Source organism: Arthrobacter sp. YD2, from assembly GCF_030410475.1.
Taxonomy (GTDB): domain Bacteria; phylum Actinomycetota; class Actinomycetes; order Actinomycetales; family Micrococcaceae; genus Arthrobacter_B; species Arthrobacter_B zhangbolii.
The window spans coordinates 1,126,047-1,183,717 of the sequence record NZ_JAUHHB010000001.1; the positions used below are offsets into that span (position 1 = coordinate 1,126,047).

General features: G+C 65.0%; 46 protein-coding genes (2 of these 46 cut by a window edge). 30 read left to right on the forward strand and 16 right to left on the reverse strand.

Features of this window, described 5'->3' with window-relative positions:
- From QWJ37_RS05480 to QWJ37_RS05495, 4 genes are all read left to right on the forward strand, one after another.
- Window positions 1–400 carry the final stretch of a trypsin-like peptidase domain-containing protein gene (locus QWJ37_RS05480; RefSeq protein ID WP_290244557.1) on the forward strand. It extends 1,148 nt beyond the left edge of the window, so 400 of the gene's 1,548 nt are visible here — the last part of the coding sequence; its start codon lies off the left edge, out of view; the stop codon is at window positions 398–400.
- Between the two features lie 192 nt (window positions 401–592).
- The gene (locus QWJ37_RS05485; RefSeq protein WP_227929569.1) at window positions 593–1,432 is read left to right on the forward strand and encodes an electron transfer flavoprotein subunit beta/FixA family protein; all 840 of its coding nucleotides are present in this window, start codon (window positions 593–595) and stop codon (window positions 1,430–1,432) included.
- 66 nt (window positions 1,433–1,498) lie between these two features.
- Window positions 1,499–2,446 carry an electron transfer flavoprotein subunit alpha/FixB family protein gene (locus QWJ37_RS05490; protein WP_290244560.1) on the forward strand — a complete coding sequence of 316 codons (948 nt, stop codon included), beginning with the start codon at window positions 1,499–1,501 and terminating at the stop codon, window positions 2,444–2,446.
- A 1-nt stretch (window position 2,447) separates the two neighbouring features.
- Entirely contained in the window at window positions 2,448–3,197 is a 750-nt protein-coding gene (locus tag QWJ37_RS05495; RefSeq protein WP_290244562.1) for a PIG-L deacetylase family protein, read from the forward strand.
- Between the two features lie 68 nt (window positions 3,198–3,265).
- On the opposite strand, the gene QWJ37_RS05500 is transcribed toward QWJ37_RS05495, so the two are convergent.
- The 3 genes from QWJ37_RS05500 to QWJ37_RS05510 are packed head-to-tail and all read right to left on the reverse strand — an operon-like array spanning window position 3,266 to window position 5,578.
- A complete protein-coding gene (locus QWJ37_RS05500) occupies window positions 3,266–4,069 on the reverse strand; it encodes a class I SAM-dependent methyltransferase (protein WP_290244564.1) in 804 nt (267 codons plus the stop codon).
- A 14-nt stretch (window positions 4,070–4,083) separates the two neighbouring features.
- Window positions 4,084–4,551 carry a tRNA (cytidine(34)-2'-O)-methyltransferase gene (locus QWJ37_RS05505; RefSeq protein WP_227903539.1) on the reverse strand — a complete coding sequence of 156 codons (468 nt, stop codon included), beginning with the start codon at window positions 4,549–4,551 and terminating at the stop codon, window positions 4,084–4,086.
- 43 nt (window positions 4,552–4,594) lie between these two features.
- Window positions 4,595–5,578, reverse strand: a complete 984-nt coding sequence (locus QWJ37_RS05510; RefSeq protein ID WP_227903538.1) for a J domain-containing protein — start codon at window positions 5,576–5,578, stop codon at window positions 4,595–4,597.
- A gap of 203 nt (window positions 5,579–5,781) precedes the next feature.
- Here QWJ37_RS05510 and QWJ37_RS05515 point away from each other — a divergent pair, with 203 nt between their 5' ends.
- The 4 genes from QWJ37_RS05515 to QWJ37_RS05530 all read left to right on the forward strand — a co-directional run bounded on the left by QWJ37_RS05515 (window position 5,782) and on the right by QWJ37_RS05530 (window position 9,709).
- Window positions 5,782–7,008 (forward strand): cysteine desulfurase family protein, encoded by a 1,227-nt coding sequence (locus tag QWJ37_RS05515; protein WP_227929573.1) that lies wholly within the window; start codon window positions 5,782–5,784, stop codon window positions 7,006–7,008.
- Entirely contained in the window at window positions 7,005–8,156 is a 1,152-nt protein-coding gene (gene mnmA, locus QWJ37_RS05520; RefSeq protein ID WP_227929574.1) for a tRNA 2-thiouridine(34) synthase MnmA, read from the forward strand. The genes QWJ37_RS05515 and mnmA overlap by 4 nt, the downstream gene beginning before the upstream one ends.
- A gap of 79 nt (window positions 8,157–8,235) precedes the next feature.
- The gene (locus QWJ37_RS05525) at window positions 8,236–8,631 is read left to right on the forward strand and encodes a chorismate mutase (protein ID WP_227903527.1); all 396 of its coding nucleotides are present in this window, start codon (window positions 8,236–8,238) and stop codon (window positions 8,629–8,631) included.
- Window positions 8,615–9,709, forward strand: a complete 1,095-nt coding sequence (locus tag QWJ37_RS05530; protein ID WP_290244567.1) for a hypothetical protein — start codon at window positions 8,615–8,617, stop codon at window positions 9,707–9,709. The genes QWJ37_RS05525 and QWJ37_RS05530 overlap by 17 nt, the downstream gene beginning before the upstream one ends.
- Before the next feature lie 12 nt (window positions 9,710–9,721).
- Here QWJ37_RS05530 and QWJ37_RS05535 read toward each other — a convergent pair whose 3' ends face one another.
- Genes QWJ37_RS05535 through QWJ37_RS05560 form a run of 6 tightly spaced genes read right to left on the reverse strand, consistent with a single transcriptional unit; the run spans window position 9,722 to window position 16,013 of the window.
- Complete coding sequence (locus tag QWJ37_RS05535; protein ID WP_290244570.1) at window positions 9,722–10,402, reverse strand: DUF4166 domain-containing protein; 681 nt, start codon at window positions 10,400–10,402, stop codon at window positions 9,722–9,724.
- Between the two features lie 2 nt (window positions 10,403–10,404).
- The gene (locus tag QWJ37_RS05540; protein WP_290244572.1) at window positions 10,405–11,697 is read right to left on the reverse strand and encodes a DUF58 domain-containing protein; all 1,293 of its coding nucleotides are present in this window, start codon (window positions 11,695–11,697) and stop codon (window positions 10,405–10,407) included.
- A gap of 14 nt (window positions 11,698–11,711) precedes the next feature.
- Window positions 11,712–12,743, reverse strand: coding sequence for a MoxR family ATPase (locus tag QWJ37_RS05545; protein ID WP_227903519.1), 1,032 nt, complete (start codon window positions 12,741–12,743; stop codon window positions 11,712–11,714).
- On the reverse strand, window positions 12,740–14,020 hold the full coding sequence (locus QWJ37_RS05550; protein WP_290244574.1) for a DUF4350 domain-containing protein: 1,281 nt from the start codon (window positions 14,018–14,020) through the stop codon (window positions 12,740–12,742). The genes QWJ37_RS05545 and QWJ37_RS05550 overlap by 4 nt, the downstream gene beginning before the upstream one ends.
- Window positions 14,017–14,679, reverse strand: a complete 663-nt coding sequence (locus QWJ37_RS05555; RefSeq protein WP_290244576.1) for a DUF4129 domain-containing protein — start codon at window positions 14,677–14,679, stop codon at window positions 14,017–14,019. Before QWJ37_RS05555 ends, QWJ37_RS05550 begins: the two co-directional genes overlap by 4 nt.
- A 59-nt stretch (window positions 14,680–14,738) precedes the next feature.
- Window positions 14,739–16,013 carry a glycerophosphoryl diester phosphodiesterase membrane domain-containing protein gene (locus tag QWJ37_RS05560; RefSeq protein ID WP_290244577.1) on the reverse strand — a complete coding sequence of 425 codons (1,275 nt, stop codon included), beginning with the start codon at window positions 16,011–16,013 and terminating at the stop codon, window positions 14,739–14,741.
- Between the two features lie 222 nt (window positions 16,014–16,235).
- Between QWJ37_RS05560 and mtrA the strand changes: the two genes are divergently transcribed.
- From mtrA to secA, 7 genes are all read left to right on the forward strand, one after another.
- On the forward strand, window positions 16,236–16,913 hold the full coding sequence (gene mtrA, locus QWJ37_RS05565) for an MtrAB system response regulator MtrA (RefSeq protein ID WP_227903514.1): 678 nt from the start codon (window positions 16,236–16,238) through the stop codon (window positions 16,911–16,913).
- Between the two features lie 109 nt (window positions 16,914–17,022).
- On the forward strand, window positions 17,023–18,630 hold the full coding sequence (gene mtrB / locus QWJ37_RS05570) for an MtrAB system histidine kinase MtrB (RefSeq protein WP_290244835.1): 1,608 nt from the start codon (window positions 17,023–17,025) through the stop codon (window positions 18,628–18,630).
- Window positions 18,620–20,359, forward strand: coding sequence for an LpqB family beta-propeller domain-containing protein (locus QWJ37_RS05575; RefSeq protein WP_227903509.1), 1,740 nt, complete (start codon window positions 18,620–18,622; stop codon window positions 20,357–20,359). The genes mtrB and QWJ37_RS05575 overlap by 11 nt, the downstream gene beginning before the upstream one ends.
- 123 nt (window positions 20,360–20,482) lie before the next feature.
- Window positions 20,483–21,457, forward strand: a complete 975-nt coding sequence (locus QWJ37_RS05580; protein ID WP_227929579.1) for a phosphoribosyltransferase family protein — start codon at window positions 20,483–20,485, stop codon at window positions 21,455–21,457.
- 124 nt (window positions 21,458–21,581) lie between these two features.
- The gene (raiA, locus tag QWJ37_RS05585) at window positions 21,582–22,301 is read left to right on the forward strand and encodes a ribosome-associated translation inhibitor RaiA (protein WP_290244581.1); all 720 of its coding nucleotides are present in this window, start codon (window positions 21,582–21,584) and stop codon (window positions 22,299–22,301) included.
- A gap of 54 nt (window positions 22,302–22,355) precedes the next feature.
- Window positions 22,356–23,570 (forward strand): crosslink repair DNA glycosylase YcaQ family protein, encoded by a 1,215-nt coding sequence (locus tag QWJ37_RS05590; protein WP_290244583.1) that lies wholly within the window; start codon window positions 22,356–22,358, stop codon window positions 23,568–23,570.
- A gap of 91 nt (window positions 23,571–23,661) precedes the next feature.
- Entirely contained in the window at window positions 23,662–26,424 is a 2,763-nt protein-coding gene (gene secA / locus QWJ37_RS05595) for a preprotein translocase subunit SecA (RefSeq protein ID WP_290244585.1), read from the forward strand.
- 11 nt (window positions 26,425–26,435) lie between these two features.
- On the opposite strand, the gene QWJ37_RS05600 is transcribed toward secA, so the two are convergent.
- Both QWJ37_RS05600 and QWJ37_RS05605 read right to left on the reverse strand, forming a co-directional pair.
- Window positions 26,436–27,035, reverse strand: coding sequence for an Rv3235 family protein (locus tag QWJ37_RS05600; protein WP_227929582.1), 600 nt, complete (start codon window positions 27,033–27,035; stop codon window positions 26,436–26,438).
- Complete coding sequence (locus QWJ37_RS05605) at window positions 27,032–27,844, reverse strand: hypothetical protein (RefSeq protein WP_290244607.1); 813 nt, start codon at window positions 27,842–27,844, stop codon at window positions 27,032–27,034. Before QWJ37_RS05605 ends, QWJ37_RS05600 begins: the two co-directional genes overlap by 4 nt.
- A gap of 223 nt (window positions 27,845–28,067) precedes the next feature.
- Between QWJ37_RS05605 and QWJ37_RS05610 the strand changes: the two genes are divergently transcribed.
- Window positions 28,068–28,631, forward strand: coding sequence for a hypothetical protein (locus QWJ37_RS05610; RefSeq protein ID WP_227929584.1), 564 nt, complete (start codon window positions 28,068–28,070; stop codon window positions 28,629–28,631).
- A 49-nt stretch (window positions 28,632–28,680) separates the two neighbouring features.
- Here QWJ37_RS05610 and QWJ37_RS05615 read toward each other — a convergent pair whose 3' ends face one another.
- Window positions 28,681–28,914 carry a helix-turn-helix domain-containing protein gene (locus QWJ37_RS05615; protein WP_227903500.1) on the reverse strand — a complete coding sequence of 78 codons (234 nt, stop codon included), beginning with the start codon at window positions 28,912–28,914 and terminating at the stop codon, window positions 28,681–28,683.
- A gap of 246 nt (window positions 28,915–29,160) precedes the next feature.
- On the opposite strand from QWJ37_RS05615, the gene QWJ37_RS05620 reads away from it, so the two are divergent.
- The 4 genes from QWJ37_RS05620 (at window position 29,161) to QWJ37_RS05635 (ending at window position 37,524) form a co-directional block, all read left to right on the forward strand.
- Window positions 29,161–29,811: a hypothetical protein gene (locus QWJ37_RS05620; RefSeq protein WP_227929585.1), complete on the forward strand. Its 651-nt coding sequence runs from the start codon at window positions 29,161–29,163 to the stop codon at window positions 29,809–29,811.
- Window positions 29,808–31,112, forward strand: coding sequence for a chromosome partitioning protein (locus tag QWJ37_RS05625; RefSeq protein WP_290244610.1), 1,305 nt, complete (start codon window positions 29,808–29,810; stop codon window positions 31,110–31,112). The genes QWJ37_RS05620 and QWJ37_RS05625 overlap by 4 nt, the downstream gene beginning before the upstream one ends.
- An 82-nt stretch (window positions 31,113–31,194) precedes the next feature.
- Entirely contained in the window at window positions 31,195–36,030 is a 4,836-nt protein-coding gene (locus tag QWJ37_RS05630; RefSeq protein ID WP_290244612.1) for an NAD-glutamate dehydrogenase, read from the forward strand.
- A 12-nt stretch (window positions 36,031–36,042) separates the two neighbouring features.
- A complete protein-coding gene (locus tag QWJ37_RS05635; RefSeq protein WP_227903492.1) occupies window positions 36,043–37,524 on the forward strand; it encodes a PAS domain-containing sensor histidine kinase in 1,482 nt (493 codons plus the stop codon).
- A 133-nt stretch (window positions 37,525–37,657) separates the two neighbouring features.
- Here the strand turns inward: QWJ37_RS05635 and QWJ37_RS05640 are convergent, their stop codons facing one another.
- Complete coding sequence (locus tag QWJ37_RS05640; protein WP_055239553.1) at window positions 37,658–37,906, reverse strand: WhiB family transcriptional regulator; 249 nt, start codon at window positions 37,904–37,906, stop codon at window positions 37,658–37,660.
- Between the two features lie 370 nt (window positions 37,907–38,276).
- On the opposite strand from QWJ37_RS05640, the gene QWJ37_RS05645 reads away from it, so the two are divergent.
- Window positions 38,277–38,699, forward strand: coding sequence for a hypothetical protein (locus QWJ37_RS05645; RefSeq protein WP_290244614.1), 423 nt, complete (start codon window positions 38,277–38,279; stop codon window positions 38,697–38,699).
- Here the strand turns inward: QWJ37_RS05645 and QWJ37_RS05650 are convergent.
- Window positions 38,696–42,766, reverse strand: a complete 4,071-nt coding sequence (locus QWJ37_RS05650) for an FtsK/SpoIIIE domain-containing protein (RefSeq protein ID WP_290244616.1) — start codon at window positions 42,764–42,766, stop codon at window positions 38,696–38,698. The genes QWJ37_RS05645 and QWJ37_RS05650 overlap by 4 nt on opposite strands.
- Window positions 42,767–42,867: 101 nt before the next feature.
- On the opposite strand from QWJ37_RS05650, the gene QWJ37_RS05655 reads away from it, so the two are divergent.
- From QWJ37_RS05655 to QWJ37_RS05685, 7 genes are all read left to right on the forward strand, one after another.
- On the forward strand, window positions 42,868–44,925 hold the full coding sequence (locus tag QWJ37_RS05655) for an acyltransferase family protein (protein ID WP_290244618.1): 2,058 nt from the start codon (window positions 42,868–42,870) through the stop codon (window positions 44,923–44,925).
- Between the two features lie 92 nt (window positions 44,926–45,017).
- On the forward strand, window positions 45,018–47,054 hold the full coding sequence (locus QWJ37_RS05660; RefSeq protein ID WP_290244620.1) for an acyltransferase family protein: 2,037 nt from the start codon (window positions 45,018–45,020) through the stop codon (window positions 47,052–47,054).
- Window positions 47,055–47,174: 120 nt separating this feature from the next.
- Entirely contained in the window at window positions 47,175–48,362 is a 1,188-nt protein-coding gene (gene glf / locus QWJ37_RS05665) for a UDP-galactopyranose mutase (protein WP_290244622.1), read from the forward strand.
- A gap of 113 nt (window positions 48,363–48,475) precedes the next feature.
- Window positions 48,476–50,368: a glycosyltransferase gene (locus QWJ37_RS05670; protein ID WP_290244836.1), complete on the forward strand. Its 1,893-nt coding sequence runs from the start codon at window positions 48,476–48,478 to the stop codon at window positions 50,366–50,368.
- Window positions 50,365–51,243 (forward strand): ABC transporter permease, encoded by an 879-nt coding sequence (locus tag QWJ37_RS05675; RefSeq protein ID WP_290244837.1) that lies wholly within the window; start codon window positions 50,365–50,367, stop codon window positions 51,241–51,243. The genes QWJ37_RS05670 and QWJ37_RS05675 overlap by 4 nt, the downstream gene beginning before the upstream one ends.
- A 3-nt stretch (window positions 51,244–51,246) precedes the next feature.
- On the forward strand, window positions 51,247–51,975 hold the full coding sequence (locus tag QWJ37_RS05680) for an ABC transporter ATP-binding protein (RefSeq protein WP_290244623.1): 729 nt from the start codon (window positions 51,247–51,249) through the stop codon (window positions 51,973–51,975).
- 78 nt (window positions 51,976–52,053) lie between these two features.
- A complete protein-coding gene (locus QWJ37_RS05685; protein WP_290244626.1) occupies window positions 52,054–54,024 on the forward strand; it encodes a DUF6541 family protein in 1,971 nt (656 codons plus the stop codon).
- Window positions 54,025–54,064: 40 nt separating this feature from the next.
- Here the strand turns inward: QWJ37_RS05685 and QWJ37_RS05690 are convergent, their stop codons facing one another.
- Window positions 54,065–55,321 (reverse strand): hypothetical protein, encoded by a 1,257-nt coding sequence (locus QWJ37_RS05690; RefSeq protein WP_290244628.1) that lies wholly within the window; start codon window positions 55,319–55,321, stop codon window positions 54,065–54,067.
- A 172-nt stretch (window positions 55,322–55,493) separates the two neighbouring features.
- Here QWJ37_RS05690 and QWJ37_RS05695 point away from each other — a divergent pair, with 172 nt between their 5' ends.
- Both QWJ37_RS05695 and QWJ37_RS05700 read left to right on the forward strand, forming a co-directional pair.
- Window positions 55,494–56,399, forward strand: a complete 906-nt coding sequence (locus QWJ37_RS05695; protein WP_290244630.1) for a glycosyltransferase family 2 protein — start codon at window positions 55,494–55,496, stop codon at window positions 56,397–56,399.
- Between the two features lie 61 nt (window positions 56,400–56,460).
- A complete protein-coding gene (locus tag QWJ37_RS05700) occupies window positions 56,461–57,393 on the forward strand; it encodes a glycosyltransferase (protein WP_290244632.1) in 933 nt (310 codons plus the stop codon).
- Here the strand turns inward: QWJ37_RS05700 and QWJ37_RS05705 are convergent.
- Window positions 57,390–57,671 carry the 3' portion of a glycosyltransferase gene (locus QWJ37_RS05705; RefSeq protein ID WP_290244634.1) on the reverse strand. It continues 492 nt past the right edge of the window, so only the last 282 of its 774 coding nucleotides appear in the window; its start codon lies beyond the right edge, outside the window — the gene reads right to left on this strand; it ends in the stop codon at window positions 57,390–57,392. The genes QWJ37_RS05700 and QWJ37_RS05705 overlap by 4 nt on opposite strands.

Genomic DNA, 57,671 nt, shown 5'->3' on the forward strand with positions numbered 1-57,671 from the left:
CTCAGGTACCGCGGGTGAAGACAGCGGGAACATCGGCGTTGGATTTGCCATTCCCATCAGCTACGCGGAACGGGTAGCGGAGGAGATTATCGACAACGGCTCCGCGACGCACGGATACCTCGGGGTTTCCGTGAAGCCGGCCACGGCGTCGAACTCGTCCTCTTCCTTCACGGTGGGTGCCGAAGTAGCCGAAGTGGTTCAGGGGTCACCGGGGGAGAAGGCAGGACTTCGTGCCGGTGACGTGGTGACCTCGGTGAACGGTATCCCGATCACCGATGCCCAGTCCCTGACCGCAGCCATCCGGATGCAGCCTGCCGGCGGTAAGGCCACCGTGGACTACACCCGCGGAGGCAAAGCCTCCAGCACCGAGGTGACCCTCGGGGATTCCGCCAGCCAGTAACCCGGACCGGGTGGACCAGAAGACAGGACGAAGGGCTGCCCCGGACGTATCCGGGGCGGCCCTTCCGCCTGTACCGGGCACAATGGCCTTCCGGGGTGTGATTAGCTTTAAACGCACCGCCCAACGGGCGGGAACGTCGGCAGGAGAACCTCCGGGCCGTCGGGAACTGATCTTCCAACCGGAAAGGCCGGAATGCAGGACTCAGCCAACCGTCCGCTGAATATTGTTGTCTTGGTAAAGCACGTCCCCGACGCGCAGTTCGACCGGCACCTCACCGGCCCCGGCCATACCCTCGACCGCTCGGAGAGCATTCTCTCGGAACTGGATGAATACGCCTTGGAAGCCGCGCTGACCCTGGCCGAGGCCCGCGGCGGTGAGGCAGCCGGAAACCGGGTGACTGCCCTCGCCATGGGGCCCGAAGCCGCCGTCAATGCGGTCAAGAAATCCCTCCAGATCGGCGCCTACACCGGGGTCCACCTGTGCGATGCCGCCCTCGCCGGCTCCGATGCCGCCGGAACGTCCCTGGCGCTGGCCGCCGCCATTGAATCCGTAGCCCGGACCCTGGGCCCGGTGGACCTGGTGATCACCGGCATGTCCTCCACGGACGGCGAAACCGCTCTTGTCCCTGCGCAGCTGGCCGAGCGCCTGCAGCTGGCCCAGGTCACCTTCGCCTCGGAACTTGAGGTCACTGACACGGACGGCACCGCCATGGTGAAGGCACGCCGCGACGGCGACTCCTTTACGGAAACCGTCGAGGCACCCCTGCCCGCACTGGTCTCCGTGACGGATCAGGCCAACGAACCCCGGTACCCGAATTTCAAGGGCATCATGGCAGCGAAGAAAAAGACCATCACGGTCCTCTCCCTCGCAGATATCGGCCTCGAGCCCTCGCAGGTAGGTCTGGAGGGCGCCTGGACGTCGGTTGCGGCATCGGCGCCGCGGCCGCCGCGCGCCCAGGGGACCGTCATCACTGACGACGGTACTGCCGGCGTTCAGCTGGTGGACTACCTCGCGGCGCAGAAACTCATCTAGCGCACCCGATCATTTCTAACCGGCGCCGGTCACGCGCCACCGTCCACGTCCCAAAGGAGCGCATTCATGGCGTCCGTTCTGGTTTTTCTAGATGTCCCCGATCTACCCCTGCCCCGTGCCGCCCGTGAACTGCTGACCTTGGCCGGCAGCATAGGAGAGCCGGTGGTCGCCGCGGCCCGCCGCCCGGACCCGGAGCTTCTTGCCGCTTTCGCCTCCTATGGTGCGGGCAAGGTTTACGAACCCGCCGGAGAACTGGACGGCGTCCTGGTGGCTGCCAAGACCGGTTTCCTGGCGGCCGCAGCAACGGCTGAACAGCCGGCGGCCATTCTGCTGGGCAACTCCTTTGAAGACCGCGAGATTGCCGGACGTACCGGCATCAAGCTCAGTTCAGGAGTTGTCACCGATGCGGTGGCGGTTGCCCCGGACCTGGCCGTGACCAAATCCGTCCTCGCCGGTTCCTACACCTCCACCTGCCGCGTGCAGAGCGGCACGCCCATCATCACGGTCAAGGCCAACAGCATCGAGCCGGCACCGGAACAGGAAGGCGCCCCGGCTCCGGAACTGGTCGAGCTGCCGGTGCCCGAACCCGGTCCTGCCGCGCGCGTGACAAGCCGCACCGGCAAACGCGTCAGCGGGCGCCCGGAACTTTCCGAAGCCCGGGTGATTGTTGCGGGCGGACGCGGCGTGGAAGGAAACTTCGGGCCGGTGGAGGAACTGGCGGATCTGCTCGGCGGCGCCGTGGGTGCCTCCCGCGCCGCCACCGATGCAGGCTGGATCGAGCACTCGGCGCAGGTGGGCCAGACCGGCAAGACGGTGTCCCCGCAGCTGTACATTTCCGTGGGCATCTCCGGTGCCATCCAGCAGAAGGCCGGCATGCAGACCGCCAAGGTCATTGTCGCCGTGAACAAGGACGCCGACGCGCCCGTGTTCGAAATTGCGGATTTCGGTGTCGTCGGGGACCTGTTCTCCGTGCTGCCCCAGGCCGCCGAAGAGATCCGGAAGCGCAGGTCCTAGGATGGCGTCTGCGTCCGTCTCCACGCCGGCCCGGGTCCTGGCCTTCGCTGCCCATCCGGATGACATCGACTTCGGTGCTGCCGGCACTGTGGCCCGCTGGGCACGCGACGGCGCCGACATCACCTACTGCATCATGACCTCCGGCGACGCCGGCGGGTTCGATCCGTCGGACCGCTCCAATGTGAGCGGGCTGCGCCGTGACGAACAACGGGAAGCGGCCCGGCAGGTCGGTGCCCGGGACGTCGTGTTCCTGGGCGAGCGGGACGGCTACCTGGAGGTTAACCATGCGGTCATTGCCCGGGCGGTGGAACTGATCCGCCGGGTCCGGCCGGACGTGGTTCTGTCGATGCATCCGGAACGGAACTGGGACAGGCTGCAGGCCAGCCATCCGGACCACCTCGCCTGCGGCGAGATCGTGACCCGTGCCGTCTATCCGGCCGCGGAAAACCCCTTTGCCTATCCCGAACTAGCGGAGCAGGGCCTCGAGGCGTACAAAGTGCCGTGGCTGTGGTTCTACGGTGCTCCCCGCGAACGCGAAAACACTGCCGTGGACGTCACCGGGACGGTGGACGCGAAGCTTGCCGCGATCCGGGTCCATGCCAGCCAGCACCCGGATATTGACGGCATGGACGCCACCGTCCGCCGGCTCCTGCAGGAGAACGCCCAACGGCATCACCTGCCCGAGGGCTCCAGTGCAGAGGTTTTCCACGCTGTTGGCGTGAACACAGAGCAAACCATCGCCGGTTTTTGACCGCCGGCTCGGCCCCGTCCGGGACGCCGGCTACCGGCATCCGGCCCGGACGGGTGGACAGCTAATGGCTAGGGACGGACGCCGGTGGCGATCAGTGTGTCGGTGTTGAGCTCGAAATCATCGCCGAGCTCGGCCAGGAATGCCTGGCGTACCCGTTCCACGGCCGCCGGATCAGCGGGCAGCAGCGTCCGGTAGGTGCTGCCCAGCACCAGCGACCAAGCCAGGGAACCGCTGAGCTGCACCCGGCCCGGGGTGGGCGCCACAGTGACATCCTGCAGCCCCAGCCCCTGCAGCCAGGCCGTGAGCTTTTCCACCGAGTCCAGCCGGCTGAGGTTCTCAACGGCGGGATGGGCGGCGGTTTCAGCCAGGTCCGGACGCTCCAGCCGGCATGCCTTCCACAGCAGTTCGTTGAACTGCGCTGCAGCGCCTTCCTGCCAGGTGCTGAGGGCAAAGCGTCCTCCGCTGCGGAGCGAGGAGACCAGGCCGGCAGCGGCGGCGTCCATGTCCGGGAGCAGGAACACCGCATAGGCGCACAGCACTGCGTCATAGGGGGCCTCTGCTGCCCACTCGGTAACATCCGCCTTCGCCAGCTGCACGCTGTTGAGTGAGAGGGTGTCTGCCTTGGCCTGGGCCAGGGCCAGCAGTTCCCCGCTGAGATCCACCCCGTGCACCTCGCCGTCCGGTCCGGCAAACTGTGCCGCCGGGATGGTGGTGGCTCCGCTGCCGCAGCAGGCATCCAGGACCCGGTCACCCAGGGCTATGTCTGCGGCCGCCACCAGGGCGTTGCCCATCGGATTCCACAGCGACGGGGCGAGGCGTTCGAAGTCGGCTGCGCCGTCGTCGTAAGTGGCCCCGAGCGGGTGTTCAGACATGGGTGGATCCTTCGCTAGAGCTGGGCGCCGGCGAAGCCGTGCTGGCGCCAGGCTTCGTAAACGGCAATGGAGGCGGAGTTGGCAAGGTTGAGCGAACGCAGCGACGGAAGCATGGGAAGCCGCACGCGGGCGGTGACATGCGGGTCCTCCTTGACCTCCGCCGGCAGCCCGACAGACTCGCGGCCGAACATCAGGACGTCACCGGCACGGTACTCGATATCGGTATAGGAGGTATCGCCGTCGGACGTAAACGCGAAAACGCGTTCCGGCTGCAGCGCATCCCAGGCGTCCTGCAACGTCTTGTGCACATGGAGCACGGCGAGGTCGTGGTAATCCAGGCCCGCCCGGCGCAGCTTGGAATCCTCCAGGCTGAAGCCCAATGGCTCCACCAGGTGCAGCTCGGCGCCCGTGATGGCGGCAAGACGGATGGCGTTCCCGGTGTTGCCCGGGATTTCAGGGGTATGGAAAAGGATGCGGAACACAGCTATATCCTATGCCCGCGCACCCGGGCCGGGCCGCATCCGGTCAGCGCGACGAGGCGTCGATGAGCGGTGCCAGCACCGGCAGCTGGACAACGCTGGGTGTGGGCCCCTCGGCGAAGAAGCGGCGCAGCTCACGGACCAGCCCGCCGGGGTTGGCCACGTGCAGGGTGGCGGGCGCGGAGCGGCTGAGGGAGGGCGGATAGTCAATGATCGGTTCAAACGGGTTACCGTTCGGGCTGTGGAGGACCAGCCAGCCTGCAACATTGCAGTCCGGGAAGCGTGACTGCAGTGTACGGACAGCGTCGGCAAGGCGGAGGGTGGAAACTTCCCGCCCGCGGTGCTGCAGGTGCCTGCCGTCCCACCGGTAGTTGCCCGGGGATGCCATCAAAGACCCGAGCACGGCCATGCGGTAGCCGCCCAGCAGTACGTGCCCGACGTCGAGGTTGCCTCCGCCCGGGCCGGCGTCCGGGATGTGGAGGCCGTTGACCAGGCGTGCTGCCGGGTATTCGTCGAGCAGTTCCCGGTCCAGCAGCCGAATAGTGCGGTTCTCGGCATCAAACCGTCCGGCGGCGGCACCGAACCGGGACAGTAAACCGGGACGGCGGGGGGACCCGTGGACCTGCTGGCCGGCCAGTGTTAGGGGAATCAGGGGCGGGTTGCGCGGGGAGAAGTCCGGGACAAAAACGGGCGGGGTGTCCAGATCCGCAGCAGGGGTCCTCCCGGCGGTGTTTCCGGCCGCAGCACGGCGTGCTGCGGGGTTCGCCGGTCCGGGGGTACCGCCCGCGGGGCGGCCGGCACTGCCGCTGCCACTGCCTCCGCTGCCGATCGTCCGGTCATAGGATTCCTTCTGCCCCGGATCGGACAGGACGCGGTAGGCGTTCGTCACGCGGTGGAACCGCTCGCCGTCTCCGCCGTGGTCCGGATGGGTTTCCCGTGCCGCCTTCCGGTATGCCGATTTGATCTCCGCAGCTGATGCCGCTGGAGTCAGTCCCAGGACCTCATAGAGTGTCGGGCCTGACGGGCTCACGGCGGTTCCTTTCGGGCGGGGATGCTCGGGCGGGGCTAAGTGGAGCAATTCTACCGACTGTCCGGATTCCTGCAGCGCATCCGGTGCAGATCGCAGGGGAGCCCGGTTGGGGGAAGAGCGGCGGGACGGCCAAGTGCCGGATGATCAGGAAAGTCTCAGCCGCCCGAATCGGCAGGAGCCGCCATGACGGTTAGAATTGGCTGGTGCCCGTGTATCTAGATCACGCGGCGACCACGCCGATCTCGGCTTCGGCCCTCGCCGCACTCACCACAGAACTCAGCCGCAGCGGCAACCCCTCGTCGCTGCACGGTTCGGGCCGCCGCGCCCGGATGGTCGTGGAGGAATCCCGCGAGATCCTTGCCGCTGCCGCCGGCTGCCACTCCTCGGAGATCATTTTCACCTCCGGCGGCACGGAGGCGGACAACCTGGCGGTCAAGGGACTGTACTGGACCCGCCGGGATGCCGATCCCCGGCGCACCCGGATCCTGGTCTCCGGCGTTGAGCACCATGCCGTGCTGGACACCGTTGAGTGGCTGGAAAAGCATGAGGGCGCTGTTCCCGTGTGGATTCCGGTGGACAGCGACGGGGTGATCTCCCTGGACGCGGTCCGCCGTGAACTTGAAGCCAACGCGGATTCCACCGCCCTGCTGACGGCCATGTGGGCGAACAACGAGGTCGGGACGGTCCAGGACGTGCGTGCCCTGGCGTCGCTCGCCCACGAATTCGGTGTTCCGGTGCATTCGGACGCCGTGCAGGCCTTCGGCGCCCTGCCGGTGGATTTCCGGGCTGCCGGCCTGGACACGATGGCGATCAGTGCCCACAAGATCGGGGGACCGGTAGGCGTGGGCGCACTGGTTGTGGGGCGCGCCGTGAAACTCACTCCGGTCCTGCACGGGGGAGGGCAGGAACGCGACATCCGTTCCGGCACGCTGGACGCGGCAGGCATCGCGGCGTTTGCCGCCGCCGCGCGGGAGGCCGTGGAGCACCTGACCGATGAGGCAGAGCGGCTGCGTACCCTGCGGGACTACCTGATCACCGGCGTCGAACGGGCCATCCCGGCCGCCGTCCTGCGCGGGGCGCGCGACGGCGACGGCGAGGGCCGCCGCCTGCCCGGCAACGCCCACTTCACCTTTCCGGGATGCGAAGGGGATTCGCTGCTTTTCCTGCTGGACCTGGCGGGCGTTGAATCCTCCACCGGCTCGGCCTGCACCGCCGGTGTGCCCCGGCCGTCGCACGTTCTGCTGGCCATGGGACTGAGTGAAACCGAGGCCCGCGGAGCGCAGCGGTTCAGCCTCGGGCATACAACCACGGCTGAAGACGTTGACACGTTACTGCAGGTACTGCCCGAAGCGTATGAACGGGCAAAGAAGGCCGGCATGGCCGGACACGTAAGCAGCATCCAGACAGCAGGAACAGGTTTTATTTCATGAAGGTTTTGGCAGCAATGAGCGGCGGAGTGGACTCCGCCGTGGCAGCGGCGCGGGCAGTCGAGGCAGGGCACGACGTCGTCGGCGTCCACCTCGCGCTGTCCCGGATGCCCGGGACCCTGCGCACCGGCAGCCGCGGCTGCTGCACCATCGAGGACTCCCGTGACGCGTGGCGTGCCTGCGACATCCTGGGTATTCCGTACTACGTGTGGGACTTCTCGGAGCGGTTCAAGGAAGACGTGGTGGATGACTTCGTCGCGGAATACGCAGCCGGCCGCACACCGAACCCGTGCATGCGTTGCAACGAACGGATCAAGTTCGCCGCACTGCTGGAAAAGGCGCTGGCCCTGGGCTTTGACGCGGTCTGCACCGGTCACTACGCCAAGGTCCTGACCAATGCGGACGGCAACCCGGAACTGCACCGTGCCGCCGACTGGGCGAAGGACCAGTCCTACGTGCTCGGCGTGCTGACCGAAGAGCAGCTGCGCCACTGCATGTTCCCGCTGGCTGAAACCCCGTCCAAGGCCGAGGTTCGGGCTGAAGCGGAGCGCCGTGGCCTGTCGGTGGCCAACAAGCCGGACAGCCATGACATCTGCTTCATTCCCGACGGCGACACCCGCGGCTGGCTTGAAGAGCGCATCGAAATGAGCGAGGGCGACATTGTGGACGAGACGGGCGCAAAGCTCGGCACCCACCCCGGCGCCAATGCCTACACCGTGGGCCAGCGCCGCGGCCTGAAGCTGGGCACCCCGGCCTCCGACGGCAAGCCGCGCTTTGTGCTGGAAATCCGGCCCAAGGAAAACAAGGTCATTGTCGGACCGGAGCAGCTGCTGAACATCGACCAGATGCGCGGCATCAAGATTTCCTGGGCCGGCCGGCCCATCGCCGAAATCGGCAACCGGTCCACCTTCGACTGCATGGTCCAGGTCCGTGCACACGGGGATCCCGTCGCGGCCACCGGCTGGATGGAAGACACCACGGACAGTGAAACCGGAACCGCCCGCGAGGAGCTGGTGGTCCGGCTCACCGAACCGATGCGCGGGGTGGCCCCCGGCCAGTCGATGGTGCTGTACCAGGGCACGCGCGTGCTGGGCCAGGCCACGATCGACTCCGCACGCTCCCTGGAATGGAACCCGGCAGCCGTCTCCTGACAGGTTCCGGTGCGGCCGGTCCGGAGAGGGCAGCGTAACCTGCTCCGGCCGGGGCGCCGCTACACCCTAAACTGGACGAATGAGCCAGACAGGACCTATGAGCAATTCTTCGGACGATGAGTTCGATCCGCGCGCAAGTTCCCTCTCCGGGAAGGTTGCCGATGACGTGATGGCGGAACTGCTTGCCATGCGCAGCAGCATCGATAACATCGACGCCACCCTGGTCTATCTGCTTGCGGAGCGGTTCAAGGCCACGCAGCGGGTGGGCCACCTGAAGGCTGAGCACAACCTTCCTCCGGCTGATCCCGGCCGTGAGGTGGCGCAGATAGCGCGCCTGCGCCGGCTGGCCGAGGACGCGCACCTGGACCCCGCCTTTGCCGAGAAGTTCCTGAACTTCATCATCCGTGAGGTCATCCGGCACCATCAGGCCATCTCCCAGACCCGCAACGGCGGAACAGATGCCGCAGCATCCTGACCCGGCCGGGCCTGCTGCCCGCCCGGAGGCGATGAGCGGCACGGTGACAGCGACGGCCCTGGGCAGCTGGCCCGGAAACGACCCGGTGGAATCCAGCCGGGTGATCCGCGGCGAACTGGGTGCCCCGCACCTTCCCTTCCTGGCTGAACTCCCGCAGCGCGGTCCCGGAGCAGATCCCGTGGGACGCAGCGCCTCCCTGCTGGTGGACATTTTCGTGGACACCCAGCCGCACGGCTGGCGGCTGGTCGAACGGCCCGGCAAGGACCACAGGAGGGCAGTGTCGCTGCTCAACCAGGACATCAACGCCCTGGCCGACGTCGCCGGGGAACACCCGGGCGGGGACCTGAAGATTTCCCTGCGCGGACCGCTCTCGCTCGCCGCCAACCTGTACCTGCACAACGGCGAGCGGGCGCTTTCCGACGCCGGAGCCCGCCGGGACCTGCTCCAGTCACTCGTCGCCGGGGTGGGATCCTATATTTCCCGCGCTGCATCATCGGTTCCCGGAGCACAGATCACCGTCCAGGTGGATGAACCGGAAATAGCCGCGGTGCTGGGCGGCGGCATTCCCACCGCCTCCGGATACCGCACGCTGCGCTCCGTGCCGTCATCGGAGGTCTCCGCCGCCTGGGAACAGATGTGCTCAGCAATAACAGCCGCCGGAGCGGACACGGTGTTCGCCCTGCCCCGGGCGGACGCGTCCGGTCCGCTGCGCAAGGGCACCAAATCACCGTTCGAACTGGCCCGGCAGGCCGGGGCGCAGGGCGTCGCGCTGGCGGCCGACTCCCTGACCGCCCGCGACTGGGAGGGCATCGCCGAGGCAGTGGAAGATGGAGACCGGGTGTGGCTGGGTATCCTGCCGCTTCCGCGTGAGGGCGGTGAACTGCCCCAGGTCACCCGGCTGGTGGAGAGTGTCCTGCGCCCGTGGAACAAGCTTGGACTTCCGGCCGCGAGCCTGCCCGCGCTCCGCCTGACCCCCGCCTCCGGCCTTGCCGATGTGTCGCCGGAAACAGCCCGCAGGGTCCTCACCCGGCTGACCGGAACAGCTGCCGCACTGGATCAGGTGGTCGCCGAGGGCTAGACCCGGTACCCCCTAGACCCGGTGCTCCCACCTGTCCGGTTCGACGTCGCCGGGCAGGACGCCGTCGAACGGGCGGAGGGCGTAGTGAAACATGCCGTCGTATTCGAAAACGGTACCCAGCTGGCGTTGGATCACCTGTGTGCGGATCCGGAAGGATCCGGCAGCCTCATCCCACCACTGCTCAACGTGCGCGTCGGCCGCGGCAAAGCCGGGCAGCGGCAGCCGCAGCGGGCCCAGGAAAAGCCGGCTGGCCGGGGAATTCATCCGCAGATGCCCCTCCTCCGTGACCTGCAGGACCAGGTTCGTGGCCAGATTCCGCTGCCTGCCCAGATAGTCCGTCAGGACGCCGGGTGCAGTGAGCACCGTTGTGTCTTCGAAAATCCGTGGTCCCGCCGGGAATCCGAAGGAGCGCACCGCCGTGAGTGCCTGACGTCCCCAGGGATCACGGTGCGGGTAGTTGCGGATGGTGAACGGAACCTCGGTTCCGTAGTCAGGGAAGAAGGCGTTGGAGACCGGAACCAGCCGCAGCAGGGGCCGCAGCCACGGACGCGGACATCCGGCCCGGGCGAAGATGCCGCTGCCCTCTCCGTATCGGCCGGCCCCCTCGCCGGGATCGAAGTAGTCCTGCAGCTCAGGCTGCAACCGGGCATAGTCTGCGCCCAGGACCTGCCGGTAAATGGACGCGGATGCCATGGCTAGAGCCTTCCTGCTGCCTTGAGCCGGATATACATGTCGGCGAGTTTGGGGGCCAGTTCGTGCGGCGGTTCGTCCACTACCTCGGCGCCCATGGCGCGCAGCTGCTCGGTCACCGCTGCCCGGTCCAGGAGGGCACGCTCGGCTGCTGCGGCGCGGAACACCGCCGGGGTGCTGCCACCGGCGGTGCGCAGATCATTCAGGCCGGGGTCGCGGACCGAGGCCACAACAACCACGTGTTTCTCCAAAAGCCGGGGGAGGACGGGGACCAGGCCTTCCTCCACTGCGCCGGAATCCAGGGAGGTGATCAGGACCACCAGGGACCGGCGCGCCGTCACGGCGTGCACGGCCCCGGGAAGAAGCGAGAAGTCCGCTTCGATAAGCTCCGGTTCCAGGGGAACGGCGGCGTTGACCAGCCTGCTGAGCAGATTGCCTTTGCCGCCGGAATCCACGCGGGCGCGGACCCTGCGGTCAAAGGCGAGGAAATCCACCCGGTCCCCTCCGCCGGCAGCGAGCACACCCAGCAGCAGCGTGGCCTCAATCCCCGTGTCCAGCCGTGGCTCATCATCTATCCGGGCCGCGGAGGTCCGGGAGGTGTCCAGAAGGATGACTACCCTCCGGTCCCGTTCCGGACGCCAGGTCCGCACCACGGTGTCGCGGCGGCGGGCGGTAGCTCGCCAGTCAATGGAACGTACGTCATCGCCCCGGACGTATTCACGCAGCGAATCAAACTCGGTACCTGCGCCGCGCAGCTGCACGGAGGCGTTTCCATCCAGTTCACGCAGGCGGCGCAGCTTGGACGGCAAATGCCGTTTGGCGTAAAACGGCGGGAGCACCCTGATCTCACCGGGCAGGCTGAGGGACCGTTGCCGGGCGGCCAGGCCCAGGGGACCGAAACTGCGCACGCCAATGTACCCGCTGCGCAGGACGCCGCGGCGGGAGGGTTCCAAATCGACGGCCATCCTGCGCGCCTCACCTGCGGGGACGGTGAGGCGCTGTTCGGGGTTGCGGGCCCCGGCGGAGGGCTGCCAGCAGTCGCGGATTACCGCATGCAGCGCCCTGCCGCTGCCGTTACGCACCACCAGCGCGCTGAGGGCGGACTCGGTCAGGCGCACACTGTCCGGTAGCTGCCGCTGGACCTGCAGCTTCTTGGGGGACACTGCCAGCAGCAGGTCGGCTGCCGCCGCCGCAGTCAGGAATGCCAGCCACAGCAGGAAGGCAGCGGCGCCGGGGTACAGCACCACCGCAACGGTTCCCAGGGCCGCCAGGAGGACGAACCGGCCGGAGACAGCCATGCGCGCGGCCCCGGCTACCGGGGGACCGGGACGGTGGAGAGGATGCTTCCCAGCACGTGGTCAGCATTGACCCCGTCCATCTGCGCCTCGGGGCGCAGGGACACACGGTGCCGCAGGGCGGGAAGCGTCAGCGCCTTTACATCATCGGGCGTCACGAAGCTCCGGCCCGATAGCCAGGCCCACGCGCGGGAGGTATTCAGCAGCGCCGTGGCGCCGCGGGGTGAGACCCCGAGCTGGAACGACGGCGCCGAACGGGTAGCCCGGACAATGTCCACAATGTAGGCCAGCACCTCCGGGGCAACGGATACTTCGGATACAGCCTTGCGGGCCAGCTCCAGGTCGCGTGCCGAGGCCACTGCCCGGACACCGGCAGCGGCAAGGTCGCGGGGATCGAAGCCGCTGCTGTGCCGGCGGATCACTTCAATCTCGTCGTCCCTGCCGGGCAGATCCAGCGTCATTTTCAGCAGGAACCGGTCCAGCTGGGCTTCCGGAAGGGGATAGGTTCCCTCGTACTCCACCGGGTTCTGCGTGGCAGCGACAATAAAGGGCTCGGGCAGCCTGCGGGTGGCGCCGTCAACGGTGACCTGGCGTTCCTCCATGGCTTCGAGCAGGGATGCCTGGGTTTTGGGCGGCGTCCGGTTGATCTCGTCGGCGAGCAGGATATTGGTGAAGACGGGGCCTTCCCGGAAGGAGAATTCCGAGGAACGGCCGTCATAAATCAGCGAACCGGTGACGTCGCCGGGCATCAGGTCCGGGGTGAACTGGACCCGTTTGGTGTCCAGGTCAAGGGCGGCGGAGAGGGTGCGGACCAACAGTGTTTTCGCCACGCCGGGGACGCCTTCCAACAGCACGTGTCCCTTGGCGAGCAGCGCGATGATCAGCCCGGTGACAGCGGCGTCCTGTCCCACCACCGCCTTGGCAACTTCCTGCCGCACCTGTGTCAGCGCGGCGCGGACCGGGTCCTCTCCCGGCGGAAGCGGAGGTGCCGGTGCCGTACCGTCAGCCGCTCCGGGCGGCACGGGGTAGGTATCGAACTGCTGGCTCATGATGAAGTGGCTTCTTCCTCTAGGTCGTGCAGGTCCTGTGCCCAGCGGACCAATTCGGATCCGGTGCCGGGCCTTTGCTGGTTGAGAAGTATGTCGGTTTCCGCGTAGCTGCGGCCGGTCGCTTCGGCTGTGGCGCGGGTTACGGCCTCGGTGCCGGCTCCCGGTCCCAGCCGCAGGTGGGCAGCCAGCCGCGTCATGGCCGCGGCCCGCAGTGTGGCGGCGGCGTGGTCCACTGCCTGGCTGTCCTGGTAGAGGCGGGCCCGCCCCTCAGCCGTTTCGGCAGACCGGACGACTACCGGCAGGGGCTCCTCCGCCAGCGGACCGAGCCGCCGGCCGCGCCAGAAACCGGCAAGCGCCGTTACGAGCACAAGCCAGAGCATCAGCGGGCCGACCCATGCCGGCAGATAGGCGAAGGGGTCCGCAGGCTGGTCCGTGACGGGGATATCGGCCGGAACGGCCCGGTACCACACCAGCGTTTCGTCCGGACCCAGGGTCCGCAGCGCCAGGGCGGCGTTGCCCTCTGATGCCAGCGCTTTGTTGGCGATAAGGTCCGGGCTGCCCAGCACAACCGTGGAGCCGTCACGGGTGGCGGCGTAGGAGCCGGCAGTTTCACCGGCGTCGGATTCACCGCCTTCCGTGAACGGAAAACAGGTCACCGGACCGCGGTAGGTCCGGCCACCGGTGGCGACGCTGCCTGCAGCGAGTGCATCCTCGTTCCGGCACCCGGACTCAAGGATGTGATGCCCGGGATCGGCGGGCAGGAGCCCGGCCTGGCGGATGTCCGGGGCGATGGCTGCGAGCTGCGCGAACGTGGGGGCAACCAATACTGTCCGGCCTGCGGCGTCCGCGAGCTCCTCCATCTGGCTGTTGTCCAGGAACCCGTTGGGGTCAAGGTAGAGCAGTGTGGCGCCGGGATGTTCCTCCAGCGCAGTCTGTGCTTCGTCAATGTCCTGCGGCTGCAGTACCTCCACGCCCTGGCCGGAGAGGATCTGCGCAGCGGCCATCCCGCCGTCGGGTGCCGGATTATCCGGTGAGAGCGCAACTCCGTCCGCGTCCGTACGGCCCCACAGGGAAAGCGCCACCATGCCGCAGAGCAGAAGGATGAGGAGAATGACGACACGGTGCTGCCGGAACCAGCCCGCAGCCCTGCGCAGGGGAGTGCGGTGCCCTGCAGCTTCGCGCTGATCCGGCACCGGCTGATCCGGCACCGGCTGAGCCGGGGCGCTGCCGGTGCCGTCCGGCCCGGGGGAAGCATCCTGCACGGGGGATGTGCTCATCGGGGTACCGCCATTCCGGGCAGGGAAGCGGAATCCGCCATGGCCGGCCGGGTGTGCATCAGGGTGGAATCCAGTTCAACGGCGCGCTGGTAGTCCGAGGCGCGGGCTGCCTTGTCCCCGTAGAGAATCTCATCGAAGCGATGACCAAGCCATGCGATGTCGGTCCCGGAACCCGGGAAAGCACCGCTGAGGCTGGCGGCGGCTTCAGCCGCTGTCCGCGCCGGACGCACCTCGAAAATGACGCGCTCCTCCGCGGAACGGACCATGGCGCGGAAACGCTCCGCAACGGCTGTATCCCAGCGCTGTTCCGACGCTGCTTCGTCGGCGCGTGCCCGGTGGTCGTTCGCAGTTTCCACCAGATCCGAGCCGAACACTTCGGACGTCTTCTTCTTTTTTGCCTTTGCATTAAGCCGCGGACGGACCACCAGCACCAGGACCGCGATCAGGACGACGGCGGTCGCCGCGAGAATCAGGACCCCGGGGCCGGTGCCGAGCCCGCCCAACCCGTTCAGCACGTCGCCGAGCCAGTCGAGCACGGACTGGAGTACACGCTCCGCCAGGCCGGGCTTCGCCTCTTCATAGATCCGTCCGGCCAGCTCCTCGCGCGCCCAGTCACGGGCCTGGTCCGCGTCCGGCTCAACGGGAACGTCTCCCGGCAACCGGACAGGTAACCGTTCGAGAGGAAAACCGGCCGGGAGCCGTACGGGGAACAGCATGCCTAGGGCATACCCATGGGAGGCCCGGCGGGTGCCTTACGCGACATAGGCACGGCGTGGCGGCCGGGAAGGAAATCGGGGTCCTGGGTATGCGGACCCTCCTGGTCCTTCATCAGGGCCAGATCGAATCCCTCGCGCCGGATGCGCAGGTCCACATACAGCAGGGCCGTGACTGCGCCCTGGAAGGCATACCCGACGGCCGAAACGAGCAGGGTGACGGCGATCAGCAGCACACTGCTGGCCACGAGGGCGGCCGGGTCCTCAGTTGATGCGCCGGCGAAGCCGATGATGAAGCTGAAGGGGATGGTCAGGATCTGCGTCAGGATGCCGACGATCATGCTGGTGAGAATGAGGATTCCGAAGGTACGCCACCAGTTCCGGCCGGTTAGCTGCCAGGACCGTGCGATGGACCGGAAGATGCCGGTGCCCTCGAGTACCAGTGCTGCCGGGGCCAGTGCAAGCTTGACCGATACCCAGGCGGTGACTGCCGCCAGGGCCAGCACGGCTATCACCACCACGGCAATCCCGGCATCTCCGAGCAGATAGATGACCAGGCTGAACAGCAGGACAAGGACGGTAACGGCAACCGCTGACGCTGCCAGCAGCACCAGCGCCAGTCCGGCCAACCGGAGGATGCTCCGCCGTGCAATCCGCCACATCTGGCTGAACCCGGTCCGCAGGTTCAGGGTGGCCCGTGCCACCGGGACCACCAGCAGGCCCTGCACCACCATTACTCCGACCAGGGATATAATGCCCAGCCCGACGAACCCGGTGAGCGCCCCCAATACCGGGCCGGCCAGCTCATCATCCGAGGCGCCGCTCAGCGCTGCGTCCTCGAGGCTGGAGATCATGCCAAAGCCCAGTCCGACGGTCAGGGCCGTGATAATGCCCTGGATGAGCAGTGAGTTACCGAAAGCGGCAAGCACGTTCCGGCGGCAGGCCTGGAACGCACCGTCCATCATTTCCCCTAGTCCGAGCGGGCGCAGCGGAATGATGCCCGGCTTGGGCGGCGGGGTATAGCCGTGCTGCTGCGGAAAGCCGGGGCCGGCAGCGGCATAGGGATTCGGGCTGTCCCAGGCGGACCCCTGCTGCGGCTGTGCCCACGGGTTCGCCGACGGCTGCTGCGCACCTCCCTGCGGGGGCTGCCATGCGCCGGGCGGCGGAGGAGCAGGATTCCACGGAGCGGCGGGGGGCTGGTCCTGAACGCGGGGCGGCGGCGGGCCCGGCACGGACCCCTGTGGTCCGTCTTGCTGACCCTTGTGTTCTTGCTCGCTCATCTTTACCCGTATCCCCCTGCAGGCAGTTGACTTTGTTACCTCGACTATAGTGACAGCGCGGTCATTCGGCATCCGGGGCGAGCCGCGGCCGGATTTGTGTCGCTTAGGATGATAGGGATTGACTTAGGCGGCTTTGCACGCCTGGGGGAGCGGCAGCCGCTATGACTGCTGACCCCGGCGCGCGTTTGCGCGCGGACGGACGCAAGCAGTGAACAGGGAGTTATGAAGGCACGCATACTGGTCGTAGACGACGACGAAGCCCTTGCCGAAATGATTGGCATAGTGCTGCGCAACGACGGATTCGATCCGGTGTTCTGCGCAGACGGCTCCTTGGCGCTGGATGTTTTCCGCAACAGCAAGCCGGACCTGGTGCTGCTTGACCTCATGCTGCCGGGGATTGACGGCATTGAAGTGTGCCGCCAGATCCGCAACGAATCCGACACCCCCATTGTGATGCTCACCGCCAAGGCCGACACGGCCGACGTCGTTCGCGGACTCGAATCCGGCGCCGATGACTATGTACCCAAGCCGTTCAAGCCGGCGGAACTGGTGGCCCGTGTCCGTGCCCGGCTGCGCCCGGGGGACCAGAAATCACCCGAGACCCTGCGGATTGGTGAAGTGTCCATCGACGTGGCGGGACACTCCGTGTCCCGGGGCGGGGACAACATTTCGCTGACCCCGCTGGAATTCGACCTGCTGGTGGCGCTGGCCCGCAAGCCGTGGCAGGTATTCACCCGTGAAATGCTGCTGGAACAGGTGTGGGGCTACCGCCACGCCGCCGACACGCGGCTGGTCAACGTGCATGTGCAGAGGCTCCGCTCCAAGATTGAACGCGACCCCGAAGCACCCGAGATAGTACTGACGGTGCGCGGTGTCGGATATAAAGCGGGACAGAGCTAAGTTGCCGGGTTTCCTGGCCGGGGCGGCCGGGAAGTCCGAAAGAATTGCCAGGGCCCTGGAGCATCTTCGACGACTGCGGCATTCCTTCCGCCGGGCCACCTTTCACCGGATCGCCCGCCTATGGCGGCGGTCCCTGCAGTTCAAGACGATCATGTCCACGCTGCTGCTCGTGGCGCTCGCCGGTGCCGGCATCGGCGCGTTTCTCTCCCATCAGATAGCCGGGTCCCTCTACGAGGAGCGGCTGGCCCAGTTCCGGACCGAAGCCACCGCCGGCCTTTCCAATGTGAAGGACAACTTCCGCGAGACCACGGCCACGGACAGGGAGAGCACCGACCGGCTGGTCATGGACACCCTTCCCCTGCTTGAGGGCAAGGGCGCCGACGCCCAGCGGACATACCTGCTGACGCCCCTGCCCACCTCCGACCCCCTCTATGTCCCCTCGTCGGTGAACACCGGAAACATCACTGCCAGCGGCATCCCGGTGGCGCTCAGCGATGCGGTTGCTGCCAGCGCCGTAGGGGACGCTGAGACGGATTACGTGTACTGGGCGCCGCTGGAACTTGCCCACGGGGAACCCGGCATCGCCTTCGCTACGAAGGTCACGCTGCCCCCGGACAGCGCCGAGTACGCCCTCTACCTGATCTATGACCTCTCCTCCATGCAGGAAACTCTGGATGACATCCACCGGATCCTCTGGATCGCGGGTTTCCTCCTGCTGGCCATCAGCGGAACCATTGCCTGGGTGGTCACCAAGGCGGGCCTGGGTGCTGTCAGCGACGCAGCGGCCGTCTCGGAAAAGCTTGCCGCCGGCGAACTGCAGGAGCGTATGGAGGTCAAAGGCGAGGACGAAGTGGCGCGTCTTGCGGCATCGTTCAACCACATGGCCGGGACCCTGCAGGACCAGATCACCCAGCTCGCGACGCTTTCACGCATGCAGCAGGTATTCGTCTCCGACGTCTCGCACGAACTGCGCACCCCGCTCACCACGGTGCGGATGGCCGCTGAGGTGCTCTATGAGGCGCGCGAGAGCTTCGACCCCATGTACCGGCGTTCCACGGAACTCCTCTACCACCAGGTGGAACGGTTCCAGGCGCTGCTCGCGGACCTGCTGGAGATCTCGCGGTTCGACGCCGGTGCAGCGGCGCTGGACCTGGAGCCCACCGATGTCTTCCACATTGTCCGCGACGTCATGGACGCCACGGAACCGCTGGCGAACAACAGCGGCTCCGAGGTGCTGGTGGTATCCAAGGAATCCAGCTGCGTGGTGGACGCCGATCCGCGCCGCATCGAACGGATCCTGCGCAACCTGCTGGTCAACGCGCTGGAGCACGGCGAAGGAGAGCCGATCGAGATTGCCGTGGCGGTGAACGCCGATGCGGTGGGCATCGCCGTCCGCGACCACGGTATCGGCATGACTGAGGAAGCCGCCGGCCGGGTCTTTGACCGTTTCTGGCGGGCGGATCCGGCCCGGGCGCGCACTACTGGCGGCAGCGGCCTTGGACTGTCCATTGCTGCCGAAGACACCCGGCTGCACGGGGGCCGGCTGGAGGCCTGGGGTGATCCGGGCAACGGGTCATGTTTCCGGCTGACCCTGCCGCTCCGCCACGGAGGGACGTTCGACTCGTCTCCCGTGCCGCTCTCACCGCACGACGCCGGGGGCCCCCGCGCACTCAGCGCGGCGGCCGTGACCGCCGAGGAGGAATCGGATGTCTTGTAGCAAGAGCACGCCCGGGCAGGACAGGCGGCCCGTGCATGCAAAGGCGGCACGGCTGCTGGCGGTCCTGGTCGGCTCCGCCCTGTTCCTGGGCGGGTGTTCATCAATACCGACGGTGGGCCCCGTTGGTACGGCGTCGGCCGAGAGCGGCAGCGAAGCGCAGACGGAAGCCGTGTTCTCACCCGAGGGCCCGGCGCAGGACGCGTCCCCGCAGGACATCATCCGCGGTTTTATGGAGGCGGGAAAAGGCGCTACGGACGATTACAGTGTTGCGCGCCAGTTCCTGAGTCCGGAACTGGCCGAGGCCTGGTCACCCGGCCAGAAGGTCACCGTCTACCGCTCTTCGCGCATTGTTGCCATGCCCGAACCCAACCTTTTCCAGATCCAGCTTGAAGTGCAGGGAAGCGTCAGCTCGCAGGGCGTCCGCACCGATGTCCCGGAGGGCAGCACCGAGACCATTCCCGTCCGGCTCGAGGAAGTGGACGGACAGTGGCGGGTGAGCGGCATCCCCGACGGCATCATGCTTTCTTCGGCCACCTTCCCGCTCGTGTTCAAGGCCCACAACCTGTATTTCTATTCAAGTGATTACCAGTACTGGGTGCCGGACACCCGGTGGTTCATCCAGCGTCCCGGCATAGCAGCCAACATCGTCAGTGCCCTCCTCGTGGGGCCGGCACCGTATCTGGAAGGCGCCGTCGTCAGTGCGTTCCCGGCAGGTACCGCCCTGGCCCGGGACGCCGTCCCCGTAGCCTCAGGCGAGGCGTCGGTGGACTTATCGGAACCCCTGTCCGAATCGTCGGATCTGAACCGGCAGCAGATGGTGAAGCAGCTGGAAGTAAACCTGCGCGGACTGAACAACGTCACCTCTGTGAATCTGACAGCCCAGCAGCGCCCGGTGGACCTGGGCAAGGGGAACGGCGAGGTACAGTCGGCAATCAGTGACCCGTCCGCGGGTGCAACGCAGATTGTGGTCTATCAGGGAGAGCTTGCCTTCTACAGTGACGGCCCCGCCGACATTGAGGATGTGCCGTCGGTGGCGGAGTACTCCCCGCGCAACCCGGCCATGTCCTCGGACGGCGAAACCATAGCGTTCCTGGACGGCGGGCAGGACACTCTTCTGGTCACCGGGCGGGGACAGGATGTCCGGACCGCCGCTGACGGCAGCCGGTTCACGGCCCCAAGCGTCGACAACCGGCAGTGGGTATGGACCTCACGGCCGTCCGGAACCGGATCCGAAGTGCTGGCCATTCCACCGGGAGGAAACCAGGACTCCGCAGCAGTGCTTTCAGCTGCGTGGCTCGAAGGCCTCTCGGTTACGGAGGTACGGATTTCCCGGGACGGCAGCCGGGCTCTTTTCGCCGCCGGGCAAAATGGCGACAGCGCCGTGATGATTGCCGGAATTGTCCGTTCCCCGGAGGGCGTCCCGATGTCCCTGACCGCACCCCTGACGCTGCAGGTCCCCGGGGATGCCGGCGCCGTGAACAGGGTGAAGTGGGCTTCGGAAGATACCGTGGTTGCCGTTCGGGCAGGTGCGGAGGAGGGCACACCGGTCATCCTGGGTGCGGGCCGGGAGCCCGAACTGCTGGCGTCCAAGGAGGGGATCGAAGGCCTCAGTGCCGGAAACGGGGTTGAGGACATCTTCATCCAGACCGATGCCGGCATCTTCAACAAGGTCGGCAGCAGCTGGCCGCTGAGGACCGAAGGAGTGCGGGACCCCGCCTTCCCCGGGTAGGACCGGCCGGCGAATACGGCTTTTCCTCCACAGCCTCCGGCCGGCGCAGCGCGCAGGCCGGCCGGCCCGCCGAAGGCCCCGGGAAGCGTCGGTGTTTCCTCCGGGACGGGCAAGTCTGGGTGGATGGTGAAACTAACCGCACAGGTGGCAAAACTACCCGCACGGCTGGACAGGCTGCTGTTCTCGCCTGCAGGCCGGACAGCGGCCGAGGCTGTCACCGGGCTGGCCGCCGCCGTGGCGCCTGTTTCCTGCGTTGTCTGTGAAACGCCGGACCGGAGCCTGTGCAGCGGCTGTGCGGCGGGAATCCGCCGGGCCACGCTGCATCCCTACCCTGCGGAGGAAGGTGCGGCCGCGCTGCCGGCTGCGGAACCGGAGCCCGGATACCTCCCGCCGCAGGACCGCAGCAGGGAAGACACCGGCTTTGTCCCTCTTCCGGTGCTTGCCGCGGGAACCTATGCCGGAGGACTCGCCCGGACGCTGCTCGCCTTCAAGAACCGGGGGCACACGGACCTTGCGGTTTTCCTTGCACCGGTACTGGCGGGCGCGCTGCATGCCGCAGTGCGGAGTGCCTGCCCCGAGCCGGGCGCTCCGGATGTGGTGCTGGTGCCCGTGCCGGGTACGCCGCGGTCACTGCGCAAACGCGGTTACCAGCCGCTGATGCTGCTGATGAGACTGATTGAACGGCGGCGGCTGCTGCCTGCAGGGTCCAGGCTGGCGTCCCTCGTCAGGCACGCGCCCGGCCCGCCGGGCATTTCGGCTGCCCGTTTCCGGGGCCTTGACTTCAGCCGCGGGCGGGTGGCCGGTCCGCAGAAGGGGCTGGGCCGCTCCGGCCGCCGCCGCAACGTACACGGCTCCATGACCGCCGGACCCGCCGGGAGTCTCGAAGGCTGCACCTGCGTGGTGGTGGATGATGTCCTGACCACCGGGGCAACCCTCGCGGAAACGGTACGGGCGCTTCGTTCCGCGGGAGCCGTTGTTCGCGGGGCCGTTGTCATCGCCGTCACACCTGCCCCGGCACGTAACACTTCTCCCTCATCCGCTGCGGTGCCGGGGAGCGCGGCAGCCGGTAACGGAAACGGAATCACGGGACGTGAATAAAGGTCGGCGGTGATCTAACGTGTTGGTATGGATAGCTTCAAGAAGCGGAGTTATCCTGCGGCAACGGCCGTGAAGGAAACTGGCAGCGGCCGTTGTTGTGTCACCGAATCTATTGGAGGGCACCATGGAATTCATGATCAGCGGGCGCAATGTTGCAGTATCGGACAGGTTCCGCGAGTACGCCGAAGAGAAGATCGGCAAGGTGGAAGCGCTCGGCGACAAGGTCCAGCGGGTGGAAGCCCGAGTGACGAAGCAGGGCAACGTTCGTGATGCAGACAGTGCCCTGACTGTGGAAATCACCGTCACCGGACGCGGCCCGGTTGTCCGCGCCGAGGCAACGTCCGGCGACAAGTTCGCAGCCTTCGACCTCGCCTACGGCAAGTTGCTCGAACGGCTGCGCCGGGCCAGCGACCGGCGCAAGGTCCACCACGGACGCCACGCCCCGATTCCCGTCCGGGTAGCCACCGCTGATCTTGGTCCCGTAAGTACCTCCGAACCGCTCCACGAACAGGTTGCCGCCGCGGCGGAAGCGGAAGCAACCGAGGCCGACACAGGCGAGAATGAAGACGCTGCCGGCGACTGCCCCGTTTTGATTCGGCGCAAGGTTTTCCCGGGTGCCCCCATGAGCCTTGACGACGCCGTCGACAACATGGAGCTGGTCGGCCACGACTTCTATCTGTTCGTGGATTCCGCGACCGGGGCGCCGTCGGTGGTTTACCGCCGCCGCGGCTGGACCTACGGCGTGATCACCCTGGATTCAAAGTGCGCCGAAGGCATGGAGGATCCGCGGGAGGAAACGCGCGGATACCGCGTCACCGAAACCGGGGAGCGCGCCACAGCCTGATCCCGTCGCCCACGGGCCCGCCTGCCATCTTCCGGGCGGGCCTAGGATGAGGGCATGAGAACCAGACTGTCGCTCCGCCAGGCCCGCCGGGCGGCACTGTCGGCACAGGGACTGGCCCGTGAACGGCCCGCCGGCCTTGTTAACGCAAGGCAGGCGGGCCGTATCTTTGAGCGGCTGGCACTTCTGCAGATCGATTCAGTGAATGTCCTGGCACGCAGCCACTACCTTCCGCTGTTTTCCCGGCTCGGCCCCTATGACCGGGCCATCGTGGACCGCATGGCCACGCGGCGGCCCCGGCGGATGGTCGAATACTGGGCGCATGAGGCCAGCTTCGTGCGTCCGGACCTTTTTGCCGATCTGCGGGCTGTTCAGCGGCGCACCTGGATGACTGCCGGTTCCCTTCCTCCCGATGTGGCGGAGGACCTCCGGGAGCGGATCCTTGAACTTCTCGCCACGTCGCTGCAGCCGCTGACGGCCCGGCAGACAGCAGAGGCATTGGGCCACCGGCAGGTCCGGGACGCCGGGCACTGGGGGTGGAACTGGAACGCGGTCAAACGGGTGCTGGAGGATCTGTTCGCCTCCGGCCGCGTCAGCTCCGCGGGCCGCACTCCGCAGTTTGAGCGTCTGTATGCCCTGACGGCGGACGTGCATCCGGCTGGCGCGGCAGCCCTGGAACCCTCCGATCCGGAGCAGGCCGTTCTCCGGCTGACAGAGGCCGCGGCCAGGGCGCACGGCATCGCAACCGCCCGGGGGCTCGCCGATTATTTCCGCCTGCCTCAGCGTGCTGCCGCAGGGGCGGCAGAGGAACTGGTCCGGAAGGGGCTACTTGAGAAGGTGTCGGTCGCGGACTGGAAACAGCCGGCCTACCTGCACGTCGAGGCGGCCATCCCCAAAACAGCTGGCGGCCGGGCACTGCTGAGTCCTTTCGACTCGCTGATCTTCGAGCGCCGGAGGCTGCAGGAACTGTTCGGATTCCACTACCGGATCGGGATCTATACACCGCCGGCGGCCCGGCAGCACGGCTATTACGTACTGCCCTTCCTGTTGGGGGAGGAACTGGTGGCCCGGGTGGACCTCAAAGCGGACCGTGCCGCGGGTATGCTGCTGGTGCAGGGAGCCTTCGCCGAACCCGGGGCTCCGTCAGCCACGGCGCGCCAACTGGCCGCGGAGCTTGTCCTCATGGCACAGTGGCTTGGGCTCGACGGGATTGCCGTCCGGCCCGTGGGGGATCTGGCTCCCGCGCTGAAGCTGGAAGTATGCAGGGAATAAAGGTCAATGGGGAACCACGGACCAGCACCATACGTCTCTCACGTAGACTGGGGACGCCAGATTTCGGCAACACTAGATTGGGAGCAAATCAGTGGCATCACTACTCGAACGAGTTCTTCGTACCGGCGACAAGAAGACGCTGAAGACACTGCGTAACTACGCCGACGCGATTAACGTGCTCGAGGACGAGTTCAAGGGCATGAGCGATGCCGAACTCAGGGGTGAGACGGACCGCCTCAAGGAGCGCTACAACGACGGCGAGTCTTTGGACGACCTCCTGCCCGAAGCGTTCGCCGCTGTCCGCGAAGCCGCCGGCCGCACCCTGGGCATGCGCCACTTCGATGTCCAGCTGATGGGCGGCGCTGCCCTGCACCTGGGGAACATCGCCGAGATGAAGACCGGTGAGGGAAAAACGCTCGTTGCCACCGCACCGGCCTACCTCAACGCCCTGACCGGCCGGGGCGTGCATATCGTGACGGTAAATGACTATCTGGCGGAGTACCAGTCAGACCTCATGGGCCGTGTTTTCCGTTTCCTGGGCATGACCAGCGGCTGCATCCTCTCCAACCAGGACCCCGCGACGCGGCGCCAGCAGTACGCCGCGGACATCACGTACGGAACGAACAACGAGTTCGGCTTCGACTACCTGCGCGACAACATGGCCTGGAGTGCCGCCGAACTGGTGCAGCGCGGACACCACTTCGCCATTGTTGATGAAGTGGACTCCATCCTCATTGACGAGGCGCGTACCCCGCTGATCATTTCCGGTGCCGCGAGCGGTGACGTCAACCGCTGGTACACCGAGTTCTCCAAGGTCGTGACGCGGCTGACGCGGGAGACCGACTACGAGGTGGATGAAAAGAAGCGCACCGTCGGCATTCTGGAGCCGGGCATTGAGAAGGTCGAGGACTACCTCGGCATTTCCAACCTCTACGAGGCAGCCAACACCCCGTTGATCGGTTTCCTGAACAACGCCATCAAGGCCAAGGAACTCTTCAAGCGGGACAAGGACTACGTGGTCCTTAACGGCGAAGTCATGATCGTTGATGAGCACACCGGACGTATCCTTGCCGGCCGCCGATACAACGAAGGCATGCACCAGGCGATCGAGGCGAAGGAAGGCGTGGCCATCAAGGCCGAAAACCAGACGCTCGCCACGGTGACCCTGCAGAACTACTTCCGCCTCTACGAGAAGCTTTCCGGCATGACCGGCACGGCCGAAACCGAGGCGGCCGAGTTCATGAGCACCTACAAGCTCGGCGTGGTGCCGATCCCGACCAATAAGCCCATGTCCCGGATTGACCAGTCGGACCTGATCTACAAGAACGAAGTGGCCAAGTTCGACGCCGTGGTGAAGGACATCGCCGAGCGCCATGCCTCCGGCCAGCCCGTCCTGGTGGGCACCACCAGCGTGGAAAAGAGCGAATACCTCTCCAAGCAGCTGGCCAAGGCCGGTATCCGGCACGAGGTGCTCAACGCTAAGAACCACGCCCGTGAAGCGGCCATCATTGCCCAGGCCGGCCGCAAGGGCGCTGTCACGGTGGCCACCAACATGGCCGGCCGCGGCACCGACATCATGCTCGGCGGCAACGCCGAGTTCAACGCCATTGCCGAGCTGGAACGCCGCGGCCTTGATCCGAACGACAACCCTGAAGACTACGAAGCCGCCTGGCCGGACGCACTGGAGAAGGCGCGCCACGCCGTCGCCGCCGAGCAGCAGGAAGTAGTGGAACTCGGCGGGCTTTACGTTCTGGGCACCGAACGCCACGAATCGCGCCGGATAGACAACCAGCTCCGCGGCCGCTCCGGCCGCCAGGGCGATCCGGGCGAGTCACGCTTCTACCTCTCGCTCACCGATGACCTGATGCGCCTCTTCAACTCGGGTGCGGCTGAACGGATCATGAACAGCTCCTCCATGCCCGATGACGTGGCGCTGGAATCGAAGCTGGTCTCCAAGGCCATCCAGAACGCCCAGGGCCAGGTCGAAGGCCGCAATGCGGAACAGCGCAAGAACGTCCTGAAGTATGACGACGTCCTGAACCGCCAGCGTGAAGCGATCTACGGCGACCGCCGCCGCATCCTGGAGGGTGATGACCTGCAGGAGAAGATCAGCTTCTTCCTGGAAGACGTCGTTAGCGCCGTGGTGAACGAGGCGACTGCCGAAGGCCACGGGGACGACTGGGATCTGGAACAGCTCTGGACCAACCTGAAGACGCTGTACCCCATCGGCCTGACGATCGACGAGGTTGTTGACGAAGCCGGCGGAAAGTCCCGTCTTACCCGGGAGTTCCTGCACAACGAGATCCTTTCGGACGCCAAGCTGGCCTACCAGGCCCGCGAGGAGGCTCTCGGATCCGCGACCATGCGTGAGCTGGAGCGCCGCGTGGTGCTTTCGGTGATCGGGCGCAAGTGGCAGGAACACCTGTACGAAATGGACTACCTCAAGGAAGGCATCGGGCTGCGGGCCATGGCCCAGCGCGATCCCCTGGTGGAGTACCAGCGCGAGGGCTTCGTAATGTTCCAGACCATGATGGAATCCATCCGCGAGGAAAGCATCGGCTACCTGTTCAATGCCGACGTCCAGGTCAGTGAACCTGCCGCCCCGGCAGCCAACGCGCTTGCCGGCGTCAAGGATGCCCGCGGAGTTATCGGCACCCCCGTGATCAAGGCGGCCGGACTGGAAGCGCCGCAGCAGCCGGCGAGCCTGCAGTTCAGTGCCCCGGACAGCCAGGGCGGGGTGGAAACCCGCATTGAGCGGACTGCTTCGAAGGGTAAGCAGGCGGACGCGGCAGGTACCCGCCGGGCAGCCCAGGCCGGAAAAGCCGGTGCCAAGAAGGCAAAGCGCCGCAAGTAAGGACCCGGCACCTAGCCGATCTCCAACGCGGTAACCCGCCAGAGCCCGCGCCGCAGCTGAATTCTCAGTGCGACGGCGCGGGCTCTTTCGTGTTCCAGGGCAACCACTGCGCCTTCATAAATGCCCTCGGCCACGGGACACAGCCGGCAGGAACGGATCCGCACGCCCCGGTGCAGCAGCTGCGGATCCGGGCCGGAACCGGACCCCGCAGCGGCTGCTGCTGCCTGTCGCCTGCCCCGCACCAGGTTGGCCCGCAGCTGCAGCCGGTCATAATTCTCCTGGTCCAGCCAGCGGCTCATCTGCTGCAGCGGGCGGACACCCCCCAGCACCTCCAGAGCTGCAAGTGCCACGGACTGGCAGATGGCCCGAACCCGTGCATCGTCGGCAGGGTCGGATGACCAGGCAGCGGCGGCGGCAGCGGATGCAGGCTGTGCCGGTGCTTCCACGCCGTTTGCCGGGGCCTGCCGCGGCACGGCGGGAACCGGTGCCGGGATTTCCTCCCGGGCAGGAGCGCGGTACACGGCGATGGGGCCGCCGTCCGGCGCCAGTTGTGCCAGCTGCGCCAGCTCTGCGGGGGAATCGGGAGCCGGCAGGAATATCACACTGGTCATGGTGCTGTCCTTTCTTGGGGCGTGGGAAGAGGTTCGGGAGCGGGCGCTGACAGTATCTGGCCCGGCAGGATGAGGTGGGGGTCAGGGCCGACGACGGCGAGGTTCAGCGCGTGCCATCGGGGCCAATGTGCCGCTATTTCGGCATCCGTAGCCAGCGGACCCAGCTGCTCCGCGGCCAGGGACCACAGCGTGTCCCCGGCAGCCACCACCACCTCGGCCTGTTCCGTCCGCGGCACCGGAGTCAGGACGTTTCCGGCCGGAGGCTGCGGGGGCGCCGGCCGCCACAGCGGTGAGACGGCATCTTCATCCGGTGCCTTGTCTGCGAAGGGAGCGGTGGCCGACAGCAGTTCCGGAGGCCGGTGGTGACCGGTTGCCGCCGTACCGGAGGCAACCGGTGCCGATACTGCGGGGGTGGGCGCGGAAGCCGCTGCGATTGCGGGGACGCTCCCGGCGGCCAGGGAGAGTCCCAGCACCGCAGCAGCCAGTCTTCGGGCGGGCCCGGGAGCCAGCAGCATTGTCCGGTGTCCGGCTGAGGCCATGCCGCAGCGCACCAGAATGCCGCCCGCTGCCGCGCAGATAAGGCCGCCCACCCACCAAACGGTCAATACCAACCCGGTGCCGGCGGCGCACAGTCCTGCCAGCAGCTCGAATGACTCGGGGGACACCGACGGCCCGGACCTGGCGCCGCTTGCGGGAAGGGCCTGGAGGATTTCCGCACCGTCCCGGAGAAGCAAAAGGCCGAGCGCTGCTACTGCGACAGCGGTCAGTGCGTCGGCTGCCAGGGCCGGGTGGATAACCGGTTTACGCATGGCGTCTCCTCATCGTGGTGGTCCCGGGCAGTCCTGGGTGGTCCTAGGTGGTGCCAAGTGCCCATTTGATGCAGTTTGGTGCTGTTTGGAATCGGCTTAGACAGTTGATCAATGTCGTTGGCCTTTGACCCTGAATGGTCCGTGTGAGGCTCGTGTCTACACTTCACCGCGATAGGTGTCCAGAGTGGTGGTCTCTGCGGGGTGACAAAGCTAGCCTTGGGCGATGCGATGGGATGCCCTGTTCAGGGACATGGAGGCACAGATGGCTGCCGCGGACGAACGTCATGCGGCGGGCGAGATTTCCGAACGCGTTCGCGTGGAGCTTGGCGGGATCAGCCTGCAGGACCGGCTCCGGAGCCAGTCCGGCAGGGAGCTCGTCGTGGACCTTGGCCGGGCCGGAACCCTGCGCGGTGTGCTGCGGCACGTAGGGGCCGGCTGGGTGGTGCTTGAGCGTGAACGCGGCTCGGCACTTGCCGCACTTGCCCATGTGGTATCCGTCAGGGGGCTGGACCGGTTTGCCGAACCTGCCGCCCGCGCCCTGAATCTCGGCATAGCGTCGGCCTTGCGGGAGATATCCCGGGACAGGAGCATTGTCGCGCTCAGACTGGCGGGAAAGGCCTCAGGCGAAGTCCTGCACGGAACGATTGACCGGGTGGGGGCCGATTTCGTTGAACTGGCCGTGGTCGCAGCCGGAGAGGAGCGGCGTCCGGGAAATGTGTCCGCGGTTCATCTCCTCCCGACGTCCGCAGTGGCAGCGGTCCTGACTCAGCAGCACGGCTGGGGCTGAGCAGAGCATCCGTCCTCGGAGGCCCGCCCCGGGGTGGGGCGGGGAAGGGTCAGCGGTCCACCGCGTCTTCCGACGGAATGCCCTGGCGGACCGCGGCGGCGGATTTGCGGTAGGCACGGGAAATATAGTCTTCGAGCTGCTGTGTCTCAACCCGCCACTGGCCGCGCCCGCCGATCTGGATGGCGGGAAGCTCCCCGCTGCGTACCAGGGCGTAGGTCTGTGAAGAGGAAATGTTCAGTACCTCGGCGACGTCGGCCAGCGTCAGGAATCTCTTATCGCCCACGGCACTCACCTTTCGAACCGCACCACTGCGGTTGCACCCGTTATATACCAGCAGCACCAGTCTGGCACCGGCAAAACCGTTCCCCGGGTTATCCACAGATTCAAGCCGGCCCGGAAACCACCGTTTCCTTCCGCGTGTGCGTACTCCACACTGGCCTCAGCCGGCAGGGAATCGTGAGGCGGGAAGTGTCTGGCGGGAAATTGAGGAAAGAAGCGTGAAAAGAAGCATGGGGGAATCGGGGGAGACATGAGTCTGCGTACACGAGAAGAGAAGCCGTCCGCTGCCAGGCTGCGCAGGCCATCCTGGCGGGATCCACGGCTGCTGCTGGGCATCCTCCTGGTCCTGGGATCCGTTACGGCGGTAGTGACCCTTGTCCAGCAGGCAGATGAGACCACCGACGTCTACGCTGTCCACCGCGATATTGCTCCCGGCGCTCCCATCCGTGCCGAGGACCTCCGTCCGGTACCCGTCAGGCTGGGTAACGCCGGAGACCTGTATCTGCCTGCAGCCGAGGGGGTGCCCGAAAACGCGGTGGCGGGCGCCGTCCTGAGGGAGGGGGAGCTGGTGGCCCGGTCTGCGCTGACAACGCCTGACTCGCTGGACCGCAAACCTGTCGGACTGCGGGTGGAGGATCCGCTGCCCGCCAGGACGGAGGCAGGCTCGCGTGTGGATATCTGGGCTGCCGCACCTAACGGCAGGAACGGGTTCGATGAACCCCGGCAATTAATCGAGGCCGCAGAAATATCGGAGCTGTCCGTTACCGAGTCGGCCCTCGGAGCGAACCGGAACACCGAACTCCTGATCCTGGTCGAGGATGCCGACCTGCCGATGCTGCTGGCGGCCCTCTCCAACGAGGCAAAAATCACCGTGGTACACAACCCCGCCCCCGGCTCGTGAACATCCCCGTTGCCACCGTCGGAACCGCCGCCGCCGGCGTTCTGGACGGGCTGGAACGGCTGCAGGGTCCGGTGACGGTAGTCCGACGGTGCACAGAGCTGACCGAAATGCTCGCTGTGGCGCAAACCGGAATGGTCCGCGCCGCCATCGTGGCCGGCGACGCCGAGGAGATAACTGCCGGCATCGCAGACCGGCTGGGCTCCGCCGGGGTAGCCCTGGTGGCGCTCGCTGACGATCCGATGCTGCGGCGCCGGCTGGATGCCCTGAACATTCTTAATGCCCCCACCGGACTGGATCCGGGGGACTTGGCGGAACTCATCTCCACGGCGGTACTGGCCCTGGGCCGGTCCGCCCGGACGACGGGCACCGCGATGGCTGATCCGGGTGCCGCCCTAGGATCCGGTACCAATGGCGAAGGACCCGGGGAACCGGCACCGGGGACGCCGGAAGCGGAGGTCCGGGCCGGCACCGTAACCGCTGTCTGGGGACCTGCCGGAGCTCCGGGCCGGACCACTCTCGCCATCAACCTGGCCGCTGAACAGGCAGCTGCAGGGCGAAGCGTGATCCTCATCGACGCGGACACCTATGGCGCCTGCGTCGCCGTCGGCCTGGGACTGCTCGATGAGTCAGCGGGCATTGCGCAGGCGTGCCGACTCGCGGACCAGGGCATGCTTGATGACGGCAGCCTGCGCGCCCTGGCCGCATCTGTTTCGCTGCGGGGGCACCAGCTTGCCGTGCTTACGGGGGTGACCCGTTCGGACCGCTGGGTGGAACTGCGCCCGCCAGCACTGGACGGAGTGCTCGAGGCCGCCCGCCGGTTGTTCGACCTGATAATCGTGGACTGCGGGTTCTCATTGGAAACCGATGAGGAGCTCAGCTTCGACACCATGGCCCCCCGCCGGAACGCCGCCACGCTGCTGGTCCTGGAAAAGGCGGACACCATCTATGCAGTGGGTGCGGCAGACGCCGTCGGCGTGCCCCGACTGGTCCGGGCAGTGGCGGAGCTGGCGGAGACGGTCCCGACAGCAGATCCGCTGATCGTGCTGAATAAGGTCCGCGCGTCATCGGTGGGAAGGCAGCCGGAAAACCAGTTGGGCGGGGCCTGGGAACGCTTCGGCCCCGGCAGGCAGATCTCCGCATTCCTGCCGGCGGATTACGACGCCGCAGACGCGGCGCTGCTCTCCGGAACGGCCCTGCTGGAAACGGCACCGGCGTCGGCCCTCCGTGCAGCCATTGCCGATCTGGCGGGCATACGGACCGGGCGCCGACGGCCGGCACGGCGCCCCCGCCGGGCAAAGTGACCTTTCGCGCATTCGGGGCTAGGCTCATTAGAGCAAGCTGCAACGGAGCAGCAGGACGTAAGTACTATCGGAGGCGTATTACATGTCGTCAGGATCCAGCATCGCGGATCTTTTAAGTTCGGACACTTCCCTCGACGAGTTCATAGGGGATTACTACGAGCATCTGGCGCGTGAAGATGCGCAGGCGTATCCGCCGTCGGTGCTGCGGGAGCGGGCCCGGAAGCATATGGAACTCGCGCTCACCCGCGCCGAAGGTACTGCGGCAGTGGACGTTGTGGACCTGGGGGACACCAGTGTGGTGCTCATCGTCACCGATGACATGCCGTTCCTCGTGGACTCGGTCACCGCCGAAGTGGTCCGGCGCAACGCCGCCATCCGACTGGTCGTCCACCCCATTTTCCTTGCCACGCGCGACCCGCGGAACGGTGAACTCCAGCGCGTGCAGCGGGTCCCGGCCGCTGCGGGTGTCTCCAGCGGCGACACCGCCGCTCTCCCGAACCTCGCGGACCTGCTCGGCACCGACGGCGGCACCACCCGCGTTGAGTCCTGGATCGCCGTCGAGGTCGCCCGCATCACGGACCAGGACAAGCGCACGGAACTCATCAACGGGCTGACCAAGGTCCTTGGCGACGTCCGGGTTGCGGTCTCCGACTGGCCCGCCATGCGCTCCAAGGTGCACGAGATTGCCCGTTCCCTGGACACCGTCCCCGGCGCCCGGGACATTCCCGACCTGCAGCAGGCGCGGGAGCTGCTGACCTGGCTGGACAACGGCAACTTCACCTTCCTGGGCTACCGGGAATACGACCTCATCACCGAAGACGGAGAAGACGCGCTCCGCCCCACTGAGGACAGCGGACTGGGGCTGCTGCGGCTGCATTCGGCCTCCCGCAAGGTCCAGCGGCTTACCGGCGCCGGGCGTGCCAAGGCCCGGGAGAAGCGTGCACTGGTGATCACCAAGGCCAACTCCCGCTCCAGCGTGCACCGTCCCGCGTACCTGGACTACCTGGGCGTGAAGCGTTTCGACGAACAGGGCAACGTCAACGGCGAACGCCGGTTTATCGGGCTTTTCGCTACCGGCGCCTACACGGGCTCGGTCCGCAGCATCCCGATCGTCCGTGACAAGGTCCGCGAAGTGATGCGGTCCTGCGGCTTCCCCGCGGATTCCCACTCGGGCAAGGACCTGCTCTCCATCCTGGAGACCTACCCCCGCGACGAACTCTTCCAGATTGAGCCTGCAGCCCTGCTGGAGACCTCCCTGGCCATCCTGCGTCTTCAGGAACGCCGCCGCACCCGGCTCTTCCTGCGCCCGGATATCTACGGACGGTTTATGTCCGCCCTGGTCTTCCTGCCCAGGGACCGGTACACCACACCGGTCCGGCTGCGCATCCAGGACGAACTGCGCTCGACCTTCAACGCCGAATCCATCGACTTTGAAGCACGGATGACTGAATCCGCACTGGCCCGGCTCTTCTTCCGGATCCGGCTGCCCCGCGGCCAGGAAATCACCGAAGTGGATACCCCGGCCCTGGAGGCCCGGCTGGTGACGGCCACGCGGTCCTGGACCGAAGGCATTGAAGAGGTGGTCCGGACCAAGTTCGCCCGCCAGGACGCCGAAAAGCTGTCCGCGCTGTGGGCGGACGCCTTCCCGGCCGCGTACCGGGTGGCCTACGAAGTCGAGGACGCACTCGAGGACATTGCCCGTTTCGAAGCCCGGATTGCCCGGCCCGAAACCGCGCCGGAGCTGTTCGTCTACGTCCCGGAAGCCGGCGAGGGGGAAGGCCAGGCCGACGCACGGCTCAAGCTCTATCTCACGGAGCCGAAGTCGCTGACCCAGATCCTTCCGTTCCTGCACAACCTTGGGCTGGAAGTCCTGGACGAGCGGCCCTTCGAAATCCGTCGCGGTGACGGCGCGAACTTCTATCTGTACGATCTCGGGCTGGTGTACCCGGCGGGCGTTGATCCGGTGAAGACCGGGCCGCTGCTCGCGGAGGCCTTCCGTGCCGGAATGTCCGGGACCGCCGAGTCCGACGCATTCGACCGGCTGATCCTCCAGCAGGGCATCCAGTGGCGGCAGGTCGTAATCCTGCGGGCCTACGCCAAGTACATGCGGCAGGTCGGCACGGCCAACTCCTACGGTTTCGTGGCAGGCACCCTCCTGGCCAACCCCGACGTCGCGCATGCCCTGCTGGCACTCTTCGACGGCCGGTTTAACCCGGACCTGGAGGCTCGCGAATCCGCCGTCGAACAGGCCGGTGCCGCGCTGGAGCGCGGGCTCGAGCAGGTCCCCACGCTCGACGCCGACCGTGTCCTGCGGACCTTCGCCACCCTGATCAATGCCACCCTGCGCACCAACTACTACCAGGACAAGCCGTACATCAGTTTCAAACTGAACACCGGTGCGATCGACGGTGCACCGTTCCCGCGCCCCAAGTACGAAATCTGGGTCTATTCGCCACGGGTTGAAGGCGTACACCTGCGCTTCGGGGAAGTGGCCCGCGGCGGGCTGCGCTGGTCCGACCGGCGGGAGGACTTCCGCACTGAAATCCTGGGCCTGGTCAAGGCACAGACAGTGAAGAACGCGGTGATTGTTCCCTCCGGCGCCAAGGGCGGTTTCTACGCCAAGAAACTGCCCGACCCCTCAGTGGACCGCGGCGCCTGGATGGAGGAAGGCAAGAACAGCTACCGCACGTTCATCCGCGGGCTCCTGGACCTCACCGACAACCTCGTGGTGACCGAATCCGGCGAGGAAGTAGTTCCGCCGGAGCGTGTGGTCCGCCACGACGGCAACGACAGCTACCTCGTGGTGGCCGCTGACAAGGGAACCGCTTCCTTCTCCGACATCGCCAACTCGATTTCGGCCGAATACGGTTTCTGGCTCGGCGACGCCTTCGCCTCCGGCGGATCCGTAGGCTACGACCACAAGGCCATGGGTATTACGGCCCGGGGCGCCTGGGAATCGGTCAAACGGCACTTCAGCGAGCTCGGCATCGACACCCAGAGCCAGGACTTCACGGTCGTGGGCGTGGGTGACATGAGCGGTGACGTGTTCGGCAACGGCATGCTGCTCTCCAAGCACATCAAGCTGGTGGCGGCCTTTGACCACCGCCACATTTTCCTTGACCCGAACCCTGACGCAGCCGCATCCCACGCCGAACGGCAGCGGCTCTTCGAGCTTCCCCGCTCCTCCTGGGCGGACTATGACTCGGCACTGATCAGTGCCGGCGGCGGAATCTTCCCGCGCCAGTCCAAGAGCATCCCACTCTCGCCGGAAGTACGCGCCGTTCTCGGCCTGTCCGACTCGGTAAAGAAGATGAGCCCGCCTGAACTGCTGAAGGCCATCCTCACGGCACCCGTGGATCTGCTCTACAACGGCGGCATCGGCACCTACGTGAAGGCCTCCACGGAGACCTCCGCCGACGTCGGAGACAAGGCGAACGATCCCATCCGCGTGGACGGACGCGACCTGCGGGTCAAGGTGGTGGGCGAAGGCGGAAACCTGGGCATGACCCAGCGCGGCCGCATCGAAGCCGCCCGTGCCGGCGTCATCCTGAACACGGATGCCATCGACAACTCCGCCGGCGTGGACTGCTCGGACCACGAAGTAAACATCAAGATCTTCGTGGACCGGATGGTTGCCGCAGGCCGGCTGGACCCGGCCGAACGGGCCGAATTCCTGCACTCCATGACGGATGAAGTGGGCAAGCTGGTCCTGCAGGACAACATTGACCAGAACATGCTGCTGCTCAATGACCGCCAGCGCGTAGTGGACTGGAGCCCGAGCTTCGAGCGGCTGATGGTCTGGCTGGAAGAACACGCGGATCTGGACCGCCAGCTGGAGGCACTGCCCGGAAACGACGAGCTGCACGCCCGGATCGCTGCGGGCGAAGGCCTGACCTCCCCGGAACTCGCAGTGCTTGCCGCCTACGCCAAGATCGAGCTTACGAAGGCCCTGACGGCGTCGAACCTCGCCGACGACCCCTACTTCGAGGGCACCCTGCGGCGGTACTTCCCGAAGCAGATCGTTGAGCGTTTTGGCGACCAGCTGGATACCCATCCGCTGCGCCGGGAAATCATCTCCACGGTCGTGGCCAATGACATGATCAACATTGGCGGCATCACCTTCGCCTTCCGGATCATCGAGGAAACCTCGGCCAGCGAGGCGGAGATCGCCCGGGCGTTCATTGCCATCCGGGAAATCTACGGGATCGACAAGGTCCTGGCGGACCTGGGCGGGCTGCCGGCGGACTTCCCCACCAGCACCTGGTCCATGATGCATCTGGACCTGCGCCGGCTGCTTGACCGGGCGCTGCGCTGGTTCGTCAACCATGTTGGCCGGGGAACCTCGATTGCCGAAGACATCGAGGCGTTCAAGCCGGTTGTCCAGCCGCTGCTGGCCGGCCTCACCCGGTACCTGCGCGGCTCGGATGCCGAACGGGTCGGAGCGCTGCAGGAGAAGGCCCGCGAACTGGATATCCCGAAGGAACTGGGCAGCTACTGGGCCGAGCAGTTCGAATCCTTTGGCCTCCTCGATGTGGCCCTGGTCAGCCGGGCGTTCGACGAGCCGGCCGAATCCGTTGCCGCCGTGTACTACGCGGTCTATGACCGCTACGGCATCGACGATCTGCTGGACCGGATCACGAACCTGCCCCGCGCTGACCGGTGGCAGGCACTGGCCCGGGCAGCCCTGCGCGATGACCTGTACTCGACCGTGGCGGACATGACGACCGCCGTCCTGGAGTCCACACCGGATCTGGCCGGAGAAGATCCGGTCAAGCGGCTGGATACCTGGGAACAGGAAAACGCGGATCACCTGGGCCGGGCCACGAAGATGTTCAAGGAAGTCAACGGCCTGGAGCAGGACGACATGGCCTCGCTCTCGGTAGCACTGCGCCTGCTGCGCTCCATTGTTCGACGCTAGCCCGGAGTAAACGTGGCAATTTTTACCGACCCGATCAAGGACCATGCGGACTTCGGTCCCGGTGACGCCGAGTGGCTGCACCTCCTGGTGGGGGACTGGCAGCTGGTCGCGGACCTCGCGTTTGCGGATCTGGCCCTGTGGTTCCCTGTGCCGGAGGGCGGGTATGTGGCTCTGGCCCATGCCCGTCCATCCACCTCGCATACGGTCTTCCACAGCGACTTTGTGGGGGAGCGCATCCGCGCTGACCTGCTGCCGCTTGTGGACGCCGCCTGGCGGAGCCAGCAGATCGAGCGGTCCAGCGAAACGAGCTGGACCGCCGAGACGGCCATGCGGGTGGAGGCCATCCCCTTTGTCCGCAACGGCAGGACCCTCGCCGTAGTGACTTCGCATATGGACCTGTCCAGCTCCCGGATGCCTTCGCGCCTGGAGCTGACCTACCGGCAGTGTGCCTATGACCTGCTGCGGATGGGTACCCTGGGGCTGTGGCCGGACTTCGCGACGCCGACAGGCTCGCGCCGGGGCGCTCCCCGCGTGGGGGACGGCCTGATCCGTCTGGATGCCGAAGGGGTGGTGCAGTACGCCAGCCCCAACGGTGTTTCCGCGTTCCGCCGGCTGGGGGATATGGAAACGCTCGAGGGCCGGTCCCTGGCGGAAATCACGACGGCGCTGCTGAAGGACCGCCGGATGGTGGATGAAACGCTGCCCTTGGTGGTCACCGGAAGGATGCCGTGGCGCACCGAGATTGAATCGCGAGGTGTCAGCCTGTCGCTGCGGGCCATTCCGCTGCGTGACGAGAAGGAGCGCTTTGGCGCCCTGGTACTTTGCCGTGACGTGTCCGAGCTGCGCCGCCGGGAAATGGAGCTGGTCTCCAAGGATGCGACCATCCGCGAAATCCATCATCGGGTGAAGAACAACCTGCAGACCGTGTCTGCGTTGCTGCGGATGCAGTCCCGGCGGATGGAGAGTGAGGAGGGAAAACAGGGCCTCGCACAGGCCATGCGACGAGTCTCCACCATTGCCCTGGTGCATGAAACCCTGTCACAGGGGCTGACGCAGAATGTGGACTTCGACGAGCTGATCGGCCGGCAGTTCCGCCTCTCGGCCGAAGTGGCTTCACCTACGCAGGAGGTCAGGACCCGGCGAGAGGGCTCGTTCGGGGAGCTGCCCAGCGATTTGGCCACCCCGCTTGCCCTGGTGATCAATGAACTGGTGACCAACGCCGTCGAGCATGGCCTGGCAGGGCGCCGCGGCACGGTGGGTCTGGCTGCACGGCGGCACGGACCGGCCGGCCGGGAGGAACGGCTCACTGTCACGGTGTCCGACGACGGCGTGGGGCTGCCTCCCGAGCCACGCCGGGAGGGCCTGGGCCTGCAGATTGTCCGGACATTGGTCCAGAGCGAACTGGACGGGACCATTGAGTGGTCTGCAGCCGAGGGCGGCGGCACCGAAGTGACAATCGAAATGGGACTGGACACCGAATACCGGCGTACTTAGAAACGGCGTAGCTGGAAACGGCGTAGCTGGAAAACGGCGTCTGCGCCGGAAAGGTGCAGGTACGGCAAAGGGCCGCTGCCCATGGCAGCGGCCCTTTGCGCCGGCGTGGCCGGCTTGCAGGGGTGGTTCCCCGTTATGAGGCGCGTCGTGCGCGGGCAGCGCGGCGCTTCAGTGCGCGGCGCTCGTCCTCACTCATGCCGCCCCACACACCGGCGTCCTGGCCGGTTTCGATGGCCCACTGGAGGCAGGTATCGATGACCGGGCAGCGCCGGCAGACGCTCTTGGCTTCTTCAATCTGAAGAAGAGCCGGGCCGGTGTTGCCTACGGGAAAGAAAAGCTCCGGATCTTTATCCAGGCAAGCTGCGCGGCTCCGCCAATCCATGTTGATCACTATCTCCTCTGAAAAGTTGACTCCTACGTGTTTGTGAAAACATTCACGAGCAACTACAAACTAAAGGGGCCGGTTTCGGCCCCTGATTTCCCTGTATCTAGCGTGGCACGTCAGCCGAACGCAAACAAGGGGTAACAACCGGAAAATATGGCCTCAGGGCTGAGGGATGCATCACAGGTCTTGTGTGCCATCCCAGTCATTTATCAGGCGGGAGCCGTCCCGGGACGCGCCGGTGCAGTACGTTTTTCGGCATTGTCCGCGTGTGCCTGACAATGCGTCCGAACGTCCACCGGTCCCGATGACTCCGCTGCGGCCGCCCCCGGCATGGCCGCAATCAGACTATGTCCGGTAGTGTGCCAATGTGTCAAGACCTAAGAATGCACCACAGGCAAAGCGGCCCCGGGCAGTACTCGTCATAGCTGGCGTCCTGGTACTTGAGGCGCTGTGCCTCCTCGCCTTCGCCGGGTGGTACGGATACCAGCTGGCCGTCTCTACCCCGCTCTCACTCGGTGGAGCCGTTTTTACCCTCGTCTTCGCTGTGGCGCTGGCAGTCTGGCTGCTCGCTGTCGGCCACTTCTTCTTCCGCGGCTATCGATGGACCCGCTCCGCCGCCATGGTGTGGCAGCTCTTTGTTGTGATCATCGCCGTGCCGACACTGCAGGCCGGCCTGGTGCTGGCGGGCCTGGGTCTGCTCCTGCCCGCAGCCGCGGTGCTGCTGCTGCTGTTTACCAAACCGGTTCTGGAACATACCAAGCGGCTGACCGATGGCTCTAAGACATACTAGGGCGCGGGTTTAGGTGCGGGAGAGAACGCCACCTGGACTTCGGCCGACATAGAGCCATCGATGAGCTGGCAGCGTCCCGGCGGCCAGCGTCCGCCTTCAGCCCTAACGCCCAGCAAATCCGCGTCGGACACCGTCGGACGTAAGAGCGCGCCGAGTGGACGACCACGGACCGCCGCAGCCACCGGCAGTCTCAGCGTCAGATGATGCCCGGAGGCGGCGCTGATCACCATACGCGCACCAAGGGCGTGGAGTTCAGTGAGTCGTTGTTGCACGGGCGGAGGTAACGTATCAGCATCATCGACGAGCAGAAGCAGATGCTTCGGATCGATGTTCCGGAGGTCTACGTCCGGTATGTCCTTTACCCATCTACATTCCAGCAAATCTTTCATAGAGCGGGCTACCTGACGGAGGAAACTCGTACGTCCGCCTCCCTGTCCACCCAAGACGAGAAACACGCAACCGGGCGGAAGATGCGCGAAAGCCGTTTGCAGTTCGTCTCCGCATAGCCCCACCGGTGCGAAGTCCGCCTCCTTGGCGGGCACGAGCATGTCGGGTGTTACCAACGTGGGCAGGGACCTTACGGAATGCGGTTGGACGGAATCAGCTGGCAGCGGCTTCATCTCGTCCGGTTGCAGCTGATGTTGGCCGGCCAGGATTTGCCCGCATGATCCGGCTTTTGTTCCGATCCGGCCTATGGCCAATAGCCGGCCGGACACCTGATCCATCGGCGGAAGACGCGGCCAGGTCAGCAGTGTTTCCTCGCGGGCACCTGTCGGAAAGAACAGACGGTTGGGGATCAAAGGGAAGAAGCGAGAGCTTAGGAGTTCACGGTCGCCAGAAACGACCAAAGTGATGCCGCCGCTTTCTCCATCCCGCACCAGATCGGCAAGCTCCTCTTCGGAAGCGAAGTTCCGATACTGCCTGAACGACCTGCACCAACGGCCCCAGCCGGCTACCAAAAGCGTGATGGGCTGGCTGGGTGCACGATATTCGGGCATGTGCAGGTTCTGGTCGGCGGAGAGACGTGCCACCAGATCCTCGGCGAGATAGTTCAACACGCGGGCCGCCCGTTTGATGTCATTCGGTCCGACATAGGCTCCCGTTTGGGCAGCAGCAGCGGTCCATCCTAGACGCCCCGTCGCATCCAGCACATAGAGGTGGCGGCCGGGCAGCGCCAGCAAGTGCTCTGCAGCCAAGAGGTCTAAGGATTCGGCACTGCCGGAGTCGCTGGACCCAAGAATAGCTATATGTGAATCCGTTGCCGGGTCCCAGACCAATGGTTGGAGGCATTGTTGCTCCGGTAGATCGACCAGTCCCAGCATCAGACCGTGGGCTCCTGTGGAGCAATAGAACGGTGGCACTCTGTCCAACACATGGGGGAGGGCCTGCTGCACGGGCCGGAATGGTGCAGGGAAGCCGCCGGTGTCCGAGGCGTTGCGAACCTGGGCACATATGCGATCCAATTCGGTTCTGCTATTCACCGCCCTCCCGGCAGCGGTTGTGGGACTCGATGTTAGGTGCTCACCCAATGCCTGTACGGAACCGCCTCGCGGAGCCTCGGCGAGGGTAGTCGACAGGCTCTGGAACAACATGGGTGGGTTGCTGCCTTTGCGTATGTAGGCCCGTCCGGGGAGTCCGGGCGGGATGTCTGCAGCCCCGTCGCTGCCGAGGACATCGCGCGACTCCGCTGCAGATTGAACCCTTAAAGCAATGACCGTGGTGATGTTTGCGCGTATATCGGCAGTGACAGCTCCCTGGGGGCGCTGAGTCGCAAGGACCAAATGGATGCCTAGGGAACGGCCAATCGCGGCGATCCTCAGCAATTCGGGAATCGCCGTAGCAACGGAATCGGCAAGCATCCTGAATTCATCGATGACGATTACCAGCCTGGGCATGGGTGCTTCCACTGCAGGCCTTGCCGAATTGTATGCGGCGAGATTATCTGAACCTGTCGCCGCAAACTGGGTTTCGCGTCGTCGGACTTCCGCACGCAGTGAGATAAGCGCACGGGACACATTCTCGGGCGAAAGGTCCGTAAGCAGGCCGACGCAATGCGGCAGCTTCGCCAGCGGACCTAGCCCTGATCCACCTTTGAAATCAATGAGGAGAATACTCAAAGCCTTGGGCGAGTAGGCAAGGGCCAGCCCGGCAAGGAACGCACGAAGAAATTCAGATTTACCCGAGCCGGTGGTTCCTGCGACCAGGAAATGCGGGCCGTCTGAATCGAGGTCCAGGGTCAGTGGCCCGGTTGCCGACAGGCCCACGACAGCCGGACCGCCGTTTGCTGCTTCGTGTTGCCACGCCCGCAGAACTGACGCCGGGTCCGGTTTGTGGATTTCCCCGAAAGCCACAGCCGTAGGCAGCGCGGAAGGCACCTCAGGTACTGCGGCAGGGGTCTGCGCGGCCTCACAGCCCAGCGCACGGGCGAGCCTTTGAAAGGTATTCCACCCCACAAGATCGGGTTGAAACGCCAGTGAGTCATGAACTGTGTGAAGCGTTGCCCTGCCCGCTACTACGCGGACGTGCGTCGGTGCCTGTGCATCGCCGAAACGCAGAAGCGTGATCCGCCTTCTGGGTGCGGCGGGGAGTGCCCTAAGTACTATATCTGCAGAAGCTGCCCAATCACCCAAGAGGCAAAGCACCAAGACTTGGGGGTCTTCCCCCGGCAGTACCGGTAGACCGGAAATCAGCAATGCGAGTTCCGATTCCACCCTTCGATGGTCAGCGGAGGCTTCGGGCAGTGGAATCAGCACGGTCCCAGGCAGGAAACGTGCATTGATCTCGAGATCCCTTGGTGACCCGGCACAGACGACCACTAACCGTGCACCGCACAAGACGGCTGCGGCCGCTTGAACCAATACCGTGCGAATAAGGGACGCGGCATCACCGCCGGTAAAAGAAATGTCCTCTTCGTGCCCAAGCATAAGCACAACGGGGGCTGCGCTAATTACCGGCGGTGAGAAACCAGTCCGGGCCGGTATCGGTTGAATACGGGCCGGCTGATCTGCGGCTCCGATACGGATCGGATAGCAACCGTGTTCGGGGGAAGGAAGGGAACGAGGGATCACCGTTCCTGTCGCCTCAAAGGCCACGCGTCCCGGGTCGGGCGCTTCGGCATGGCGCCGTGCGGCATCCGTAGCAGCGGCGCTGGTGACCGCAGCGTCCTCGGCACGGCGGCGCCGTTGCGAGGCAGCCAAGGATAACAACCCCATAACCGCGGAGAGTGAGCTGAAGGCAAGGAACATCCACATGCCGGTCACAGCGGCAAGGATAATACCAAGCACGAGAGGAAGGAGCGCGCCAGCGAGAAGGAAAAACACGCCGCCCTGTCCCGACGCGGGTAACGGGACCCCCACCGGTTCAGCGAACACTTCGGCATCCCACTCGCACTGCCGTGGGCGGACTGACCCTGCTTCCCGGGGTGCCGCTACCGCAAGACGGCAGGTACTGGCCCCCACCCGAAGTACCGAGTTTGTGTCAATAGACGCCGACCGGATGCGCTTGCCATCCAACCAGGTACCGTTTTCCGACCTGAGATCGTGTATCACTACCGTTTCCGTGCCAACGTCCAGGCGTGCGTGGCATCTGGAAAGGGCAGGATCAGATATTTGGAGGCGTTGTCCCTCCACGCCTTCGTCTCCACCCGACCGTCCGATCGTGTAAGACCCGCGCGTCAACGGGACCATCAACCCAGAGTCAGGACCGGCGCAGACCACTAAGTGCAACGGCAGATACGTCACACTGGCCACCGACGGACCGCTGCGAACCGTCGATGGCCCCAGAACGATGACGGCCCCATTACTGAAGGGCGGTTGGCCCGGAGTGAGATTTTCCAAGGGGATACCTGCCACCGAATAGTGGGCAAAACCGTATTTTTCTGAAAGATCGCGGTGCACGGCGCCGCCTGTCGGGGAGGATGTCGCGTTGATGACGATTTCAAGTTCCACCTGTGCACCGCCGTCCGTTGGGATCGTGTAACCAGGAAATGCAGCGAGGGTGACATGGAGCAGCATCGGTCCTCCACTAGAAGCGGCAATAACAACTGAAGTGATGGTATGGGTGGACATGTGCCCGAATCGGGGGGGATCCGCCGTCTGTGAATACGCGGCACGGCCTGAGACATGTGCAGGGGGAGTGGCCCTGGGCAGTAAAGTGGCTCTGAATATAGATGGCTGAGGAAAGGCGCTCGTTGGTTAAGCAGGATGTTGTTGGTGGACCAGCTGCAGGGCAGCGGGAGGCTGTAAGCGGGGGGTCGGCCTACCGTCCGGAAATCCAGGGGCTGCGGGCACTGGCTGTGCTGATGGTGGTGACCTACCACATCTGGTTCGGTCGTGTTTCCGGTGGCGTGGATGTGTTCCTGCTCATCTCCGCGTTTTTGTTGTCCCTGTCGTTCATCCGCAAGGTGGAGCGTGGGCGGCCCTTGGCATTGGCGGCCTACTGGATCCATGTCTTTAAACGCCTGCTGCCTGCGGTGGTGGTGGTGCTGTTGGGCACACTGGCAGCGACGTATCTGTTTGTTCCGCAGTCCCGATGGATGGAGATACTGCAGCAGGCATGGTCTTCGCTGCTGTATTTCCAGAACTGGGTGTTGGCTGCCAACTCGGTGGACTATTACGCTGCGGACCACGGCCTGGCCAGTCCATTGCAGCACTTCTGGTCGCTCTCCATCCAGGGACAGGTATTCATCCTCTGGCCGTTGCTATTCGCTCTTGCCGCGGTAATCAGCCAGCGGGCGCGCCTGCGGTTCCGACCAATGGTTGCGCTGGTCTTCGGCGCGGTGTTTCTCGCCTCTTTCATTTTCTCGATCGTGGAAACCTACGGGAACCAAGCCCATGCTTACTTCGATACCCGTACCCGCTTGTGGGAATTCGCACTCGGGACCCTGCTAGCGGTTGTTATCAGTTATGTCCGGCTGCCAAGGGTCCTGAGGGTTGTCGCGGGGTGGGCCGGGCTGGCGCTGATGCTTAGTGTTGGGTTTGTGCTCGATGTCCAGGGCCAGTTCCCCGGATATGTGGCGCTGATGCCGCTTGGTGCGGCGATGCTTGTGATCGTGGCGGGTCAGACTGGCAGCAGGATCGGGGCGGACCGGTTCCTGAGCCTGAAGCCGCTGATGAAGCTGGGCGAGATGTCGTACGCCCTTTACTTATGGCATTGGCCGGTTTTGGTGGTTTATCTCTCCTGGCGCGGGCGCCAGGAGGTTGGTGCAGTGGGTGGGACGGCGATTATCCTGCTTTCGCTGGTTCTTGCGTATCTCACGACACGGTTCGTGGAGAAGCCGCTGCGGGCTGCGAAAGGACTTGAAAGCAGGAAGCGGGCGGCGGTTGCCATTGCGGTTTGTGTGGTGTTGGTGGGTGTTCCGCTGGGCGGCTGGCAGTACTCACTCAAACTGGAGGACGAGAAGCTCGAGGCTGAAGCAGTCGCCAATTACCCCGGTGCCCGGGTTCTTCAGCCAGGGTATGACGGCACGCCCACCGGGGTGCCGGTTCGGCCCGCCTCATCGGCGGATCCTGAAAGCTGGGGTGAACTTCAGTTGCCGTGCAGCGAAGTCCCCGATGGCCCTTCGGACCCCCTCCTCACAGGTGTCTGCTTCAGCACTGAGAACGTGGAAGCGCCCGAGCGGACCATACTCGTAATCGGGAGCTCCCACGCCCAACAGTGGCTCGAGGCCATAGAACCGATGGCGGAATCAAGGAACTATCGGGTTCTGGCACTCTTGAGGGGTGGATGCTCCTACACGGGTACCATCGCCACCCGTTCGGATAGCTGTAACCAGTTCAACGAGGCCGCTACGGAGTATGCGCTGGACCTGAACCCGGACGCCGTGGTTGCCGTCGCAACTTCCGCAACGCCGGAGGATGCGTCAGATCCCTTGGTGGAGGCCTTCCCAGACGTGGCGGAAAAGCTGACGACTGCAGGAATCCAAGTAGTCGGCATACGGGACAACCCCCGGTTCGCGTTCAATATGCAGGTGTGTGCCGAAAGCAATGGGCCCGACGCCTGTGTCACGCCGCTCTCACACAAACTGACCCCCGTCTTTCCCCGGACGGAAACTGCCGGGGGCATGGTTCTCCTCGATTTCTCGGACTTGATCTGTCCGGAGGAAACCTGCAGGCCGATTGTCGGAAATACCTATGTGTATCTCGACGACAACCACCTGACCACAAGCTATGCGGCTTCGATGGCCCCGGAATTCGAAAGAAGATTCCACGACGCCGTTGGTTGGTAACCCGACGAGCAGGCCGCGGGCACCGAGATGGGCAGGGGTGCGGGTCGCTGGCAGTAAAGTAGAACACGGGCAAAGTTGAGGAAAGGCGCTCGTTGGTTAAGCAGGATGTTGTTGGTGGACCAGCTGCAGGGCAGCGGGAGGCTGTAAGCGGGGGGTCGGCCTACCGTCCGGAAATCCAGGGGCTGCGGGCACTGGCTGTGCTGATGGTGGTGACCTACCACATCTGGTTCGGTCGTGTTTCCGGTGGCGTGGATGTGTTCCTGCTCATCTCCGCGTTTTTGTTGTCCCTGTCGTTCATCCGCAAGGTGGAGCGTGGGCGGCCCTTGGCATTGGCGGCCTACTGGATCCATGTCTTTAAACGCCTGCTGCCTGCGGTGGTGGTGGTGCTGTTGGGCACACTGGCAGCGACGTATCTGTTTGTTCCGCAGTCCCGATGGATGGAGATACTGCAGCAGGCATGGTCTTCGCTGCTGTATTTCCAGAACTGGGTGTTGGCTGCCAACTCGGTGGACTATTACGCTGCGGACCACGGCCTGGCCAGTCCATTGCAGCACTTCTGGTCGCTCTCCATCCAGGGACAGGTATTCATCCTCTGGCCGTTGCTATTCGCTCTTGCCGCGGTAATCAGCCAGCGGGCGCGCCTGCGGTTCCGACCAATGGTTGCGCTGGTCTTCGGCGCGGTGTTTCTCGCCTCTTTCATTTTCTCGATCGTGGAAACCTACGGGAACCAAGCCCATGCTTACTTCGATACCCGTACCCGCTTGTGGGAATTCGCACTCGGGACCCTGCTAGCGGTTGTTATCAGTTATGTCCGGCTGCCAAGGGTCCTGAGGGTTGTCGCGGGGTGGGCCGGGCTGGCGCTGATGCTTAGTGTTGGGTTTGTGCTCGATGTCCAGGGCCAGTTCCCCGGATATGTGGCGCTGATGCCGCTTGGTGCGGCGATGCTTGTGATCGTGGCGGGTCAGACTGGCAGCAGGATCGGGGCGGACCGGTTCCTGAGCCTGAAGCCGCTGATGAAGCTGGGCGAGATGTCGTACGCCCTTTACTTATGGCATTGGCCGGTTTTGGTGGTTTATCTCTCCTGGCGCGGGCGCCAGGAGGTTGGTGCAGTGGGTGGGACGGCGATTATCCTGCTTTCGCTGGTTCTTGCGTATCTCACGACACGGTTCGTGGAGAAGCCACTGCGGGCTGCGAAAGGACTTGAAAGCAGGAAGCGGGCGGCGGTTGCCATTGCGGTTTGTGTGGTGTTGGTGGGTGTTCCGCTGGGCGGCTGGCAGTACTCACTCAAACTGGAGGCTGACCAGCTTGCGGCAAATGCGGATCGGAACAACCCCGGAGCAGCGGTGCTGCTTCCGGGCTACGTGGATGCTTCGGACCCCTCGAGCCCCCTGCAGCCGACCATGGCGGATGTTGCTGCGGATTCGCCGGTCTTCTCTGATGGCTGTGACAACGACCCGGCTGAGTACGTCAGCATCTGCCGGCACGAAGGCCAAAATAGCGGGGCGGAACCGGCGGCGGTTGTTGCGGTGATCGGAAGCTCCCATGCGCTTATGTGGACAACGCCACTGCTTGAGCTCGCAGATGAACGGGGATGGGAAATCATTTCCTACACACGCGGATACTGTCCCGTGACGGCGGACGCGTTCATCGATGAACGTTGTCTGGACTTCAATGAGCGGTCCATTGAGGAGATCATCGACCTGCAGCCGGATCTTGTCTTGACGACCAGCTCCCAAACGCATTTTGGCGGAGGAGAGACATTGGATCAGACATGGCCGGATCAGGTCAGCCGGTTCACGGCCCGGGGCATCCCCGTGGTCGGAATTAGGGATACCCCTCGGATGCCGGAAAACGTTCCGGCCTGTTTGGAACGCAACGCGGACAATTACGAGGCGTGCGGCATCGAGGCAAAAGATACCTTAGCTTCATCCAATCCCCTGCAGGGACTGGACCTCCCGAATGTCCACCTTCTCGACTTCAACGACTTGCTGTGCCCTAACGGCTTCTGCAGTCCGGTCATCGGCAATGTAATCGTCTACCGGGACAATGACCACCTTACGTCGACGTTCCTCCGAACGACGGTTCCATGGTTCGGCGAGCGGCTCGACGAAGTAGTTGAAATGTGGTGACAAGCTTGGGCAGCCACCGGGTGTCGCCGGAGCTAAAGTGCCTTCAACGGTTTTGTCAGATAACCTTGACCGTCGGGTGCGTGCCCGTCCAGGGCGTACCGGAAACAAACAGGAGTAGATGTGAACGTTGACCTCGTCGTTGTCGGGTCGGGCTTTTTCGGCCTGACCGTAGCCGAGCGCGCTGCAAAGGAACTGGGCCTGAAGGTCGCAGTCCTGGACCGTCGCCACCACATTGGCGGCAACGCCTACAGCGAGAACGAAGCGCAGACCGGAATCGAAGTGCACCGCTACGGCGCACACCTGTTCCACACCTCCAACGAGCGCGTGTGGGAGTACGTCAACCGGTTTACCGAGTTCACGAACTACGTTCACAAGGTCTACACCAGCCACAAGGGCGAGGTGTACTCCATGCCCATCAACCTGGGCACCATCAACCAGTTCTTCCGCGCCTCCATGGGCCCTGCGGAGGCGAAGGCGCTCATCCAGGAGCAGGCCGGCGAGCTTGCGGGCACGGATCCGGCGAACCTGAATGACAAGGGCATCCAGCTGATCGGCCGCCCGCTGTACGAGGCCTTCATCAAGTACTACACGGGCAAGCAGTGGCAGACCGATCCAAAGGACCTGCCGGCTGAAATCATCAGCCGCCTGCCCGTGCGCTACAACTACGACAACCGGTACTTCAACGACAAGTACGAGGGCCTGCCCGTGGACGGCTACACGGCGTGGATCGAGCGCATGGCCGACCACCCGAACATCCAGGTGCACCTGAAGACCGATTTCTTCGACGAGGGCCACGAGTTCTCCCGCAACAACACCCTCGGCCAGGTCCCCGTGATCTACACCGGCCCCGTGGATCGCTACTTCGATTACGCCGAAGGCGACCTGTCCTGGCGGACCATCGACCTGGAAGAGGAAGTCCTGCCCATCGAGGACTTCCAGGGCACCTCGGTGATGAACTACCCGGATGAGGACGTCCCCTACACCCGGATCCATGAGTTCCGCCACTTCCACCCGGAGCGGGACTACACCAAGGACGCCACGGTGATCATGCGCGAGTACTCGCGCTTCGCCGAGAAGGGCGACGAGCCGTACTACCCCGTCAACACTGCCGAAGACCGCGCCAAGCTCCTGGCCTACCGCGACCTGGCCAAGGGTGAAAAGTCCGTGCTCTTCGGTGGACGGCTGGGCACTTACAAGTACCTCGACATGCATATGGCGATCGGATCGGCGTTGTCGATGTACGACAATAAGATCAAGCCCCACTTCACCGGGGGCGCAAAGCTGGAAAGCGGAGGAGTGGACGCGTGAGCAACGCAATAGTGGAACGGCAGCCGGACGAGGAACACAAAGCGGAGTCCTGGTCCACGATCCAGCGGGTGATCCTTCCTTCGCTGGACCAGCTGGATACCGTTCCGCTGTACATGGACACCGGCAGTGCCACGGGCGTTCAGCTCTCCACCATGAACGGTGACGCGAAGACCAAGCAGTCCACCCCGATGGTGTCTTCGGCTCCGAGCAAGGAAGTGCACGCCGAAGACTTCCTCTCCCGCCAGTCCACTTCAGTGCGCGCTGGCGAACGGGTTTCCTTCGGCACGTATTTCAACGCCTTCCCCGCCAGCTACTGGCGCCGATGGACCAATCTGGAAACCATCAGGCTCAGCGTCCGCACCACCGGCGTCGGAGCCGTCACCGTCTACAAGTCCAGCGCCCGCGGCGCCCTCCAGCATGTGCAGACCCAGCGGGTCAACGGGAGCGAGACCAGCACTTTCGAGCTGAGCCTGAAGCCGTTCGGCGACGGCGGCTGGTACTGGTTCGACCTGGTGGCCGGCTCCGAGTCGCTTGTGCTTGAGGAAGCCGAATGGCAGGCGCCGGGTGAGCCGGTCAAGCGCGGCAGCGTCACGCTTGAGATCACCACCCTGAACAAGACATCTTTCTGCATCAACAACCTGCGTATCCTCGGCGAACACCCCGAGGCGCTGGCAAACGTCAAGGAAGTCCTGATCGTTGACCAGGGCACGCAGAAGGTCGCCGACGCCGACGGATTTGCCGAGGTCGAGGCAATGCTCGGCGGCAAGCTGCGCATCATCAACCAGGCGAACCTGGGCGGCTCCGGCGGCTTTGCCCGCGGAATGTACGAGGCCGTGGAAAGCGGCAGCGACTACGTGCTGCTGCTGGACGACGACGTCGTGATGGAGCCCGAGAGCATCTCCCGCCTGCTCACCTTCGCAGACCGCTGTAAGACCCCCACCATTGTGGGCGGCCATATGTTCGATCTGTACAACCGGACGGTCCTGCACACCTTCGGCGAAACGGTGAACTCCTACCGCTTCCAGCCGGCGCAGCCGCACGAGGAGATGAGCCTCGGCCACGACTTCGTCCGGTCCAATCTGCGCCAGACTTCCTGGCTGCACCGCCGGGTGGATGTGGATTACAACGGCTGGTGGATGTGCCTCATCCCGACCCAGGTGATCCGTGACATCGGGCTGTCGCTGCCGGTCTTCATCAAGTGGGACGACGCCGAGTACGGCCTGCGTGCCAAAAGCGCCGGATACCCGACGGTATCGATGCCGGGTTCTGCGGTCTGGCATGTGTCCTGGATCGACAAGGACGACCTTGTCGGATGGCAGGCATACTTCCACACCCGCAACCGTATGATCGCCGCGCTGATCCACAGCCCGTACGAGCATGGCGGCCGCGTAGTCCGCGAAACCGGCTACATCGACCTCAAGCACCTGATCTCCATGCAGTACTACACCGCACAGGGCCGCGTCATGGCACTGCGGGACCTGCTGAAGGGGCCGGAGCACCTGCACGACCTGCTGCCGACCAAGCTCCCGGAAATCCGGGCGATGGCCAAGGGCTTCAGCGATTCGCAGATCCAGCCGGAACCGGAAGCCTTCCCCGCCCCGGTGATGCACAAGCCGCCGCGGCACGGGCAGGGCTTCAAGGCCCCGTCCTACGCGACTCTGGTGCCGTGGGCTGCCAAGACTGTGGTCCGCCAGCTCACCAAGAAGGTGCCGGCAACCAGCATGGAACACCCGCAGGCCTATATTGCACATCAGGACAATAAGTGGTGGCGGATGTCCCAGTACGACAGCGCCGTGGTGTCCAACGCCGAAGGCACCGGTGCCTCCTGGTACAAGCGCGACCCCAAGCAGCTGCGGGTCCTGCTGGCCGAGGCGGTCAAGCTGAATGCCGAAATCCTGAAGAACTGGCAGAAGCTCAGCGACCAATACCGCGAGGCGCTTCCGGAGATCACTTCCTTTGAGGCATGGAAAAAGACCTTCGCCCAGCATTCGGAAGAGAGTAAATAAGCTTGTCCACCGGTGCACTTGAAACTCCGGGGCGGGGAGCGGGACTGGCCGATATTATCCGGTCCCGCTTCCTGCTCAAGCTCCTTGTCTCCAAGGAACTGAAGGTCCGTTACCGCGGCTCGATTCTGGGCCTGCTGTGGTCCTATGTGAAGCCGGGCGTGCAGTTTGTTGTCTTCTACATTGCCCTGGGTGTTTTCCTCGGACTGGAGCAGAGCGCGGGCAACCCCAGGGGCCTCCCCAACTATGCGATCTACCTGTTCTCCGGGATTGTGCTGATCAACTTCTTCACGGAAGCCCTCGGGAACGCTTCACGGTCCATTGTGGGGAACGGCGGGCTGATCAAGAAAATCTACCTGCCGCGCCAGTTGTTCCCAGTGGCCTCTGTCTGGGTCTCCGGCGTTCATTTTGTGCCGCAGATCGTCATCCTGGTGGTGGCCTGCCTATTCAACGGGTGGCGCCCGTCGTTGCTGCAGCTTGCGGCGGCGGTAGCTGGGTTCATTATCGTGGCGCTGCTGGCCACGGGCCTGGGCCTGCTTTTCGGTGCCATCAATGTCTACTTCCGCGACGCCGAGAACCTTGTGGACATGCTGTTGATGATTGCCACGTGGGCCTCGCCCGTACTGTATTCCTGGAAGATGGTGCAGGAGAAGCTGGGGGAGACTTACTTCAACCTGTACCAGCTCAACCCCATCACCGTCGGCGTGGAAACATTCCACTATGCGTTCTGGCTTCCCACCACGGACGGCGCCGAGGCGATTCCGCCGCACCTGCTGTCCGTGTGGATTCCCATCGCTCTGGCCGTGTCCGCAGGTGTCCTGCTGCTGGGCCAGCTCGTTTTCCGTCGCCTTGAAGGCCGTTTCGCGCAGGAGCTGTGAACCGTGGCTAATGCCATCGAAGTATGTAACGTGAACAAACAGTTCGTCTTGCGCCACACGCGGTCCATGAAGGAAGCCTTCGTCTGGCTCATCAAGGGCCGTAAGGGCGATCTGTCCGAGAAGTTCCATGCTCTCAAGGGTGTCTCGCTGGACGTAGAGCAGGGCGAGACAGTGGCACTGCTGGGGCTGAACGGCTCCGGCAAGTCCACTTTGCTAAAGCACATTTCCGGCGTCATGCGTCCGGATACCGGAACCGTGGGCACCCGCGGCCGGGTGGCGGGACTGATCGAGGTGGGCGCCGGCTTCCACCATGACCTCAGCGGCCGGGACAACGTCTACCTCAACGGCGCCATCCTCGGCATGACCGAGGCGGAAATCGACGAAAAGTTCGATTCGATCGTAGAATTCTCCGAGATCGGCCAGTTCATCGACACCGAGGTCAAGTTCTACTCCTCCGGTATGTACCTCCGGCTCGCCTTTTCCGTGGCCGTCCACACCGACCCCGAGGTCTTCCTCGTGGACGAGATCCTCGCCGTTGGCGACGAACCGTTCCAGAAGAAGTGCATTGACAAGATCAAGGAACTGGCGGGGGAAGGCAAGACTTTGGTGGTGGTCAGCCATGACCTGGACCTGGTGTCACGGATCTGCGAGCGGGGCGTCCTCCTGGAACACGGACAGATTGTCATGGACGCACCCGTGGCCGAAGTCGTGCAGCGGATGCGCGGGCAATAGCTGCTCCGGCCGGTTGCAGATCCCCTTTGACTATCGAATACAGCGTGCGGTGAGGACCACGGCACCGGAAGGAAGACAGTGACCTGGATTTCCGTCACCCCGCAGATTCTGGCTGCGGTGTGCGTCATTTTCGCGCCGGGGGCGGTCCTCGCCTTCGTAGGCTTCCGGCTGCGCTGGCTGGCCGCCCTGGCCGTGTCACCGGTTCTCTCCGTTTCCCTGACCGCCGTTGCAGCAGTACTAGCAGACGCCGCCGGTGTCCGTTGGTCGTTCCTGCCCGTAGCGGTCCTCACCGTCGGTGCCACTGCCGTCGTGGGGCTCCTCCGTGTCTGGTGGACCCGGCGGACGCAGCCGGACTCCTCGCATGCGGCCCCCGACCCGACCATCCTTCTGGTCGAGGCAGCAGCCGTGCTCGGGGCTGCGGCCCTGGTGGGCCGGCGCCTGCTCTACGCCTTCGGTGCCCCCGAGAATTTCTCCCAGACCTTCGACAATATCTTTCACCTCAACGCAATCCAGTACATCGCGGACACGGGTTCGGCTTCCTCCCTGAGCATCGGCGGGATGACCGGCATCAGCTTCTATCCGGCGGGATGGCACGGTCTCGTTTCGCTGGTCACCGCGCTTACCTCCGCACCAATACCTGTCGGCGTCAATGCCGTGAACCTCGTTATCGGCGCCCTTGTCTGGCCGTTGGGCTGCATCTTCCTGGTCCAGCAGATAGCCGGACGGAGAATCGTCCCAACCCTGCTGGCCGGAGTGCTCTCCGCTGCCTTCGGCGCCTTTCCGCTGCTTCTTGTGGACTTTGGGGTTCTCTACCCCAACTTCCTCGGGGTGAGTCTGATCCCGGCCCTGCTCGGCATCCTCCTGGCTGTCTTGGGACTGGCCCGCCGGAGCGGATCCTTGCCCCTCACATGGCTCCTGCTTCTCGTGGCATTTCCCGGACTGGGATTGGGTCATCCCAGCGCGTTTCTGGCGGTCACGGCGTTCTCCGTTCCCCTAGTCATTGCGGCGGTCGGCCGGCGGACGCGGGCTGAATTGGCCGCTCAGCGTCCGCTCCGCTCAGCGGGCTACCTCCTGACCTTCATTCTGTACGCTGCCGGGGTCGTGAACCTGTGGAACGCGGTACGGCCCGAAGACGACACCTTGATCTGGACCCCCTACCAAACCCAGGCGCAGGCCATGGGCGATGTCCTTGCCGGGGCGCCACTGCTCTCGGTGGTTTCTTGGGCAGTACTGGTGCTGACGGTCCTCGGATTCGTTGCCCTGGTGCTCCATCGGGCCCCGTGGTGGGTGGGCGGGATTTACCTCGTGGGTGGTTTCCTTTACGTCGTAGCCACCAGCTCGCCCGACGGTGACTTCCGCGATCTGATCACAGGTGGCTGGTACACGGACAATGTCCGTCTCGCCGCGCTGTTGCCTGTGTCGACCCTCCCTCTGGCTGTTCTGGGCGGAACACTCATGGTCGATATTTTGAAACACCACCTGTGGGACCCGGTTCTGGAGCGGATGTCCAACCGGGGATGGCGTGCGGACCGGATGCGTGTAGCAACGGCAGCCGCACTGTTGCTGCTAATGGTGGTTGCAGCAGTCGCGACACAGAAACAGAACGTACGCAATGCCACCATGGCCGCCGCTGGCAACTACAGGCTGACGGATGCAGCGCCGCTGGTGTCGCGGGACGAGTATGAACTGATGGTGCGTCTGGACGGCGAAATCCAAGATGGCGCACGGGTGGTTGGTAATCCTTGGACAGGTAGTTCACTGGTCTACGCCCTCGCCGGAGAACGTCCCATGCAGATGCATACCCTCGCGGTGCTGGACCCGGCAGAGCAAGAAATTTACGCCGACCTCCGCAATGCCCGGACCGATCCCGATGTCTGTCCGGCCCTTGAAAAAGCGCAGGTTGAGTATGTCCTGGACTTCGGAGACAAGGAAGTCCACGACGGCAACCACCCGTATCCGGGCTTGGACGACCTTGGGTCCAGCGACGCTGTCGAGCTGGTGGACTCGGAGGGCGACGCGAAGCTCTACCGGATTACCGCCTGCGACTAATCTGACGGGCGCCGTCGCAGGCTGACTGCTGGTTACGAGGTCAGCCTGCGACGGCGGCCTTGGCATCCTTGGAGGTCCGGCGGAAGTAGCCGGCGACTACTTTGAGCTGGTAGGCCGCGACGGCCAGTTCGGAGACTGCCACGGCCCAGGCAACGGCGGACACCCCGATTGTCAGGGCGCCGGTGATGATGAGCGGGATGCCGATGGCCGCGCCGAAGACAGTGGAGACAGCGAGAGCCTTGCCTTCGCCGATGGGGATTAGGCAAGCCAGTCCCACCACTTGGGACACCGCAACGGCGCCGAAGACCACGCCCATGGGGATGCTGAGATCGAAACCCACCTCAAGTTCGCCCTGAGACAGCAGGCTGCTTGCCCAGGGAATGCACAGTGCCATGACCAGCGCTCCGAGCGCGGCGGCAAACGGTGCCAGCCGTGCTGCGGTGCGGACGCGTGCGTCCTGCCGTGCCCGGTCCGGGTCGGCAATGGAGCCCTGCAGGACCTGCACCACCGGGCCCACTGCCGTGAGCCCGTATTTGAAGAACTTTTCCGCCATGGCATACAGGGCCAGGGCGCCGGGGAGGAAGGCTCCCACCACCAGGACCGGGGTGTTGACGTAAAGGCTGGACGTGGCCGCGGTGACGACACCGTGCCGCTGCCCCCGCAACCGGTGCATCGCCTTTGAGAAGCTGAAATCGAAGGTCGGGACGGAGGGGGAGCCCCTGCGGATCAGATAGCCGCTGGAGATCACGGCAAGCAGGTTCATGCCTGCCTGGATGGACAGGTAGACGTAGACATTGCCGGTGCCGATCAGTCCGATCAGGCCGAATACCGTTCCGAGCGTCACAGGCAGCGTGTCAAAGAGCAGCAGCCGTCCCGGGCGGGCATCACCCACAAAGAACCAGGACGCGCCAAGGAACGGAAGGAGATAGGCAGCACTGGCAAGCATTGCGACGCCGGGGGAGTCCTTGGCGATGAGCCATACCGTCAGCACAGCCAGCGGTGCTGCCAGGGCAAAGAGGTACAGCCGGCTGACCAGGGAATCGATGTACATCTGCGGACGGGCTTCCGGAGGCATGCCGGCCACCATGGCCGGCCCGGTGGTTCCCCATCCGAAAGACACCAGGACGCCGAAGAGCAGTGCGGTGGACTGGCCGAGGGCAATAACGCCCCAGATGGTGCTGCCGGCATTCGTGATGACCACGGGGATGGCGAGTACGCCCACCACGGTGGTGATCACCACGGAAACGCCGAACGCTCCCAATCGGTTTAGGTGTCGAAGGACCGTGCGCTGACCCAAGAAATGTCCTCCCTAACGGGGTAAGGGTAAGCGGCGGATCGTTTCCCGTGCCTGCTCCCGCAGACGATTCTAACCCAGCGGGTTCAGCTGAGTTGATATCATCAACTTAGCGCCGCCTGCTTTCAGTATGCCTTCGGCGCTTGGCTAGGCATACTCCGACGATGGGAACTCTTTGTCAGTAGCAGCAGTTGTTGTCTCGTATAACCGCGTGGGCCTGCTTCGCAAGTGCCTTGCGGCCCTTGAAGCCCAGGACCGGCGGCCGGACGAGATCATCCTCGTCGACAACGGTTCCACCGACGGCAGCGTAGCCATGGTGCGGGAGGAATTCCCCGGCGTCACAGTCTTCGAAACCAAGGAAAACCTCGGCGGTGCCGGTGGTTTTGCCTGGGGCATCGAGTTGGCCATGGCAGCCGGCCATGACAGCGCCTGGCTGATGGATGATGACGCCGAGCCCCTGCCGGGCAGCCTGCGCCCGCTGGTCGAAGCCATGGAAGCTGCACCGCACCGGCCCGGCTTCGTCACCTCCCTGGTGGTAAACCCCGAGGGGGAGCCGAACAGCGGCCACCTGCCTGATTTGTCCCGCGACCCGGCACGCCAGTTGAAGGCAAACGGCCTTGGTGGAATTGCCGTGGACAGCGCCAGCTTCGTAGGCGTCCTGATCGACCTTAAGGCTGCTGCCACCATGCCGCTGCCCTACGCCGACTTCTTTATCTGGTTCGACGACGCGGAATACACCCGCCGGCTGGCGAGGGGCGCTTACGGCGTGGTGCTGCCGCAGAGCAGGATCAGCCACCCGGAGAAGCAGAACCAGACCGACATGGGCGGCAGGCTGTTCTACTACATCCGCAATAACCTGTGGCTGCGGCGGTTGGACCCCGCTTCCCGGACGCTGCTGCAGAATCCGGTCCGGTGGGGAGCCGGGATGGCCGTACTGGCAGTGCGCCAGGGACCGGGCGCGAAGGACCGTCCGCTGTGGCTGCGCAGCGCTGCCCGCGGCCTCTACCAGGGCCTGTTCCGCTCGCCCCGGACCATCTGGCCCGGCCAGCTGCTTTCCCGGTCTGTCCAACTCGGCAAATAGGCGCCGCCGGTTCTCGTGCTGCCTTCCCCTCTGACCCGTTCCAACAAAAGGTACAACAGCCATGACTACTTCCCACCGCGTCGCAGCGGTTATTTCCGCCTACAACCCGCCCTCTGACCTCGTGGAGAAGGTCAAGCGGCTGGCTGAGCAGGTGGAACAGGTCATCGTTGTTGATGACGGCTCACCGGCGGCGGACCCGGCTGTTTTCGAAGAATTGGAGGCAGCCGGTGCCGTGGTGCTCAAGCAGCCCGCCAACAGCGGCATCGCTGCCGCGCTTAACGCGGGCATCCGCTACGCCGAGCCGTCGGAACCGGATTTCTTTCTGACCCTGGACCAGGACTCGGAACTGGACCCCGGCTACGTTGCCCTGGCCCTTCAGGCCTGGGACAACGCCAAGGCCCGGTCGGTGCCTGCGGGAATGGTCTGCGCGGAATCCCACAACGGGCAGCCGGTCATGCTTCAGAAACCCGGGATCGCGTTTCCGGAAGCCTTTGATCCGATGCAGTCCGGCACGCTGATTCCTGCGTCCACCTTCCGTGTGGCCGGGTTGCTGGAAGAGGAACTGTTCATCGACTGCGTGGACTCCGAGTTCACGGCGCGCATCCGCGAGCTGGGACTCAAGGCCATTGTGGCTCCGGGCTGCAACATCACCCATGCGGTGGGGGATTCCCGCCCCATGCGGCTGGGGACGTGGCACGTGACGGTGGGCGGACAGAAACGCTTTGTTCACTCCCATGCCCCGTTCCGCGTCTACTACATCACGCGCAACGGCCTGGTGATGTACAGTCGGTACCTGCGCCGGCAGCCGGTGTGGGTCCTGCGCCGGATTGGCCTGGAAGTGGTTTTCTACGGTGTCCGGGTGGTTTACGGGCCGCACCGTGCCCGCCAAATTGCAGCCATTGCGCTGGGTATCCGCGACGCCGTGACCGGGCGTACGGGGCGGATCAGTGAACGCGCTAAAGCCCTGGTCACGCCGCGGCCGAAAAACCGCTAGGAGGCCGCGGCCTTGCCGCGGCGATTGCGGGCCAGAGCGACAAGGAACGCCCTGGCCAGCATGAGGCGTGCCCGCAGGATCAGGACCAGGCTGCGGGCCTTCTTGGGCGTGGTGTTGTTCTCATGCAGGCGCCGGTTCAGGGTGTTTACTTCCAGGTGGGCCATAGAGCCTCGCAGGTTGCCCACCAAGGCAATCCACTGGTCATGCGTTTCGACCAGGAAGCCCGGAAACGGCAGGATCACGTTCTTGGCCGAACTGCGGAACGCCATGGCGCAGCC

Excerpts from the sequence above, each read along its gene's own strand:
- QWJ37_RS05590 (WP_290244583.1), top strand. The coding sequence starts at position 22,356 with ATGAGAACCAGACTGTCGCTCCGCCAGGCCCGCCGGGCGGCACTGTCG.
- QWJ37_RS05490 (WP_290244560.1), top strand. The coding sequence starts at position 1,499 with ATGGCGTCCGTTCTGGTTTTTCTAGATGTCCCCGATCTACCCCTGCCC.
- QWJ37_RS05485 (WP_227929569.1), top strand. The coding sequence starts at position 593 with ATGCAGGACTCAGCCAACCGTCCGCTGAATATTGTTGTCTTGGTAAAG.
- QWJ37_RS05650 (WP_290244616.1), bottom strand. The coding sequence starts at position 42,766 with ATGTCCACCCATACCATCACTTCAGTTGTTATTGCCGCTTCTAGTGGA.
- QWJ37_RS05700 (WP_290244632.1), top strand. The coding sequence starts at position 56,461 with ATGACTACTTCCCACCGCGTCGCAGCGGTTATTTCCGCCTACAACCCG.
- QWJ37_RS05575 (WP_227903509.1), top strand. The coding sequence starts at position 18,620 with ATGTCTTGTAGCAAGAGCACGCCCGGGCAGGACAGGCGGCCCGTGCAT.
- mnmA (WP_227929574.1), top strand. The coding sequence starts at position 7,005 with ATGAAGGTTTTGGCAGCAATGAGCGGCGGAGTGGACTCCGCCGTGGCA.
- QWJ37_RS05535 (WP_290244570.1), bottom strand. The coding sequence starts at position 10,402 with ATGGCATCCGCGTCCATTTACCGGCAGGTCCTGGGCGCAGACTATGCC.
- QWJ37_RS05605 (WP_290244607.1), bottom strand. The coding sequence starts at position 27,844 with ATGCGTAAACCGGTTATCCACCCGGCCCTGGCAGCCGACGCACTGACC.
- QWJ37_RS05530 (WP_290244567.1), top strand. The coding sequence starts at position 8,615 with ATGCCGCAGCATCCTGACCCGGCCGGGCCTGCTGCCCGCCCGGAGGCG.
- raiA (WP_290244581.1), top strand. The coding sequence starts at position 21,582 with ATGGAATTCATGATCAGCGGGCGCAATGTTGCAGTATCGGACAGGTTC.
- QWJ37_RS05670 (WP_290244836.1), top strand. The coding sequence starts at position 48,476 with ATGGACACCGGCAGTGCCACGGGCGTTCAGCTCTCCACCATGAACGGT.
- QWJ37_RS05495 (WP_290244562.1), top strand. The coding sequence starts at position 2,448 with ATGGCGTCTGCGTCCGTCTCCACGCCGGCCCGGGTCCTGGCCTTCGCT.
- QWJ37_RS05610 (WP_227929584.1), top strand. The coding sequence starts at position 28,068 with ATGCGATGGGATGCCCTGTTCAGGGACATGGAGGCACAGATGGCTGCC.
- QWJ37_RS05560 (WP_290244577.1), bottom strand. The coding sequence starts at position 16,013 with ATGAGCGAGCAAGAACACAAGGGTCAGCAAGACGGACCACAGGGGTCC.
- QWJ37_RS05525 (WP_227903527.1), top strand. The coding sequence starts at position 8,236 with ATGAGCCAGACAGGACCTATGAGCAATTCTTCGGACGATGAGTTCGAT.
- QWJ37_RS05655 (WP_290244618.1), top strand. The coding sequence starts at position 42,868 with ATGGCTGAGGAAAGGCGCTCGTTGGTTAAGCAGGATGTTGTTGGTGGA.
- QWJ37_RS05500 (WP_290244564.1), bottom strand. The coding sequence starts at position 4,069 with ATGTCTGAACACCCGCTCGGGGCCACTTACGACGACGGCGCAGCCGAC.
- QWJ37_RS05630 (WP_290244612.1), top strand. The coding sequence starts at position 31,195 with ATGTCGTCAGGATCCAGCATCGCGGATCTTTTAAGTTCGGACACTTCC.
- QWJ37_RS05540 (WP_290244572.1), bottom strand. The coding sequence starts at position 11,697 with ATGGCTGTCTCCGGCCGGTTCGTCCTCCTGGCGGCCCTGGGAACCGTT.
- QWJ37_RS05550 (WP_290244574.1), bottom strand. The coding sequence starts at position 14,020 with ATGAGCACATCCCCCGTGCAGGATGCTTCCCCCGGGCCGGACGGCACC.
- QWJ37_RS05640 (WP_055239553.1), bottom strand. The coding sequence starts at position 37,906 with ATGGATTGGCGGAGCCGCGCAGCTTGCCTGGATAAAGATCCGGAGCTT.
- mtrA (WP_227903514.1), top strand. The coding sequence starts at position 16,236 with ATGAAGGCACGCATACTGGTCGTAGACGACGACGAAGCCCTTGCCGAA.
- QWJ37_RS05580 (WP_227929579.1), top strand. The coding sequence starts at position 20,483 with ATGGTGAAACTAACCGCACAGGTGGCAAAACTACCCGCACGGCTGGAC.
- QWJ37_RS05600 (WP_227929582.1), bottom strand. The coding sequence starts at position 27,035 with ATGACCAGTGTGATATTCCTGCCGGCTCCCGATTCCCCCGCAGAGCTG.
- QWJ37_RS05620 (WP_227929585.1), top strand. The coding sequence starts at position 29,161 with ATGAGTCTGCGTACACGAGAAGAGAAGCCGTCCGCTGCCAGGCTGCGC.
- QWJ37_RS05545 (WP_227903519.1), bottom strand. The coding sequence starts at position 12,743 with ATGAGCCAGCAGTTCGATACCTACCCCGTGCCGCCCGGAGCGGCTGAC.